This is a genomic window from Kamptonema formosum PCC 10802 (assembly GCF_000332335.1).
Taxonomy (GTDB): domain Bacteria; phylum Cyanobacteriota; class Cyanobacteriia; order Cyanobacteriales; family Oscillatoriaceae; genus Oscillatoria.
Genome location: NZ_KB235948.1, coordinates 1,360,807 through 1,407,940 on the forward strand (window position 1 = coordinate 1,360,807; position 47,134 = coordinate 1,407,940).

Sequence of the window (47,134 nt, forward strand, 5' to 3'; positions counted from 1 at the left end):
GGTAGCCAGAAACCACTTGAGGCGCAGATTATTGATCGCAGAGCGCACGTCAACCATCTATTTGCCCTTCAGCCTAAACTTACTTTTCCAAAGCTAGACTCACTTTATCACAGCCCCACTCCTGCCTGCCGGTGGCTTCAAAATTAACACTTCTCGGTGTTTAGGCCAGGTTTGTAGTTGGGCTTTAGCCCAAAGGTTCGTAGTTGGGCTTTAGCCGAAAGGTTCGTAGTTGGGCTTTAGCCGAAAGGTTCGTAGTTGGGCTTTAGCCCAAAGGTTCGTAGTTGGGCTTTAGCCCAAAGGTTCGTAGTTGGGCTTTAGCCCAAAGGTTCGTAGTTGGGCTTTAGCCCAAAGTTCGTAGTTGGGCTTTAGCCCAAAAGTTTGTAGTTGGGCTTTAGCCCAAAAGTTTGTAGTTGGGCTTTAGCCCCACCGGCGTGCGGCTGGATATGCCGGCGCAACCCGGCTGCCAGTCCAGCCCCGGGCTTACCTTGCCAATTTTTTGTATAATTATAGCAGAATCACAGCCCGCTGAATCCTCGTGTCCCTATCGCTTATAAGAAAAACCATGAGACGCATCAAAATAATCGTTGAAAAGCATCCAGATGGCTATGTAGCCTGCCCCCTCGGACTCAAAGGGGTTGTGGTGGGTGAGGGGAACACCTACGAAGAAGCCCTAGCCGATGTTAAGTCTGCCATTCGCTGCCATATTGAAACCTTCGGCGAAGGAGTTCTGGAACAAGACTCCCCCGTACTCGAAGCCTTTATCGCTGAAGCCAGTCTCTAAATGCCTAAGTTTCCTACTGATGTTCCCAAAGCAAGCGTTATTAAAACACGCTTAGTTGCAGGGGGCTTAAATCCCGTCGAAAGCTGCTATCCCAAACCAGAGTTCTCATTCTTCTTCATCTAGTAAATCCGCTCTCAAGTCAGCCAGAGTGCCGCGCTTTGCCGTACCGGCATGGCTAGCGGCTAGCGTCTCGGCTGCGTTCTTGGCGATTTCCATGCGCCGCCTTTCAATCCGCCTTTTCTCAATGAGTTCAAATAACAAATCTTGCTCCTCGGTCGAGAGCGCTTCAACACACTCAAGCACAGATTGGAAAGATACTCGGTCACTCATTCGCAGTTCCTGCAACTCCTGGAATCATTATAAACATAAGGGCACCGGCAAGGTGCCCCCACTCACCGGCATTCCCTACGCGCCGACAGATTCCTTCGCCGCGTACATCACCTCAACCGTGATTTGACTGATGCCACGTTCCCGAGCGAACTTCTCGGTGTTGCGCTTCACCTTACCGCGCACAAAACCGGGAACCTTATTCAATTCCGCCTGAGCTTCCTTGTTCCAGCTGAGGTCAGATTCGGCAGAGATTCCCTTTTGGATGACTTCCTTGGTGTCGTGCCCGCCGAAAATTTCCAGCAGGTGGTCTTCCATTCCCAATGTGAAGGAATTGTACGCCAAATCTACGACTTGGTTGGTGCCCTCGTACCCGAGGAAAGGCTTGTACCCAATCGGGAAGTTCTGGATGTGAATCGGTGCGGAAATCACGCCGCAGGGGATATCCAGCCGCTTGCCAACGTGGCGCTCCATTTGGGTGCCAAAAATAGCCGCCGGCTCCACACGAGCGATGGCGTCCCCAATCTGAGTGTGGTCATCTGTAACTAGCACTTCATTGCAATACTCGCTCACCTGCTCGCGGAACCAGTCGGCGTCGTATTTGCAATAAGTGCCGGCCCAAACAACTTGAACTCCCATCTCGCGAGAGAGAATCTTAGTCATCGCCGCCGCGTGGGTGGAGTCGCCAAACACGACAGCCTTCTTGCCGGTTAAGTTCTGGCAGTCAATCGAGCGAGAGAACCAAGCCGCTTGGGAGACAAATAGGGTTTGCTCGTTGATGAATTCTTCGTAATCGACATCCGCCCCTTGCGCGTTAAGCACTTGCTGGATCTTGCGGATGCAGCGAGCCGTTTCCACCACGCCCATCGGGGTGATATCCACATAAGGCATGCCGAATTCTTGCTCCAGGTAGCGAGCCGACATTCCCCCCAATTCCCGATAGGGCACCAGGTTAAACCAGGCGCGAGGCAGGTTCTTCAGGTTGTGGACGGAGGCTCCTTCGGGAATCACCTCGTTGACTTCAATTCCCAAATCTGCCATCAGCCGCTTCAATTCGGTGCAGTCGTGCTGGTTGTGGAAGCCGAGGGTGGAAATGCCGATAATGTTGACGGAAGGTTTTTCGGTTTTGCCTGTTGGCAGTTCGCCCTTTTTGCGGGCTTTTTCGATGTAATACTGGACGATTTGATGCAGGGTGCGGTCGGCGGCTTGCAGTTCGTTCACCCGGTAGTGGTTGACATCCGCCAGCATCACGTCGCCTTTGGCTTCCAGCTGCGCCCGCTCAACGAAGTTTTGCAGGTCTTCTTGCAGGATGCTGGAGGTGCAGGTGGGGGTGAGGACAATCAAATCGGGGTGCTCTTCTCTGTCTTTGCGGGTGATGTTCTCCACCACTCGTTCCTGGGAGCCACGGGCGAGAACGTGCCGGTCTACTATACTGGCTGTCACCGGCGTGAAGTCGCGCTCCCGCTCTAGCATCGAGCGCATGACGTTGAAGTAGTCATCGCCCAGCGGCGCGTGCATAATGGCGTGGACGTTCTTGAAGGAACTGGCAATGCGCAGGGTGCCAATGTGAGCGGGACCGGCATACATCCAGTAAGCCAATTTCATGTCTGTGTTCTCCCTTGTGCGAATCCGTTTCTGATTTTCTCAGACATCACGCCCCTCTGAACACCGGCTGCACCGGCGGGCAAACCCCCCAGCCAATCGCTGAAATTCCCTTGCTGCTTGGGATTCAGCCCGCTACTTTAACAACCGCCGTGTTGTTAAACTGCAACGATTCTTAATTTTTCTCTACATTTTGTTAGAAAGCAGGGGTCAGCTCCACATTGCCGGCGTTGGCTCTGCTATATCACGAGCTGTTCTGCCTGTCAAGAGATTGAAGCTTGTCTGGAGAAATTGCCTGGGGCTTTCATGGAACGCCGGCTCACCAGCTGTGGTTCTCTGCAGCGTTAAGCGCGCTCTTCACGCAACTTGACCGGCGCTAAGCAAGGGGCTTGATAATTTTATGGGATTTATGCTATGATAAGTGTGAAATCGCCGCATGCCGGTGGAAAGAGGTGTCCGGTGAATTTCTGTAGCAACCGCCTCAGGTGTTGAAATATCAAACTCTGTAATTTTTATGACGCAAACCAATGATTCTGGGAGCAAGCGCATCAGGCTAAAACAGCTGGACGCCCTGAGAGCGGTTGCAATTTTATTAGTGATGGGCCGGCATAAATTTGTCAGCGATTTATGGTATCGAATCGGATGGACTGGGGTGGATTTATTTTTCGTACTCAGCGGCTTTCTGGTTTCCGGCTTACTCTTCCAAGAGTACAAGAAATCCGGTCAAATAGACCTGAAAAACTTCTGGATTCGCCGGGGGGCGAGAATCTACCCGCCTTTCTATACTTTAATTGCCGTAACACTCCTCTATAACGCCCTGACCGGCCAGGAGTTTAACCCCGGCTCAGTCGCTTCTGAAATCTTCTTTTTTCAAAATTATTATGGCTCGCCGCTTTGGAACCACACTTGGTACTTAGCAGCCGACCAGCATTTTTATGTAATTTTACTGCCAATCAGTCTGACTTTAATGGTAAAGTTCGCAACAAATAAGTCAGATCCCTTCAAGCCCGCCGTCAAAATTTTGATTGGAATTGCCATCTTGACGCTCGCCCTTCGAGTTGTGACCGCCTTTTCTCTACCCTACACCCATCAAACTCACGTATTTCCGACGCACTTGCGTTTAGATGGGCTAGCGTTTGGGGTGCTGCTCGGGTATTTGCAGGCGTTTCACACGGCCAGATTTTCCAATTTTATTCGGCGGCGGCTCAACTTAATACTCCCTCTCAGTATGCTTTTGATTGTTCCCTGCTTGCTGCTGGAACTTGAAACAAGTAAGTTAGCGCACACCTTGGGGATAACGTTACTGGATCTGGGATTTGGCGGCTTGATAATGTCTCTCCTGTACTGGGAGGAGCCTTTGCCCAAACCCATTGCGAACATCGTCAGTCCGGCGGTTGGGGTTTTAGCCTGGATTGGGTTTAATTCTTACTCGATTTATCTTTGGCACATGCCAGTTGCTAAGTGGGGGATTGACTTGCTCAGGCGTGCCAGCGGGCGGGAGATTCATTTTGTTGTTGAGTTCTGGATTTATTTAGTTGTGAGTGTGGCGCTGGGCATTGCCATGACAAAATTAATTGAAGAGCCGGTGCAAAAGTTGCGCGATCGCTGGTTTCCGAAGCCTCGCAACCTTTAAAAATGTCTGGCTTTATTTGGAATGGGGCGCGGTAAAGCTGTTCAGCAGCCCTTAGCCTGAGCGCTAGCGGCGCGTCAGCGCAATCAGACTGAGGACAAAACACCAAAAGAAAAAGAAAGAAAGCCCATTGATGATTTTTTTTGAGAGGAAGGGAGCCAGCAACCAGTGAGTGCCAAGGGATACCAGCCAAGCTGCTATACAAAACAATAGAATAAAGCTGCCATACTGAGCAATATACCAAACAAATTGCTTGAGGACTTGCTTGGGCGGAGCGTTTTGAGGGCAATTTTCCTGGAGCTGTCTGAAAATGGCCAAGATGGCGACTGCGCTCAACAGGAAGCCGGTCAAGACGGGCCCGCTCAGCCGTTTGTTTTCTAGCGCCCCCCAGTACCCGGGACAAATAGAGACAGCGGCGGCGAGGGAAAATGCGGAGAGAAGGGTGAGAGAGTAGCGCAGCATAATTGTGGGCGTCGGAAGCGTTCAAACTTGATTGTTGTTCAAAGTTATGATTATCCTGTATTATAGAATATGGGCAACCATAAGGAGATAGCAATGCCGGCACAACAAGATTGGGAGTGGCTAGCAGCCGGATCTGAGTATCAAACTGCAGTCGCAGTCCAGCAACTCTTGCAGGAGGGAAAGTGGATGGAAGCCAGCGAGGGACTCTACGCACTAATTGAATCAATGGGAAAATCCAAAAAACTGGCGCTCAAAAGCCAGTTAACTCGGCTGATGACTCATGTTATCAAGTGGAAGTGCCAGCCGGAACGCCGGAGTTCCAGCTGGGCTATAACCATTCTCTCCGCCCGTCAAGAGATTGAAGATGTCCAAGAGGAAGTCCCTAGCTTAAACCGGGATTATCTTGAATCCATCTGGGATAAATGCTTCATTAGAGCTGTGAGAGAAGCTAAGATGGAAATGGGTAGGGACTGTGAGCTAACTTCCCTTTCCTGGGAGGAAGTGTTTGAGGAAGAGTACACCTTAGTGCAGCGGAATTGAAGCGGAGGTCGCCATGCCGGCACAACAAGATTGGGAGTGGCTAGCCGCCGGATCTCACTATCAAACTGCCGTAGCCGTGCGGCAACTTTTAGGAGAGGGACAGTTTATGGAAGCCACTGAGGGTTTAGATGCCCTGATTGAAGCAATGGGAAGAACAGAAAAGCGGGCGCTCAAAAGCCAGCTAATTCGGCTGATGAGTCATGCTATCAAGTGGAAATGCCAGCCAGAACGCCGGTGTTCCAGCTGGGCTATAACCATTCTCTCTGCTCGGAGAGAAATTGAAGATGTCCAAGAGGAAGTTCCTAGCTTGAACCGGGATGCTATTGAATCCATCTGGGATAAATGCTTCAAGGCAGCTGTGAAAGAAGCTGAGATAGAAATGGGTAGGGACTGTGAATTAACTTCCCTTTCCTGGGAGGAAGTGTTTGAGGAAAAGTACAGCTTGGTGAAACGGAATTGAGGGCAACGATGCCACAGGTTGCCAGAAACCCGGTTTCTTTGAGAAACCGGGTTTCTAGCCCAAAGCTTCCCGCTGAATTTGCAGCAATTCTCGAATCCCTTTTTCTGCCAAATCCAGCAGCTCATTGAGCTGGGCGCGGCTAAAACTGCCGGCTTCCGCTGTTCCCTGGACTTCAATAATGCCCAGCCGGTCGTTCATCGCCACATTGAAATCCACGTCAGCGGCGACATCTTCGAGGTAGTTCAGATCTAGGCAAGGCACGCCCTCCAGCAGCCCCACCGAAACAGCAGCCACCTGATGGCAAAGCGGCGAGCGATCCAATTCACCCTGCCGCACCAATTTGTCCATCGCATCCGCCAGCGCCACAAAGCCGGCGGTGATGGAAGTCGTGCGGGTGCCGGCATCCGCCTGCAGCACGTCCGCATCCACAATCACCGTGCGCTCCCCGAGCGCTTTCATATCCAAACACGCCCGCAAGCTGCGCCCAATCAGCCGCTGAATCTCCTGGGTCCGGCCAGAGAGTTTGAGAAACTCCCGCTCTTGGCGTTTCGGTGTCGCCCCGGGGAGCATGCGGTACTCGGCGGTCAGCCACCCCTGTCCCGTCTCTTCCAAAAATTTGGGCACTCCAGGCTGAACTGTGACGGTACACAGCACCTGGGTGTCCCCGCACCGCGCCAAAACCGAACCTGTGGCAAAGCGGGTGAAGTTGTGCTCAAAACTAATCGGACGCAGTTCGTCGGGTTGCCGACCATCAGGACGCTGCCAAGACATGACACTTGCCTCGAAATTCTTACCCAGGATACAGCAGCCGGTGCCAGTGCGAAAACTCTCACAGCGATCTCACACTGATCTCACACTGAAAATTCCACATTCAATGCTTTTAAAATCTCTCGCTCCACCCCCACAGGCGGTTGGTTGCCGTTGATTTTCAGCAGCCGGTGCCGGTAGTCGTAGTATTCCAGGATGGGAATGGTGCGCTCCTCGAACAGATCGAGCCGGCGCTGGACAATCTCTGGCTCGTCGTCGGGGCGCGAGCGGGCGATGGACCGGCTCAGCAAAATGTCTTCCGGGACATCCAGCCAAATCGCCCAGTCCAGCTGCTGTCCCAGCTCGTCGAGCAAAAAGTCCAGCTCCTCCGCTTGGAAAGCGGTGCGGGGGTAGCCATCCAGCAGCCAGCCCTTCGCCGCATCCGGGACCTGCAGTCGCTTCCGGATGAATTCGATCATCGCTGGATCTGGCACGAGCTCTCCTTTTTCTACATAGGGCTCCGCCAGACGCCCCAGTTCGGTTTGCTCCGCTATCGCGTGTCGCAGGATTTCGCCGGTGGAAATCCAGGGGATATTCAGGTGGTAGCACAGCGCATGGGCCTGCGTTCCCTTACCGGCTCCTGGCCCTCCCAGAATTACCAATCTCACAGACAAGCTCCTCTTTCGGTTGCACCCCGCACGAATTGGCCGGATGCAGTGTGGGTAGACCCAATTATTTTAAGCCTCCCGCCTTCCTCCTGCCGGCCCCCCCACACCGCGCCCCCTGCCGGCCCTGCTGCTGGCCCTTTCCGCCAAAAGATACAGATCCGTTTATATATCTAGCGTTAGATGGGGCGAGAATTAGATAATATACACTACAGGTTGTTGCCGGCTCCTCACTCAACCGCCATTTTTGCCCCAAGCAGAGATAGCATCAAGACCCCTCACTCGCTCAAAGTTGCCCTATGGTCGCACAGCTACAAACTCCAGCTCTCACCACTCCCAGTCGCCCGCCCTACACCGTTGAAGGACTCGTGCAAGTCTTCACCGGCACCCACCGCAGCTTTTTTACCAGCGTCATGGCCCAAGCCCTGCGCAAGGCCGGTCAGGGCACGCGCGTACTCGTCGTTCAGTTCCTTAAAGGCGGAATTGGCCAAGGCCACGAGCGTCCCGTCCGCCTGGGGCAGCACTTGGATTGGATTCGCTGCGACACAGACCGCTGCATCGACACCCCCCAGCTGGATGAATTTGAAACCGCCTCCCTGCAAAAATTGTGGCACCACACCCAAAAAGTCCTGTGCCAGGGCAAATATGACCTTGCGGTTCTGGATGAGTTGAGCTTGGCGATTAATTTTGGCCTTATCCCAGAAGCTGAAGTGCTGGCCTTTTTGGAAAAACGCCCCCGTCACCTCGATATCCTCTTAACAGGGCCAGATATGCCGGTCAAGCTTCTGGAAGTGGCAGACCAAATCACCCACATCCGCCGCAGTCACCAGCCATAGAAATTTTTTACCGCAGATTAACCCAGATGAATTTCCTGGATTATCTATAGCGTTTCTTCTATTAGTGAGGTACTGTGAAACCCGGTTTCTTAAAGAAACCGGGTTTCTGGGCCCTAGTTCATCCAACTGAAAACCTCTAGCGCACATCTGCGGTTGCTAAAAGTCCCAAATTAACCGGCTGCGTGTCTGCCTTTTTTCTTACTCCCCCTCTCCCCTTGTGGGAGAGGGGGTTGGGGGGTGAGGGGGCAATAGTGACTGGAATCCACCGGAGAAGATATTAATCGGCGGGACGTCTTCCTTTCTAACCTCAGATGTGGGATTTAGCAGAAACAAAGCTGCTCTTTTAGCTGTTTCTTCAGACAGCTGAATCTGTTTGAGGGTAACTAACCCCTCGCTGATAAAAGAATCTCTCACTTGGGCGCTCCCCCCACTGTTGAACGGCGTTTCGTAAAAAACCTCGTGAATGCCGGCGGAAATAATTAACTTCAAGCAAGACAGACAGGGTTCTAAGGTGACGTAAATACTCCCACCGGCAGTGGGAATCCCGTGTTTTGCCGCTTGCGCTATCGCATTCGCCTCCGCGTGAACAGCGCGAGACGGCATGGTTTTGCTGGCGTCACAGCTGCTCAATCCCGGATAGCAGTATCCCTGCACCGTGCAGTGCGGCGATCCTGCCGGTGCGCCGTTGTAGCCGGTGGCGAGCACCTGCTTATTTTTTACGATCACCGCACCCACCGGAAAGGCTAGGCAAGTTGAGCGAGTTGCGGCGAGTTTCGCCAGCATCAGGAAATACTCATCCCAGGTCGGTCTGGGAAAAAGTGCAGATGTTTCGGGGGGGTTTTGCATGATATAGTGCTTCTCAGGTGGATGAACGTGTTTGCCCAGAAACCCGGTTTCTTAAAGAAACCGGGTTTCTCAGTACCTCACAAAGGATGAGAAACGCTATATTATAGTGCGTCAGGGTTGAATCTGGCAAAACTTCTTACAAACAGTTGTACTGTTAGTCTCTGAAGTGGGGTGCTACCCGCGCCGCCTATCTCCTTGGAAGGCGTGCGCTGCACCAGGGGCGCGGAAGCCACCCAAAGCGCTATGATTATTCTTGAGCCCGCGCCGGCAGGCTTTCCAAGCCCGGAGCGCGTAAAGACGCGACATATCGCGTTTCTACCGTCTGAGGTATGGCAAAAATGAGGTGCCGGTCTACCCCCGACAAAAAGGCCACAAAGAACAAACGCTCGCTAACAGACATGACAATGAGGGTTCATCTTTTATCCCCAGATGCGCAAGTGCCGAGTTACGCCCATGAAACCGATTCAGGCATGGATTTATTTGCCTGTGAAAATGCCCTCATCCATCCGGGGGAAAGCAAGCTAATAGGCACCGGCATCGCCATAGAATTACCCGCCTCTACAGAAGCTCAGATCAGGCCCAGGAGCGGTCTGGCCACCAAGTACGGCATAACTGTACTCAATACTCCTGGCACTGTTGATGAAGGCTACAGGGGGGAAATCAAAGTGCTGCTGATCAATCATTCTAGCGAAGATTTTCAGGTGACCAAGGGAATGAGGATAGCTCAGATGGTTATCGCCCCCGTTTTCCGGCCAAAACTTGAGGTTATAGAAACCGGATTTATTCGGTCTTTTAGCGAGCCGGTGGGAACGTCCAGAGGAGCCAGAGGGTTTGGCTCAACCGGCTTATAATAAAGCCTTCTCTGCCTCCTCCAGACTGCGTTTTTTAGGGAGCTAAGCGAGCTTTTTTCAGCCTTGTTTTTTCATACCATTCAGCCACTTCCGGCATCCACTCCTGGAAATGCGGCCAAATTAGCTCGCAGAGCTTTTGACACTCCAGCTGCGCGTCTGGTTTGGATCGCAAGTCCAGCAGGTGCATGAGAGAGCGGGCATTCATGGACATCACCCAGTGCTGGCGGACATCAAAAGGAATAATCCCCCTGGCGTGTTCTTCTGATATTCCTTCTTCCATCAGCTGCTGGTAGCGGTTAGCCGCTTCCAGACACCACGCTTTGTCGCGCTCGCGCAGATCCTCAGTATAATTATAGCGTTTTCCCTGCCGGTCGCTATAAGAACCCACCGGGCGCAAATAAAAAACTTCCTCAATGTCCCTCAAACCCTGAGCCGCATCTGCGATTCGTTTCCCTGTATAGCGGTTGGATTGAACATCGAAGGAAAGGAGCCGGTGTGTGCGCACCTGCTGCATTACGCTGTGGGGGAAGTAGCCACAATTGAACACTATACTGGGATGTTCCAATGGGCCATAATGCCCCCGCTCTCCCGCTAAAAGGCGCTTCACAATCAGCTCGCCACACAGGGACTCAGGTGGCCAATGTTCGCGCTCGTCAAATACAAATCCCTCACTGTAGTCTTGGTGCAGAGCTGCATAAGTAACTTGGTTCGGATTGGCCGTTTTTGCAATCACTTCTACTCGAAATCTTTCCATTTCACTTCCCTTACTGGCTGACTGCAATGAATTCTCCCATAAAAGGTTACCGTTCTCGGCTTTATGTTGCTCTATTGCAGTCTAATTATAGCCGCTCTATGAAAGTTGAGAACTTCTGTAAATTGTCTGGCTCTTTTACGGACGCCAGCACCAGATAGTGGGTGGCACTAATGGCTAAATCAGCCGCCAGCGAACACTTGCGAGGTTCCGGCGCTCTCCAATCCCCACTAATCAGCACGTCCTCAAGTCCTTTGTAATACTCTGTCATCGCTGCGAAGCAAGCATCGTAACTCCCTATCCCCTCCCACTCCCCAGAACTTTCATATCGCCTCACCAAAAGTCGGGCAGCGGCCTCAAACCCTTGATTATACCAGTAAATTTCTAGAGCGTCAAGGGGAGGGTATAGCTGAATGAAATCTTGGAAGATGGCTTCATAGTGTTCCGCCAAATAGGTCAAATATTTGGTAGAATCTACAGCCAAGTCGCCAACCGTATCCAGGAGAGACTCATCAGAGGTTGTCTTAACTCCCCCCGCAATAATTGCTTCTATCCGGTCGTACTTTCGCGTAATATTCGCGAAAACGCCCAGCACTTCCCCATGCTTCTTCCAGCTGTCCTTATAAACGAGGCTTTTCTTATAGTGGAGTGCGCTCAATTTAGCCAAAATAGCGGCGAACGAGTGCGCCTCAGCCGGTTTGTCCGCCACCGGCTGTTCCCTTTCCCCCCAGAAATACTGGAAATAGTCTCGCTCGCTATCCTGGAGTTTCAGGAAATCTCGACTCTTCAGCTTTCGGGAAAAATACTCGATCGCCCCAAGTCTTTCACATAACGCAGCTGAGCGGGTTTGGTGGCGCGGAAACCAAAAAGATTCACCACCTCTAAGGAACCGTAGCCCCAAGACTGGGCCAAAGTTATACATTTGCGGAGAGTGGGGTCATCTTGTTTTTCATCGGCAATGCTGGGGTTGAGCATCACAAAAACGACTCTTCCTTTGCTGGGTTCCCATTCTCGCCCCAGCAAATAGCGATACTGTCCGGTTGGGTCTTTTTCTGCCCATCTTCTCACAGCCTCCCCTCTTCCCCACCTTTATAAAAATTTATCAAAGCCCCCGCCTCCAATTAAACCAGCCTTCGAGGAAATCTTGCAGGCGGGAATTGCCGGCGAGGCGCAAAGAACGCCACTCGGCGGCGGTAGTGCCGGCAATCTCTGACATCGCTGGCCAGATGTGGGGCATATCTGCAATCGCCCCTATTTTAATCTTTTGCCGCACCGCCAGAGCGATGCTGTGAATTAGCTCACCGGCATCCGCCCCCACGACAGTCGCGCCCAGAATTTCCCCATTGCGGCGCACAGCGATTTTGCAAAAGCCAGTAGTTTCCCCGCGCAGCTGTGCTTTCGCCACCGTCTTGAAATATTGCCGCAGCACCATGACATCCCTCCCGTACCGGCTGGTTGCTTGCGCTTCCGTCAGCCCAACCCTGGCCACCTGCGGATCTGTGAAAATCGCCCTGGGAATCCCGCGATAATCCACTTTAAACACCGGCAAAAACAGCGCGTTCTTAAGGGCCACACCGGCTTCATACTGGGCCACATGGGGCTGCGCTCCCCCACCCTTGGCATCGCCGCAAGCGTAGATGCGAGGGTTGGTGGTTTGCAGTTTTTGGTTGAGCTCAATACCGCGCCGGTGCAACTTAACCCCCACCGACTCCAAGTTCAAAAATGCCACATCGGGGATCTCACCGGAGCTTAGCAAAATTTCATCCCCTTCCAGGGCGAAGTTTCCGGCTTGAACCCACTTTTTGCCCTCGATAAGCCTAGCTTGGGTTGCCTCAGTATTGGTGAGGACGCGCACCCCCTCTGCTTCCAGCTGCGCCTGCACCAGCAGCGCTGCTTCTGGGTCTTCGTGCGGTAAAATATGGGGGCTTTTCACTACTAGGGTGACGCTGCTGCCCAAGCGAGCGAACGTCTGGGCGAGTTCGGTGCCGGTGGGAGCGCCGCCGATGACAATTAAGCTTTGCGGTAAGCTTTGCTGCAGCTGTTTGGTCTTTGCCAGTTGGCAGAGGGTTTCGGCTGTCAGGTAGCCGGTGGCGGACAGCCCTTCAATTTCTGGCACCGCCGGCTTGCTGCCGGTGGCCAGCAGGTAGGTGCGGGCGCGAATTCGCCGGTCTGTGACTTCAAAACCGAGGTGGGGTTTCGGATAGAATTGACCGGCACTGGCAATCACATCGACTCCCAGGGAGGCTAAAACTGCCGGTGAGTGCATTTCTCCCAAGTTGGAGGCCACACCTGCCGCCCACTCCAGGGCTTCGCTGAACCTGACTGAGATTTCCTCGGGTGCCGGTGCGTTTTCCAGCTGGGTGGAGTGGATGCCAAATTGGTGCGCGTGCGCCAGTCGCTGCGCTACCGAGCTGACTTCGGTGAGCGCTTTGCCGCACAGCCCGCGATAGATTTCCTCAAAGCTATCACTCCCGGGCGCAGAAAGTGTCACCAGGGCAACGCGGGCTTTCAGGGAAGCAGCTGCAGCTGCGGCGTATAAACCGGCAGGACTGCTGCCAATAATTGCCAGATCGTAGTCAACTGCCATGTTTTGCTTTTAGACTGCTTAAAGCGATTTTAGTTTTTTTATTGAACCGCCAAGACGCAGAGGACGCGCCCGAGAGTGTGGCAAACAAGAGTGGGGAATAGCCCCCTCCCCGCTAGCGGGGAGGGGGTTGGGGGTGGGGTTCTCCGCATCCCCAGTCTGACAGGACTTCGGCGAGCCCTTCTAGCAAGCGCTGGTTATCGCCAAAAGAGCGAACGGCAACTCGAAAGTAGCGCTCGCCGAGTTCGGGAAAGCTGAGGCAGTCGCGGATGAGAATCTGTTTGCGCCTGAGCAATTTTTGCTGCAGTTGGGAAGTGGGGTGCTCGGATTCAACAAGTAAGAAATTGGCCGCACCGGCATGCGGTCGCAAACCGGGCAATTTTGCCAGCCCCTCAAACAGCTGCCGGCGTGCCGGCTTGAGCCACTCCCAGGTTTTCTGCTGGAAGCCGGTATCGAGCAGTGCGGCGGCACCGGCTGCTGCCGCTAGGGCGTTCACTGGCCAGGGGTCCCGCCTCTGCTGCCACTGCCGCAGCCGGTCGGGGTGGGCGGCGCAGTACCCCAGGCGCAGTCCAGGCAGGCTGTAGAATTTGGTCACGGAGCGCAGCACCACTAAATTGGGGAACTCTGGGACTGCGCTCACCAAGCTTTGCTCCTCGGAAGGCGGCAGAAAATCCATAAACGCTTCATCTACCACCACCAGGGCAAATTGCTCTAGATATGGTATAATATCTTTTTTTAAAAAGAGCTGGCCGGTGGGGTTGTGCGGGTTGTTGAGCAGGAGGGCCGGTGCGCCCCCATGCAGGCGGACAGGTGCCGGTGGCAATATCTGGCGGATGTCTCCCACTGGGGGAGGCAGTGGCTGGCCCGGAGCGGTCCCGCCCTCCCGGGGGGGGGCTCCTGCGCGCGCAGGGGTGCCGGTACTCGGCGAGCGCTGACACCGGCTTTCTTGAGAGCTGGCCAAGGACAGGGGGCACTCAATGGCACTGACGCTGAACGCCTTGAGGGCCCGCCAGTAGTCCCCGAAGGCCGGTGTTACCAAATAAGTCTCTGCCAGTTGGGATAAATCCCAGCCCGCCCAGGTGAGCAGTTCTGCCGAGCCATTCCCGGGCAGAATCCACTCCGGCGGCAGCTGGTGCAGCTGGCCCAGCACCGCCCGCAGTTCCTGATAGTCCGGGTCGGGATAGGCTCTCAGGTCGCACAAGTGGGCTTGAATCGCCGCCAGCGCGGACTCAGGAGGCCCCAGGGGGCTGATACTGGCAGAGAAATCGAGAATAGCCTCGGGGGGACAGCCGGCAATAGCCGCTGCCCAGGTTAAATTCCCCCCATGAGCCGGTCTGTTCAAGGATTGCTAGGGCGCAGGGCGACAGACTAGGATTCCGGCGCGACCTTTTCTTTGAACAGTTTGCCGGCGGAGAACGCCGGCACCTTTGTCGCCGGGATTTCCATTTTATCGCCGGTTTTGGGATTGCGACCCTCACGGGCTTTGCGCTCGCGGGACTCAAACGAGCCAAAGCCAACCAAAGTCACCTTGTCGCCCTCGGAAACGGCATCCATGATTGCTTCCAAGGCAGCGGTGAGCACAGCATCGGCTTGCTTTTTGGTCACACTGGCCTTTTCGGCAACCACATCAACTAATTCGCCCTTGTTCATATCTAAGCACCATTACTGTTGTGGGTTAAATATCACTTTGCGTTTTCAGCTAGTGATAGCTGGGCCTGAGTCTGGCCTTTGAAATTTTCGCCCCAAATGGCTGAAAATCTCTCAGACTCTAGCTTTCACTGCATTATTCTAAAGGTTGCTCGCCGGATATGGAAGCCTGAAAGCCTTAATTTATGTCGATCGGCGTCAAAATCCCCACGCAGCACCAGGCCGAGTGCCCAGAAAAGCCTGTCCGGGGCGCTGCGGGAAGCAATGCTGTACCGCCCAGGCAAGTTTTTTCCCGCCAGATCCTCTGCCGGCCTGCAGGGCTGATACTCCCCAGAAATACTCCTTTAGTGGTAGAAGAACCGAGATGGCCTGCTGTTGGGGCTCACCCCAAATCTCTCTGGCACAGGGAAAGGCTGTCACTTGCCCCACCCCCACTCCAGGTACCGGCACCCCCAACCCGCCCAAAACGCGGAGCCAAATCCTCCGTCCGCACGGGAAAAGGTATTATAGCATAAACACAATGTTCTGTCAAGGAATTGGCAGCTGCTGCCTCAAGTTCCCGGGGATTTTGAAACCCGGTTCCTGCAAGAAACCGGGTTTTTGGGCTGGGGCGGTGGCGGCCTTCGGGCTAGGGGTTAGGACTGTTGCCGGTGGGCAAACCTTGCCGCTGGATGAGCGGGCGCACGTCTCGCCCTGGCGTGTAGCCGTAGCCAAACGGAGAGCGCTCCGAGTCATCGATAATCTGTGGCGTCATCACTACAATCACTTCAGCCCGGTTGTTGGTTCTATTCGTCCTTCGGAACAGCGCCCCAATGATGGGCAGATCGCCTAGGATGGGGACTTTGGTAACATTCGTCCTGTCCTGTTCCTGAATGATGCCAGAGAGGATTAAGGTCTGGCCATCTCGCAGGCGAATCTCTCCAGAGCTAAGGGATCGCTCGGCGAGCAAAGCGATTGTAGTGCCGCCAAAACTTTCTGTATCGGCAATTGAGGTCACCTTGGGCGTTACGTTTAAGGTGATAAAACCGTTGTCGTCAATCCGCTGAACCTGAACGCCGAGGATTAAACCTGCCTTTGTAATCGTTGCTGTTGTTGTCGTGGTTGATTGAGTGGCGGTAGCGTTGACTTGTGTTTGGACGTTGCCAATCACATCCTGAGTCAGGTTGACTTGAGCCTGCTGCCCTTCTTGCACAACCAGAGTCGGGTCAGTAAGAATTTTAGCATTGCCACTGACAACTTCAGCCTGCAATAGCGAGAGAAATCTCTTGGGATATCGGATAAAAGGAAACATCCCAGCAGTCGCCGAGCCAGCAGTGTCCGCTTCTCCCGGAGTGTAAGTCGCAATACCCGGGCTGTAGGGATTCTCTGTGACAGGGGCGCGAGGGTCGAGAATCAGGCCCGTAGTCCCACCGGGCCCGGTGAACGGGACGGCGGTCAAACCGTTTGTATTTACGAAAGGTTCTTGCGTTGCGAGTGGATTGGCTGTAATGGGTGGGCTGAGTGGGGTACTGGTCGCTGCAGTTCTGCTGGGTGGATTGAGCCCGCCGAAATTGACGGCAGCTGAGCCCCCATCATTGACAAAGAAACTGTCGCCAACCCCGAATGAAAAGCTGCTGTTGTAGTTATCTTGTGACGACAAGTTGACGTCAATAATCTTAACATTCACCGCCACTTGACGCCGGCGCAGGTCGAGCTGCACCAGTTGCGCGGAAGCAATTTCTACCTGACGCCTGGGCCCGACTACCGTGACGGTATTGAGCCGCTCATCCACCAGCACCTGCAGCCCCCGCAACACCGGCTGCACGTTGACTGTAGGGGGAGCTGTCAGAGGCTCAATCCGGGTCGCCACCCGGGTGCTGGTTCGCGTAATCGCCTGGTCAGTTCCTTGAATCGGAACCGCTGTGACCTGAGTTTCTTCTTGCGTGGTGGTCACGGAGCTTTCCGCACCCATACTGGCCAAAAAGCCGGCGGCCTGTCGGGCACCCACTTGGTTCATGCGGAAGGTGCGAATCACCACATCGCGAAGTTCGTTGGGCAGCCGGGTGCCGACAAAAATTGTCCGCCCAATGCGGTTGGCTTGCAAGCCACTCAGCCGCAGGACGTAGTTGAAAACATCCTGCACCGGCTCATTTTCAATATCCAGAGAAATCCTCGGCCCCTCTGCGCCGGCAGCCGCCTGAGCCGCCTGAGCGGGCTGGCCGGGCTGGCCGGGCTGAGCTGACGTATCTCCGCTAAAAGCGATATTCAGACCGGCAGCTCTCACCAGCAGCGACAGCACCTCTCGCACCGGCGCATCCCGCAACACCAAGCGGGGCACCCGCTCATTTGTCCCCAAATCCAGTGTGCTTCCAGAGCTGTCCGTGGTGGAAATAGCAATATCGCCCACCGGCGGCGCTATCGCCCGAGGCAGCAAAGGCGGCGCTGCAGAGGGGCTGGCAGCCAAGGGCGGCACGCTCCCTGGAGCAGCTGGCATGCCGTCAATGGTTACTTCTGGGTTGGGAACCATCACACTGGGCGATGAGGGCAGCGGTTGGCTCGGAGCGGCTGGCCTTGGGGGCGGCGGGACTTGCGCCGGTGGCCCTGGAGGGATGGCGGGGAGGCCGGCACTTGGCGGGCGGGGCGGAACTGGGGATGCTGCTGCCGTGCCGTTTCCGGGGCTGAAGCCAAACAGAATCCCCCGGGCGTCCCGTCCGACAATTTGGCCGGCAGGCGGGCTGCCGGTGCCGGTGACGGTGACTCTGATGCTGTTGGCATCCAGCTGACTGACCGCGATTGAAGCGATGCCGGGGTAGGGGTTATCTTGACGGAACGCATTGCCCTGTGCTAAGCGCAACTGCGTGTTGATCACGTCTGCCACCAAATCGTTGCCGCGAACCACCGTAAAAATCTGAGGGCGCTCGCCGTTCTCCGTTTGCAAAAAAACCTCAACGCCCTGATTGGTTTGCCTGACTTGCACCCCTGTCACTTGCGTGGGGGCTGCCGCAGCCGCCGCTTGCGCCACTAGAACCGCACCCCCCCCCAACAGCAGAAAAGCCAATTCCTGATACTTTCTCACCGTTCCCTCCTCATGTCACCCAATCAAACAAACATAACTGACTGAGCTGTTTTATAGCATTTTGCTGTTTCGACCCACCAACCCCTCCCCCACACAAGGCCGGATTTATCCGGTCTCTACAGCAGTCACCGCCCAATAAATCCGGGCTCTAGAATATCCTCTCCCGCTCCCAGGCTGCCGGTGCTCTGTCTGCGGACTGATTCCGGACTACTTTTTCTTTTCGGCGGGCGCTGGTTTCGCAGCGCTTTCCTCCGGCGATTTCGGCACGATAGCCAGGAGATCGAAGGTGGTTTTGAGCGTTGGGTCGCTCAGGCCCTGCACTTTGCCTTCCGGCGTCACCAGCAGCTCCAGGGTTTGTTCGTCCACCTGCGAGTCGAATTTCCCCATCACCAGCAGGGGCTCCAACCGCTCAATATTGCGGATAACCGACTGGATTTCAGCGAAGGTGCCTTCCACCTCCAGCGAAACTGACAGGGATTGAAACCCTTGCAGGTTCCCCGCTGGTGCCGGTTTGCCATCCTTGGTAAACAGCGCCTGCGAGAGGGTGCTGTCTGCCGGTTTGTAATTTTTCAGCTTGGCTCCGCTCTCCCTAACGAGCTTGTTAATATCTAACAGCAGCGTATCTAAGGTTTTCTCCTCACCCAACAGGGCTTCAACCTGTGTTTTTAGCTGTTTTTCCCTGTCCCGATTCGCCTCGGCTTCTTGCTTCTTTGACTGCCCAATTTTCAGTCCAGCAATTAGTTGCTCTTTCGCCTTAATATCATCGTTCAGTTTTCCCTGAGCTTCCTGCGCCGGCTGCAGCAGGTACATGAACATAGCCACAGCGGCTGCCAGTCCAGCAACGGCGGCCAGCCCCCCCATCAGGGTTGGCGTTAGTTGAATGCCAAATAACCCACCTTTACTAGCCTCTTGTTCGCCGCTCTCGGCTCCATAATACTCTTCACTGACTGTCATGGAAGATCGACCCCCTTATTTTGCAGTGTTTCAACGCGACTCGCCAGTCCAATTGCTCCGGTGCGCGTCAACTCTCCGACAAGCTGGGAAGCCAAAGTCTTGTTGACCCCCACTTCAATCTTGTAATTCACCACTGTTGGCAGTTCCAGTTTGGGGGGCTGTGCCGGCGCTGCCTGTGTTTTCTCCTTGGGGTCAGGCACTGCCACCTTTAAGGAATTATCCACCAAATTCGCTTCAACCAGTTTCACCTCGCTGGCATTCAAGAATGGAGACTGCTTGAGAGTTAGCATAAAATCATTCACCTCGTCAAACGATTTGGCTGTGCCTGAAAGCTGAATCTTTTGTTTAAAGAATTGCCAGTTGACCTCTGCTGGTGGGGGGCCCGGTGGGGGGGCTGCCGGTGGGGGGGCGCTGCCTGCTGGAGCACCGCCTGCTGGAGCACCGCCTGCTGGGGTGGCCGCTGGTGTTGGGCTGGGGGCTGGTGTTGGGGGAGCGGCGGCTTTTGGCGCTGCGGCTGCGGTTTTGCTGAATTCTTCGTCTGCCGTTACCGTCTGCTGTAGCATCGAGACTTGAACCCCAGACGGAACCCGCTCGCGAATATCTTGGAAGATCGCGGAGATCGGCTTGATGGAGGTATTGAACAGCGTGGCCAATCCCTGGGTCTGGGCCTTAATTTGATCGGCCTCCGCTTGGATGGCTTTAATTTCCTGATCCTTGGTCGTCCACCCTTTCAACTCCCCGTCCAGACGGGCTAGCTGTTCCTGCAATTCTTGATTTTTACTCTGGGTCACGAACCACCAACCGCCCACCACCGCCGGCAGGAACACGCCAACGGCCACCCCCGCAAACAGGGGGATCGGGTCGGCCACCTTGACCCCGCCACCCTTCTTGGGGATAACTTTTACTTGGGGCTTGTAGTCGGGGCGGTCATTGAGAAAATTAATCTCTACGCTGTACATTGCCTTACACCTCCCGCAGTCCTAAACCTAATACAACCCCTAATCCCGCTCGCTGCGCCGGGGTCATTTCATCGCCCACCTCCACAGACAGGCTTTCTACTGGATCTACCGCAGAAGTGGGCATGCTCAACCGCTGCATGAAAAACTCATCCAGCTGTCCCAAGGCCGATCCTGGCCCTGCCAGCAGCAGCTGGGCTACCTCTAACTCTTCGCTCTGATTGAGATAGAAATCAATCGACCGGCGGATTTCATCCGCTAGCTCTCCTAACATTTTCAGCATGGCAGCCGTACCGGGGTTCGTTCCTCCCATTGTACCCAGTCCTGAGGTGTCTGCCGGCGTCACGGGAATGGTCATCCCCGCCAGCAGGTCGGTGTTTCTCGTGGGCGGCAAGTTCATCGCTTTCGAGAGGGCGGCCTGAATTTGGTAAGTGCCGATGGGAATCGTGCGAGAAAACTGCGGGATTCCCTCCACCACAATGGCAATCTCTGTGCTCTCAAATTGAATATCTGCAATCACAGCGGCCTCTTGCGGTGTGAACTGCTCGAGTTGCTGCCGAATCGTCCGCAGCAGGGCAAAACTGGTCACCTCTATGACATCGAGCCCTAACCCAGCTTCTTTAAAAATATTTATATAGATATCGGTAATTTCTCTGCGGGTGGCAACCAGGAGCACCTGCACCTTCTCAATCCCATCTTCATCGACGAACAGCCCCAGTTTTTGGAAGTCCACATCCGCTTCCTCGCGGGGGAATGGCAAATACAGCCCCGCTTCCTGGTTCATGTAGTCCCGCATATCTTGATCGCTGAGTTCCGCCGGCACCGGAATCAAGCGGATCACAGCCTCTCTGCCCGGAATCGCCGTAGCCACCTGCTTGAGCTTGATTTTGTTCTCTGCCAGGGCTTCCACGATCAGGTTGGCCACTGCCGGCGCGTCAGTAATCTGGCCTTCTTGAAAGAGGCCCTCTGGAACGTCCACCGAGATGAAGGTGGCCAATTTGTAGCCCTGACCGTGCTTGCGCAACTGGGCAATATTAATCCTGTCCGGAGCGATCTCCACAGCGAGCCCTTGCTTTTTTTTGGCAAATAGTTTTTTTAAGGCGTTAACCACGGCTTTGTCCCTTGAGCAATATCAGGGTGACTTGGGCTGAGAGAAAATAACACCGGCACCAGTACGGGTGCTTGCCCGTTGCGCCCCGGCGCGATTTGCGGTAAACCAATCCTACCCAGTTTAACCGGTCAGCTATCGCCACCAACCGCTGCTAGCGCCCTGCCTGCGAACTCCCATCCCGACTCGGGCGCACACCGAGCTGCTCCTGCCCGGGGTGAGGCCCATTCCGGTTGCCCCTGTCTCGTTATAGTAGAGTCTTGATTACTAATCGACACCGGCACCGAAGGCGCGAGCACATAATGAGCAAAATTAAAACCTGGAGACGGTTTGCAGTCTTTGGCCTGTTGGGGTTTGTGCTGGCTTGGGCCGTCAGCTGCACCCCAGCACCGGGCCCCGGGCAGCAGGCATCCGGACGGCAAGAAGTTCAATTCTGGACAATGCAGCTGCATCCGGAATTTACAGACTACTTCAACAGCCTGATCGCCAGCTTTGAATCAGAGAACCCAGACATCAAGGTGCGCTGGGTGGACGTGCCCTGGTCGGCAATGGAAAGCAAGATCCTGGCAGCAGTTTCCGCCAAAACCGCCCCTGACGTAGTTAACCTCAACCCCAACTTCGCCTCCCTGCTGGCAGGGCGCAATGCTTGGCTCTATCTAGATTCTAAAGTGCCCCCCACCGTCCGCGACCAGTATTTGCCAAATATTTGGAAAGCCAGCACCCTCGATGGCAAAAGCTTTGGAATCCCCTGGTATCTCACCACTCGCATCACCATTTATAACACCCAAATCCTCCAGCAAGCTGGCATCACCTCCCCACCGGCAACTTACGCTCAATTGGCTGAGGCCGCCAAGCAAATTAAACAAAAAACCGGCAAATATGCCTTTTTTGTAACCTTTGTCCCCGAAGATTCCGCCGAAGTGCTGGAATCCTTGGTGCAAATGGGCGTACAGCTGGTAGACTCCCAAGGCAAGGCGGCGTTTAACACCCCCGAAGGCAAGGCGGCGTTTCAATACTGGGCAGACCTCTACAAAAATGGCCTGCTTCCCAAGGAAGCCCTCACCCAAGGGCACCGGCGCGCCATTGAACTCTACCAAGCCGGTGAGATCGCCTTCCTCAATTCTGGCCCGCAATTCTTCAAGACCATTGCCCAAAACGCACCGGCTGTCGCCCAAGTTTCCGCCGCCGCCCCAGAAATCACCGGCCCGACCGGCAAGAAAAATGTGGCCGTGATGAACCTCTCTATCCCCCAGAGCACTGACCAGCCAGACGCCGCCCTCAAATTTGCCCTGTTTGTCACTAACGACAAAAACCAGCTGGCCTTTGCCAAAGCCGCCAATGTCCTCCCCTCTACCAAAGAAGCCCTCAAAGACAGCTTTTTCACGGCACCGGCACAGCCGACGCCGGTGGACAAGGCCCGTGTCGTCAGTGCCAGCCAGCTGAAAGACGCAGAGGTTTTAATCCCAGCCATGAAGGATATCAACCAGCTGCAAAAAATCATTTACGACAATTTGCAAGCAGCCATGCTGGGTGAAAAAACCGTCGAGCAAGCCGTTGCCGGTGCCGCCGACACCTGGAATAAACGCTAGTTCGCCCGGGACAGGCGGGACGCCTGTCCTACGCCTCTATCTCCAGGCGTAGCACAGGCGTCTCGCCTGTGCCTTGATGGCCCATCCTAACGCAGCTTCAAGAAATGTCCAATCAAATATAGCGACCCGCACAAAACGGTTAAATTGTCAAGACTTTCGGCAGCAGCCGACAAACCGGCTTCCAGATCCGCAAAGCACCGGCAATCCGCCAACTCTGGGCAAATGCTGTTGGCGAGATCCGCCAGTTCTTCCGGCGCAGCGGAATTGGCATCGGGCACCGGCACGAGAAACAGCCGGTCTTGCGGTCGCAGCAATGCCTTAAACATGCCGGCGCGGTCCTTACTCGCCAGTATCCCCATCACCCACGTCACCGCACCGGCATCCAGAGAATCGGCATACCGGCGCAGCGCCCTAGCGGAAGCCTCATTGTGGGCACCGTCGGCCAGCAGCCGCCGGTTGCGCCAAGTCACCCATTGCAAGCGTCCTGGCCAGCGAGTTTTGGCCATGCCAGCCGCGATCGTCCCGTCAGAAATCTCCCACCCCTGCTGGCGCAAAATTTGCAGCGCCGCCATCGCTAGCGCCGAATTGCCAAGCTGGATATCTCCCTCCAGCAGCAGCGGATACTCAATCCCCCGGTACGACGCCCATCTCGTCGGGTGCTCCCCTGACAGAGACGCACTTTCCAAAACCGCTGCCGGTTCTGGCCACACCGCCGGACAGCCCAGTTCCGCAATCCGTTTTTCCACCACCGCCCGCGCTTCCGGTGGCAGCTGTCCCACCACCGCAGGGCACCCAGACTTGAGGATGCCGGCTTTCTCACCGGCAATGTCCGCTAAAGTAGGGCCGAGGACTTGCCAGTGCTCCCAGCTAATCGAAGTAATCACGCTCACCAAAGGACGATCGCACACATTTGTGGCATCCAGACGTCCCCCCAACCCCACTTCCATCACCGCCACATCCACCTGCTGTTGGGCAAAATACAGCCACGCCGCTGCAGTTATCACTTCAAACTGGGTCGGTGAGGGCTCATCGGGTGCGATAGCCTCTTGCACTTCCAGCAGCAACTGCTGCAACTGTGCCGGTGAGATCGGCTCTTCATTCAGGCAAATGCGTTCAGTCCAGTCCACAAGATGAGGCGAAATGTACCGTCCGGTGCGATAGCCGGCTTCCGCAAGCACTGCAGACAGGTAGGCGCACACAGAACCCTTGCCATTCGTCCCAGCTACATGGATAACCGGCACTGCGGAGTGCGGGTATCCCAACTTGGCCAACAGCTGCCGGCTCCGCTCCAAACCCGGACGGACGCCAAAGTGTTCAAATCTTTTGAGAATCGTGTCGCTGCTCACAATCTTAGATGTTACTCATCTCTAGCAATCAGGTCAAATCTTCTTCTCAAGCCGCAACAATACCCATTTTGGATGCAAGGATTTTGGATTTTGCCTTTTATAGCATTATTCACTTAGGTTAGGACAGGAGGAAGGACGCTGTCGCGTCCCGCTTCGCTATCGGAGGGAACGCCTGTCCTACGCCTTTTATAGCAGTATGCACTTAGGTTAGAACATTAGAGCTTCAGGGGGGGCGAGACGCCTGCCCTACGTCTATATAGCAGTAAGCATTTAGGAAACCTACATTCCGGCCTCCCTTGCTCCAGAGATCCCGAAGCTTCTATTGTTCTAACCAATATGACTGCTGCTATATTAGGACAGTAGGAAGGACGCTGTCGCGTCCCGCTTCGCTATCAGAGAGAACGCCTGTCCTACGCCTTTTATCCCTAGGCCACTGATGTTCTAAGCAATATGACTGCTGCGAGAAAAGGCAGCAGAAAAGGATTTTAACCCACACAAAATACAGCCCGCACCCTTGACTCATATTAGCGCTAGCTCATATTAGTGAGGTGCGGGCCCGCCTCACTAATATGAATGCCGCTGGCAAAGGCTATATTAGCCTGCCGGTGCTGCCGCCCCAGCAATCGCCCTCTTGGAATTGAGCTTGATTTTAGTGGGTTTCAGTGGGAATAAGTAGGTTCCAGAAACCCGGTAGGGGCGCGGCGGGACGCGCCCCTACGCTCACTGAGTTTCTCCCTACCTCACTAATATGAGAAAACCTACAGCTAGAAAAACGATCTCCAGTCAGGGGGCGGTATAGTGTTCCAGGACTTGCGCAGCGACACTTAATTGTGTGGTGGGTTACGCCCTTCGCGTTCCCCACCCTACAGATACAGGCGCAAGCGTAAGTCCTGTGTGCGAGCGGGTTTATATTCTACCGCTTTCTCAGCTCAAGCGCAAGAGACAATATTTTTTTCTGAGACGAACGCTCCCTTTAAATGGCAGCTTGTCAGACATCGTGGTGCTTCTCTTCCTGCCCTAAGAGCCGTTGTGGAGTTGATTATAGCAGCAGTCATATTGGTTAAAACACGCTATGGCCCAATTGCCGGCTGCTATATCAGAGGTTAGGGGCGGGTTTATCGCTGCTGTAGCTGTGTGGCACAGGTTGTGGGTGAACCCGCCCCTACATCATGTTAAACCCCTTGTCTTAACCTAAGTGCATAGTGCTATAATATCTGAATGCCTAACCGTTCAGCCCGAAGATCGCAAGCCGCGCCCTGCCGGTGAAAACGCTACAGACGCGCGCCCCCTGCGGGACTGCCTCCGGCATACTGCTTCCCGCAGGGCAGACGCCAAGAGCGCCTAGGAAAAAAAAGAGAGCGGATTCTACAAGTTATTTAGAAGTCCTAGAATTGCATTTTTGGGGGTGAATTTACGGGAATTTTACCTTCTTTCTGCCAGCGATATTCTAGCAACAGGTAATTGACCAATTCGGTGAGGTCTTCAATTCCTGTTTCAGTCCTTTGGCGATCTAGGAATGGCAGGTTGTGCGCCTTTATCGTGCAGCGTTTTTGCTGGCATTTCTCTGTTCTTGTTCGCGGCATAACTTTGCACTCCGATGTTTAATATTTGTGAGATTTAACCTTTGACTTCACTCACCGGCTCTCGGGCAGCAATCAATAGCACAGCTTTGGGCGCGCTGGCGCTGGGCGCAATTCACCCCAAGGAGCCGGTCTGCGGGCTTGCGGCAGTTCCAGGACATGTATTATGCTTGTTTGCAAGGTAAAGGAAGTTGGGAAGTTTGATTTCGCGCCCGTCTAGGCACAATTGCACAACTCCGCCCCCCGAAACGGCATGGCGTTCGCTGCCTGACTGCGCCTTTCACCGCCTGCTATAGGCAAGCCTAAAAAAAAACCCCTTGAGGGGGCAATGAATCGGTTACAAAGTAACTACGGGTTCCAAAATTTGTAAATTTGGGTGAGCCGGTAGCGCGCCTCAAAATCTGGCTCCCGCCCCCTGCGGTCAAACCAGCTCTTTACTTTGGACAAACTAGAACCGGATAGGCGAGCCAGCTCTGAATAGCTGCACTGGTAGTGCGACAGAAAAAAGTCCAGGGTAATCAACTTCCGGTCAATTGCCTGGTTTACTTGGTCAGCAAGCGCAAACATTTCAGCTGTAGGATATTTGGGAGCCATTTTTAACATTTATATTTACTATTTGTCTGTTACCCTCCTTGGGATTTACCTTTCTTGTGATGAGAAGCAAAAGTTATTAGTTCCCTCACCGGCTTGCAGGATAAGGAATTTCCGCTGCCTGCGCCGGCGATCTGCGCCCGATCTCTGAACTCTCTGCCACCCATGCCGGCTGCCAGAAACCCGGTTTCTTTAAGAAACCGGGTTTCTCAGTCCCTCACTCAGATGAAAACCGCTCTAAGTGCTGGGCAAGGCAGACACGGCAGGCAAGGCGGACAGTCCCGCGCCAGGGTGCTGGGGAAGTGCCGGCCTCGATCTCGCCGGTGGCCCACCACAGAACACCCGGTTTCTTGTGGCTTCATTTTTTCTTTATCCATCAGCTCTTGGCGCAACCCCATACCGCCATGCCGGCGAGGCCCACCGGCTCATGCAGCTGGCAAAAGCCGGTGCCGCCCGCCAGTCTCCAAGCTCGCCGGCACCCCAGGGCGGGGACAGCCGAAAAAGTTACCCCTGTTCTGGGCCTAGGGGAAATTTTTTCTCCAAAGAACCTGCAAAAATGTCTTGACAAATTTATGATTTTATGAGATATTTCGGAAAGCCTCTCTTCGGGGTGTTGAAAGCTTGCCGTTCAGAGCAGATCGACTAAGATTTGTTTTGTATTATACACAAAAATGTTAGCTTTTCTAGATTTGGGGTTACAAAATGTAACAAATCTTTAATAAAAAGGCGCGCCGGTTGGGGGAGTGAGGGTGAGGGGTCTATTGACAAAACTTTGATGTCGCAGCCAAGATGGATGGATGATGTCGGAAGCAGTTCGCAGGGGACTTTTTTGCGGCTGTTACGGCAGCATTCACGCTACTGTCCTTAGGAAAGTGTTCAACTAACAGCACGCTGAAAAGGGATTCACTTTCGCGCTCCCCATAAAAGAGATTGTTCTCCAGGAATTTTATCCTAAATTGCCACAGGAATTTTTCTCCCAGAGCGCCGTTCAAGTAGGGTCGAGTTGATAACTTTCTTCTCTCACCGGCTTTTTCTCCTTTGGGGAAACCCCCGCAGGGGAAGGATTGATAATACCAACGTTCTGGGATTACTGGACAGCTTCGACCTCGCGTTCCTCTGGGAGCTATCTTAGTAAACCCGCTCCCTATTTTCCCGATTTCTGAGATGAGTGGGCTGACTCTGTACCAACCCAAAGCGCGAGAGGTTCGCCAAATGTCGAGTACGAGCTAAATTGGGTTGGACACCATTGAGGGCATGCGTTCCCTCCGACTGCCCATATACCTTGCAGGACAGGCATCTTGCCTGTCCCAATGTCCTAAACTGACTGTCCCTTGCTATATAGCGGTTCTCGGCGAGATGAAGTGCGCCCCAGAAACCGGGTTTCTCAGCACCTCACTCATCTCAGAAACGCTATAACTCTTAACAAACAGGCTTTTTTCAGAAAAGTTTCGCTACCCCGGTTAGCTCAGTCTGCCTAAAGAAAGCTGGTCAATGATTTGGAGGCTTGCAGCTATGTTCTTTTCTCTCCCCGGTTTAAGCCTTAACCCTTTTTACGATCGCTCCTCTGTGAGTGGCAGCTATAAAAATTTTTTAATAGTAGAAGACAATCCTGATGAGCGCCAGCTACTAGAAGCTTTATTTAGCATTAGCAACTTAGACATGTCTCTGGTATTTGCAGAAAACGGAGAGGAAGCCGTAAACTACCTGAGCCGTCTCAATCCCTACGAAGACCCGCTATCTCTTCCGGCGCTGATTTTGACTGATCTGCGAATGCCTTTAATGGACGGTCTAAGTTTGCTGGCCTGGATAAGGCAGCAGCCAGAACTGAAGGGCATCCCCGTGATTGTGATGAGCAGCACTGGCGATATTACAGAAAGAGTGCGCGCCGAAAAATTGGGGATCAGCTATTACTTTGTCAAGCCGGTGGATTTGAATCAGCTGATATTTCTAGTTAAAGCAATGTTGGTGCACTTGCGAGAAGAGCAATAGGTTGAAGCCTTCGCTAAAGGGATGGGGCGCTCCCCCATCCCTCACGGTGCCGCCTAGCCGGCAACTCGGCTTCCCTCACCCTTCAGGCGGATTTACTGCCACGTCCATCTGGGCTTTTGTTTGTTCTTCGGCGATTTCAGCTCTTGCCTCTGCCACCAGATCCTCAAAAACCTCGCCGGCTTCTGCAAAAACCCCTTTGCTCTTTTCATAGAGGGCAATGCCGCCTTTGATCGCCGCCTTAGCTATCGGTTTTCCGAAGCCGGCAGCAACGGGAAGCAGGACAACCGCACCGATGCCGGCGGCAATGCCCACTGGGCCAAACTCTTCAAAGAAATTCCCGATTTTCAGTGCCATGACAGATTTTCCTCCCGCATTCCTGCAGACTGTAATTTCAGGATAGATCGCGCAACCGTAACAGCCAACTTCACAGCGCTGTTGAAGCGCTCGAAACCTATCGATTCAGGATATCGCGCCGGCATCTCTCAACCCTGAGATCAAGGCGTGCGCCGGCGGTTGGCCCGCCTTCAAACCCTGCATCGTGGAGCGAACAGTTTGCCACAGGCACAGCCAAAAATTAACTTCCTCTGTGACAGCCGGCTCGGATGCCGGCGGTGAGCCGTTTTCCGCCTCTGTCTCCATACTAGCCGCACTGAGCGCCGGCTCACAAGGTGCCTGTTCTGTCTGGAGTTCGGCGTCACTGACAGGGAGTTGAAATTCGGCACGATCGCAGGCTGCCGGTTCGGTTTCCATTTCCGCCTCACTGAGATCCCCCTGAGATTCGGCAGGCTCACCCGCTGCCGGTTCGGTTTCCATTTCCGCCTCACTGAGAGCTAATTGAGATTCTACCGGCTCAGGGGTTGCCTCGGGTGCCTCGGGTGCCTCGGGTGCCGGCGGTGTGGCAGTGCCCCCTGGCGCTCTTGGCGTGCTGGCTTCCTGAATGAGTGCGGCGAGATGGGAGCGCATTTCGGCATCGGAAACCGCACCGGCATCATAACTAATTGCAATCGATGCTGCCGTGGGGCTGACGCGCACTAGGGTGACACCGGCGGCTGATTCGGCCAGCTTTTGCAGGCGTCGGGCGTACTGGGGATCGGCGGCGATGCGAGGCACGTGAAACCGCACCCGCCCCCGAATGGCGTGGGCGATGCTAAAGGGAATTGCCGGTGCCTGCGATCCCGCAAAAGAATTTTGTCCGTTCAATTCCCCTACTTTCCCGATCTGTCCTTGTGGGGGTGGGGGGAGCGAGGGGGAAAAATTCTCTGAGCTGGCAATTTCCCGAACAGCCGTCGCTGCCAGGATCTGTTCCGGAATCTTGACGGGTTTTGGGGGAGCGCCAATTTGCTCGCGGGGAGCCGTTGCGGGAGTGACTCCCTCCAGTTGGCCCAACAGCTGGCGAGTGGTATTTGCCGCAACCATATAGGCCAAAAGCGCCCGCCAGCCAACCAGTCCCAGCCCTCTGGTGGCGAGCAGCCCTACAATCACCGGCAGGAACGACCGGCCCTGTTTTTTCCAGAACTCTGCGGACTTCCACGCCGCAAAGGGATCTGTGCGGTTTGCCTGTGCCTGCAGGGCGGCTGCCGGTGTTACCCCCCACCCCTCGATCTCCCCCAACAGTTCCGGCAGCGGCAGCGCCCTAGTATCGAAGGTAACAGTCAAACTGCCCGTTCCCTGATTTTTGCTGATTTCACACACACCTTCGCGCTGCCGCAGCTGTGTTGCTATAGCATCCAGTGCCGGTGCGCAATCCGAGCCTGCCGCCCGCAGCCGCACGCGCCCCGGGCTCGCATGGGCGACAGAGATGCCCCCCTCTTGGCGTTGTGCTGTCCCATCAGCCATTCCCTTTCTCCAATCCAATCCTGTACTGTCAACCTTTCTTCACATTGCAGGCATTTATAGATGCTGCTATTTTATAATATAAAGGGGATATGTTGAAGGTGTAACTAAGGCACTTCCTCCCCCCAGACTCCAATTAACATTTGGACAATATCCCAACTGTCCCGCCAGCTCCGACTGGCTTTTCTGACAGAGTAATCCCGAATACAATTGCTTCCTTGATGTTTTTATGAACTCAAGAAACAAGACGGAAGTAGGGGCGGGTTCGCCCTTGGATGTCTTTCGGTTGCAGAGGATACTGACAGACACGATACAGCAACCCCTCCCCCTGGCGCTGCGCACCCCGTGCGATGGGGAGCTCCTTCTTCTGCTCCTTCCCGAAGCGCGGGGAGGGAGTTGGCGGGTGGGGTTACCGCCCCGCACCACAGAGTTTGAATCATCCCGGTGCGACGCCGCTTCCCCGCACCCCCTCTCAAGTTCTCGCTAGTCTCGGCGTTTGATTTCCTCGCACAGGATATCTATCGCTTCAACCACCGCCAGACCCGTAGCCAGAACTGTTGCGCTTAAGAACATTATAAAGCCTGCAGTTTCAGCCTTGGCTACTAGCGACGTTCCGTAAATTAACGTAAAACTCGCCGCCCCCAGGAGTCCTAACTTAACCGTCATCAGCCTGGAAGAAGCTTTCACTTTGACTCTTTTTGACGTGAGAGTGCTGGCAATATTTAAAATCAGTCGGCCATTTTTTTGTATGTGTGGTGCCGGTCGTTCGCTTTTCATCTGAATTCGATTCCCGCGCATTTCAAAGGCTTTCTGCCATTCCGGGTGACTTTGGTCATTGATCCTCCCAAATATTTTAACTTTTGCGATCCCATCTAACTGCCACTCTAGCAGTTGATTTTCAATAATCTTAAGCAAATCTTCATAATTTATCGGGTTCCCCCTCGACCGGTTGATGACAATAATTAATTCATCCTTGGTCAGATGGGCCTTGACCGCAATGGGACGGTCGGCCAGGGCGACTTGCAGGTCTTTTTGAATTTCAAATGTGCTCACCATCCTGTCACACCCCCTGGGAATTATGGATACAAGTATGATAGCGGCAGATCAACACATTTGCTCGCCCGGTGTTCGGAAGAGAGGAAATAACGCGCCCGCCGCGTTCAGCTTCTAGAATACCCAAGGAGCGCGCCTTGAAACACAAAAAAGACTCATTCGCCAGCAGGGGCACGATCGCATCATCGCATGGCGCATGGCTGATTGTTGGCTGCCTTGCGCGCCCAGTTCCCATTTCCTCCCGCCCAGTTTGTATAAGCGTTTACTCCACTTGCGCAGGCGCGATTGTGTTCTCCCCGAATGTGACTCGCCTGAGGGCACCGGCATGACGCGCGCGGCTCCCGCCTTGGGCGCAGGGGCTCAAAGCATTTTATTCCGGTCGGGGTGGCAGGGGGGTTTGCAGATACTCCGGTTTCTTGGTATAGTGCAATTTGAGGAAGCTGTCAAAAGAATACCACGCCAGCACATACCACGGCACAATTTCCAATTGCAGCCCCTTGACCAGCAACTGCCGTATGGCCAGCGCTCCCAGCCCTACGGGTACGAGGAACCGCATATCCACCATGCCGCCGGTGGCGTGGGCGATGTGCTCGTTCAGGTCAGCAAAAGCATTCGAGACTTCCGCCGCCGCCAAAGATTCTCCGTGAGTGATGTGACCGACAATCACCCCCACATCCCACAGGGAGGCGGCGATATCATCAACAACGCCCTCCTCATTTATGTGATGGACGACGATGCTGCCGGTGTCGGGATTCGTGCGAACGTCACAAACATCAGCGCGCGCTCTCAGCGCACTGGCGATTTCTTCCATGTAGCGGTGGTTGCGGTGTGTGCCGGTCACTCTTAACCTGATCCGCCCCCGCGTCTGGCTGACAATTCGGGCGAGCATCGGTTTGCCTGCCGGCTTTAGGCTCGCTCCATTCAGGGGTATTATTTTGGCGTCATTCCTAACCATGATATCTCTCTACCTCCGATGTGAAAACTCTCGCGACAGCCGTTAAGTTTAGCGGGATGGGGAATAGCAGCCAGAGGGTTTGCCTTCCAGCTGCTATTGCCTTCCTCTCCTTATGCTGAGCCCCCGAAAACAAGGGGACGGCGTTCAGTAGAAGCGTGGGGATTGCTCCCTATGAGACATTTTCTTCCTTTAATCGGAATCTGACGCCGACACAATCTCTTGTTGCTTGCTATCAGCAATCTCCGCCTTAGCCTCGGCTACCAGATCCTCCACAACCTCGCCCAATTCCGCAAACGCCCCTTTACTCTTTTCATAAAGGGCAATGCTGCCTTTAATCGCCGCCTTGGCAACCGGTTTGCCAACCCCAGCCACGATGGGGATCACGACGGGTGCCAGGAGTAAAGCTCCCAAACCCAAGAAAATCCCTGGTGCGCCGGCTTCTTCCAAAAGAGCGCCCGGCTCTTCAAAAATGTTTGGCAGTGCCATACTACATTCTCTCCTGTTTAGTGCGAATTTGTCAAGGTTTTCAGAATTTAGCTGTTAGTAGCGCCTGTTATAGCGTTTCTCAGCTGGATGAACTTTGGCCCAGAAACCCGGTTTCTTTAAGAAACCGGGTTTCTCAGTACCTCACAAAGGATGAGCAACGCTATATTGGCTGTCAGCTAACAGCTAAGTCAGCTAACATCCAATAGTCCCTGAGGGCTTTAGCCCTGTCTCCCAACCGAAAGAGCGTGCGGAACTTGCGGCAAACGGCGGAGGGAGAAAAACTTATGCCTTCCGAGGGATGACCTATCAGCTGTTTTCCTTCAAAATTCATATTCTTTGAACTTTGAAAGGACGCTCGCCCCGCACAAGGTTCAGCCAAGCCGGCCCGTATCTTCAGGGTGCATTTGCCCTGGTGCCAGCTGCAGTTGGGCTGTTGAAACAGCCATATCCGTCTTCGCCTCAGCTACGAGATCCGCAAAAGCCTCTCCCATTTCGGCAAAAGCAACTTTGCTTTTTTCATAGAGGCGAAAGCTCCCTTTAATGGCTGCCTTGGCGAGCGGTTTGCCCACCGGCACCAGAACGGGTGCCAAGAGCACCGCTCCCACACCGGCGACAATTACCGGCAGGGCAAAATCTTCCACAACAGCTTCAAATAAATCGTCCAAACCAAACAGCATAATACATTCCCTCCCGTAAAGTACATTCGCCAGATTGTGCTAACTGGGCGTGGGGCGTGGCGCATCATCGCGTGGCGCATGGCTCATGGCGCATGGCGCATGGGGCATGGGGAGCAAGGAAGCAAACCCTCTGATTTCTCCGTCCCAGGTTTTATAGCAGTAGCCACTTAGGTTCAGACAGTGGGACAGGCGAGACGCCTGTCCTACGCCTTATATAGCAGATGAGGCTCATGTTCTAAACTGACTGTCTATTGCTATACTTGGGAACGAGAGAAATCCTTGCATCCCAAATCCTTGCATCCCAAATTCCCCAGCGCCCAGCGCCCGCCTTAGCTGTGCGGGGCGCTCGAGTTGAGAAGCGGGCGCAAACCGTTCACACCGGCAATCACGCTAGAGCCGTTGTTAATCACCGTTGCCGCCAGGGGGTTGAGCCCCACGGTGCCGGCGAGCACCAGACCGGTGAGGTTGGGAACCGCAACAATCGCGGTATTCTGGTGAATTAGCCCCATCGATTGGCGGGCGAGAGCGATCGCTTCCACAAGCCCTTGCAGATCGTTTCTCATCAGCACCACATCAGCCGTCTCGCGGGCGATATCCGAACCGTTGCCAAACGAGACAGACAGGTCGGCATAAGCCAAAGCGGCTGAGTCATTAATCCCGTCGCCAATAAACGCAACTGTCCGCCCGCTTTCGTGGAGTTCGCGCACAACAGTTGCCTTGGTTTCGGGAAATGCTTCCGCGTGAATGCAAGCGTCTGGAATCCCCAGCTTAGCTGCTGCAGATTTCGCGCGCTTCCAGTTGTCGCCGGTGAGGATGTGAACTTCCATGCCCTGATGCTGCAAAGTCTCAATCACTTCTTTGCTTTCTGGGCGCAGCGGGTCGGTGTACTGAACGACGCCGCGCAATTCGCCGTCGCTGGCGACGTAGATCAGCGAGCCGGTTTGCAGGTCCGGATGCTCTTCATACAGGCACTGCAGGCACACGCCCTCTTGCTGGAGGAAGCGCTTGCTGCCCACCAAAACTATCTGCCCGTCAATTTCCGCCCGCACGCCCAAACCCACTTCATAGTTCCACTCGTCGCGAGACAGGATGGCAAGGTCTTGCTGTTCAGCATAGCGCACCAGAGCGGAGGCCAGCGGGTGAGTCAGGCGCTGTTCGGCGGAAGCCGCCAGCTGCAGCACCCGATCTGCCGGCATGCCATTCACCGTCTTGATGCAGACGACTGCAACATCGCCTTCGGTGAGGGTGCCGGTCTTGTCGAACACGAAGGTGTCAACTTTGGCGAATTGCTCCAGAGCGCGCCCGCTGCGGATGAGGATGCCGCGCCGCGCCGCCGAGGTGAGCGCCGCCAGAACCGTTGTGGGTACGGAGACGCGAATGCCGGTGGCGAAGTCCAGGGTGAGGACAGCGGCGGCTCTGGCGAAGCTGCGGGTTGCGCCAAAGACGACGCCGGCGAGCAGGATAGTGGGCACGACAGCCCGGTCTGCTATTTTCGCGGCATAGTTCTCAATGCGGGTGTCGTGAACGGGGGCTTGCTGCATCAAGCTGATGCAGGCACCGGCACGGGTGTCGCTGCCGGTGCGCTCCGCCACGATATAGATTTGACCGTCGCGCACCAGGGTGGAGGCGTACACTTCCTGTCCCGGTTCTTTGACTGCCGGCATGGACTCGCCGGTGAGTTTTTGCTCGTCGATGGTGGCTTTGCCCCGCAGGATGCGACCGTCCACGGGGATTTGCTCGCCCGGATAGACGATGACAGTATCGCCCCGCTGCACTTCGAGTATGGGAATTTCCTGTTTTTCGCCGTCGCGCTCCACCCAAACAAAGTCCGCGAGGGAGTCGAGCAAGTCCAGGGTTTGGCGGGCGGAAGAGCGGGCTGTGCGCTCGCGAATGGCGTCGCCAATTTCGATCAGGCACAGCATCAGGGAGGGGGTGAGAAACTGGCCCTGCAGTGTGGTGATAACGATCGCCGAGAAATCCAGGAAGTCAATATTGAGCCGGCGCTCGTTGCGGATTGCCTCCCAAGCGCGTTTGGCGACTGGCAAACTTGTAATGGCTATGGTTCCCGCCACCAGGGCTGCCGGCACCGGCAGTCCCAGCGGGCCCCCCAGTACGGACAGGGCGGTGGCCAGCACCGGCAGTTTCAACCCAGCCCAGGGGCTGCTTTCTTCTTCTTCTCCTTCTTCTGGTTCGGGTTCCGGCTTCGATTTGGGTGCTAATTCCACCGGCACAAAGCTGCTGGCGGCAAGCGGGATCAAACTCGCCAGATGGGAGCGCATCTTGGCGTCTGAAACCGCTCCTGCTTTATAAGCTATCGCAATTGAGGCTGCTGACCGCTTGACGCGGATATCTGTGACCCCTTCTGCTGAGGAAAAAATCGCTTCGAGCCGGCGGGCGTAGTTGGCATCGCCGATCAGCCGGGGGATGCGAAACCGCACTCGTCCGCGAACTGCGTGCGCCACGCTGTAGGGCACTTTTGCCTGCTGCGCCCAGTTCAGGTGGCCATCGCTCTGCGACCGGCCATTTTTATTCAGCTGCCCATCGCTCTCTATGTGACCATTTTTATTCAGGTGGCCATTGAGGTCAGCTAAAGTTGATTTGCCGTTTTCAACCGCAGAGGTCCCCCTGGATGTTTTCTTGGACTGCGGTGCCGGTTTTGCCATTACTTGTGCCATTGCGCTGTCATCTACCTCCCTTGCTAGGTGTTGGGTTTGGGAATCATGTAGCAGACGGGCTGCTCCTCGCAGCCCGTTGGGCGGAATGAACTATCACATATCATGCAGGAAACTTTAGTAAAGGTTAGCCATAAAGGCCAGAAAAACAGACAGCGCCGGCGGCTTGTATTGCGCCCACATGCTATTTTTCAGCGGCACCGGTGCTGCCGGTGTCTCTGCGGCGAGAGATTTTAGCCACCGGCTTCGCTCAGTTGGCTGCTGCTTTGATGGCACCGGGGGTGCCGGTTCTGGCGCTGGCAGGGGGTTTCGCCCGTTGCCAAGGGCGCTGGCGCTCGCCCCTGCGGAGGGCGGTGCTGGGGCTGCGGGTTCTGGCGCTGGCGGGGGGTTTCGCCCGTTGCCAAGGGCGCTGGCGCTCGCGGCGGGGGGTGCCGGTGGGGAGTCTGCTGCCACTTGCGCCGCCCGCTCAATCAGCTGTGCCAGACGCGAGCGCATAACGGCATCTGAAACCGCGCGGCTGCGGTAGGTCACAGTCAGGGATGCCGCCGCCTGGCTGACGCGGACATCGGTGACGCCCTCCTCTGCTTGTACCTGCTGCTGGGCGCGGCGGGCGTATGCCGCATCCCAGGCGAGTCGGGGAATGTGAAACCGCACCCTTCCGGGAACCGCATGGGCGAGCCGGTAGGGTTCCGCTCCCACTGCCGGCGCTTTCCCGCCCCCCTGCTCCCAAGGCTGTAGCAGTTCGGCGTAGGACAGGCGTCCCGCCTGTCCCTGGTCTATGACTTGACGGGTTGTGCCGGCAGCGATGAGATAGACCGGGATAGCCGGCAAGCCCACTATTCCCAGCCGCTGGGTGACGAGCACTCCCACCATTAAGGGGATGACTGAATCGAGCGGAGCTGCTGTTAGGGCGGCTGACACCGGATTCCACAGTTCTGTTTCGGGCGATATCCCGTCGCCGGCGACGGCAACGCCCTGCCGGCGCAGCGCCTCCAGCAGCGCCGGCAGTGACAGCCGGCTTTCGTCAAAGGTGACGACCAAGCTTGCCGTTTGCTGGTTGATACTGACTTCTTTAATTCCTTGTAGCTGGCGCAGCTCTTGAGCGGCGGTTGCCAGTGCCGGTTGAAACCCGTCACTCACAGCACGAAATCGCACGCGACCCCGAATCGCGTGCACAATTTGTACGCCCCCTGAAGGGCTTTGCGCAGTTAATCCAGCCATCGACTGTCTCCTATTCAGTTCTCTCGTGTGCCGGTGCGCTTTTTAGCGTTTGTGCGGCTTTCAGGACAAGGCTCTATTTGCGGGCAGGCCGGCTTGCGCCTCCTGTCCCTCAACGCCTCAACCGCATAAGGCCAGTATTCGTGCTGCGCCGTTCGGCGTAGAATCGGAACTGTTGGCAATTTGGCTCGGTGACAGACACCAGAACAGCTATGTGCGACATAAGAGTTGCCCCCTCCTTACCCCAGGACTAGAGATTAAGAGATGAAAGCGCCTCCCCATGCTGGATTACCGTTCTTGCAAGTCCGTCTTCACTCTAATCTAGGAGACTTCCTTGGCTGGCGGCTTACCCCCCCCCTCTCTCTCCGGCTTCTGGCCCTTTTTGCTTGGGACTCAGGCGGCACCGGCCTTGAGGGAAACAGCAGGTTAAGCTTTTGGTTAACACTAGATTAAGATAACACAATTTTTTGGTTAAGTGGGTGGGGCACAAAAATTTTTTTGCTGCTGTGGCCCAACCGGCTCAAATCCCCACTCGGCATAACGTTAAGCTTTATTGCGCCGTGTTGCGCAACATCACTAAAAAAATCAAAGTGTGTCGCGCTTAATCGCAAAGGCCGGCACGGGTGGTAAAACAGATCCCGGTTGGGGCCTGGGATAAGCTTGCCGCCACAATTGCCTGTGAGTCGAGTTTCGCACACCAGTGGGAACAAACACCTAAAACTCACAAAGACTTAAGGTTTTGGCACCGGCACCGGCACGGCTCGGTGGGCCGGTGGCGGCTCTGTCCCGCCCCTGCTGCCGGCGAGCCGCGCCTGCGCCAAAGGTGTTTCTAAATGTTGCGCGCTACCCTAAAAGAGCAATCATACTCACGGAGAGCGACTGGCAGCGCTTAGATGCAGGGTGCGGCTGGCAGTTGCGCCCGGGCTCTCGACACCTCAACCTCTAACTCTCACAAAACCGCCTGAGAGCAAGAGCCGGTTTTCAGGGCAGTTTTCAACGCTGTCTTTTTGCGAGAGCTGTTTTCCCATCGCAGTCTTTTGTTTTTCAAAGAGGAGAATATGGTACACTCTACTGTCCGCTATTCTGTAGAGCTGCTCAAAGAGGAAGCGCGATCCCTGATCCAAAAGGGATCGCTCAGCCGCCAGCAACCCATCTACACGCTCTGCAAGTACATCCCCGCCCGGGAGTGGATCTGTGTGGAATCCGCCCTGGCACAGTGCGACTTCTTGCTGCGCGACCGGATTGGCGACCTGATAAATGGTGAGACTTGGGAAAACGACTGATATCAAATCCGTTTGTAATATTGTTTTTAGCAAAACGCGCAAAACACTATAGAGTAAAGATTGGGTTCGGTAATAGCAGCCCCAATCTAAGACATCTTCAAACGGAAGTGATCGGAGGGAACCCTAGTGGACCATCCATATGCCAACAGTCCTGTCAGCACTGCCGCTGACTAAAGTCTGGCCATCGGGGCTGATAGCGACGGAATAAACCGCATCGGAATGACCGGCAAGGGTGGTGCACTCGACGCCGGTGTCCAGATTCCAAATCTTAATGGTCTTGTCCGCACTGCAGCTGGCAGCGAACCGGCCATCTGGGCTGATGGCCACAGAATAAACCGGCCCGGAATGGCCGGCAAGGGTGCTTCTCAGCTGGCCGGTGGCTGCGTGCCAGACCTTAATGGTTTTGTCGGCACTGCCGCTGACGAGGAACCGGCCATCTGGGCTGATGGCCACAGAATAAACCGGCCCGGAATGGCCGGAGAGGGTGCTTCTCAGCTGCTCGCTCTGCGGGTGCCAAATCTTAATCGTGCCGTCGCCAGAGCCGCTGGCCAGGGTCTGGCCGTCGGGGCTGAAGGCCAGGGAGTACACCCACTCTTTATGGCCAAACAGAGTGCGCAGCGAATCGCCGGTGTGCGGGTTCCAAATTTTGATTTTGTGAGAGGCGCTGGCCAGAAGCTGGCCGTCGGGGCTGAGGGCGAGGGCGTGAATGGACTTTTTGTGCCCGAAAAGGGTGCGCAGCAGCTCGCCGGTGCGCAAATTCCAAATATAGATACAGCTTCTCAGTTCGGTTTTGTCGCTGCAGGCGAGAAACTCGCCGTCTGGGCTCATAGTGAGGGCAATCACCTGGCCGGCATGCTCCGCCAGCACCCGCACCGGCGCTCCTTGCCGCAGTCCCGCCCGACTCAGCGGCCACACCCCGATGGTATTTTCCTCACCCCCAGCGGCGAGGAACTGCCCGTCCGGGCTGATGGCCACGCTGACGGGGCGTCCGGAAACGCCGGTCAGCCGGTGGGCGAGGGAAACATTCTCCAGTTTGGGCTCGCGGCTGAGCTTCCAGATGGCACCAATCAGCTGGCTGACTCGGGCGACGCTCTCCCGATCTCCCAAAGCGGCGAAACAGTCCTTTAGCTGCAGCAGGTATTCCCGATCTTGTGCCGCCAGCACCGGCTCGCTCCCGGCGAGAGCGATTGCGCCCTCAGGCTGTTGCAGCCGGCGCAATTCCAGCCAGGACGATAGCGAGTCATCCAGCAGCTGCCTAGCCCAAGATTTATCCGGCAGTTCCGCCAGGCTGACGGCCAGTTTTAGCGCCATTTCCGGCACCCAGTACGGGCGCTCCCTCGCCATGACCTTCAAAACGGTTTGATAGCTAGAAACCGCCGCTCCCATCACCCCGTGCAGCAGGTGCCGGTCAGGTGTTTCTGCGAGCAAATCGGGCAGCAACTGGGGCAGTCGGGGGGCGCTGTCACCGTGCGCTAGATGGTGGGCGTCCGCCATCCAGCCGGCTACCAGACAGTGGGAAGCGACCAGCAGCTTCCCCAGGGCTTCAAAATCTTTGCTGTCGAGCTGGTAGGGGAAAGTCAGGTGCGCGGTGTCAATGCCGGCCCCCTGCAATTCCTCTTCTTCTTCCAGAAGTTTCAGGTTGTGGTAAAGTTTGCCGCCCACTTTATCGAGATAGGCTTCGTTTTTCCCCAATGCTAGCAGTTTATCTCTCGTTTCTTTCCATTTTCTAGCGCGATCTCTGGCGGAGTCGCAAACCAATTGCCGGTAAGGCAGCTTCAGTATTGTATCGTAGAAATAGTCCGGCTGGCCCAAGCCCCAGTAGGCGATGCGAAAATTCAAAGTGCCGCCATCAATCTCCGATTCCAGAACCAGACACGGCTCCGATTTGAGCATGCCAAACAGGGCTTTTATACTGGTTTCGCTGTGAAAGCGCTTGCTATCCCAAGCCCCGCCTAAAAATTCTGTGGGGCTAATTTGGCTGTGCAGGGGGTAGTGCTGGTTGAGAAATTCCCGCAATCCTTGCGCCAAGCGGAGTTCAATTTCTGGAATTCCCGGCACCAGCTCCTCGGCTTGCTGGTATTGCACTTTGGGGGGGGCGAGAAATATGCGCAGCGGAATCGGGCCTTCGCCGGTGTGGGATTTCAGTATTTGTGCGGGAAATAGCCGCAGCGGCCAGGAATCGAAAATTTGTTGAACTTCCGGTAATTTCAGTGCGGTTTCCCGCTGGTAGGCGGCGAGCTGCAATTGTGTCTCGCGGCTTTGGGTGACGAGCTGCTGCTGTAAGGCTTTCTCTTGCCGGAAGCGCCACTCGTCGCCATCGAGAGTGTTGGGCTGGAGAGCCGAGTTCAGGCTCTGGATTAATGCGGGAATTTCTTTAGCGTATTGCAGCCCCAGTGCGGCCACAGTTTCAGGAAACTTGGCATCTTTTTTTTCTGGCTCCCTCTGGGAACCGTTTCCCAGATACGACCGCATCAGCTCCGTCTGCCGCTGTTTCCGATCTAGCTCAATCTCTAGGCTGCTGAGGGGATGGCCATTCCTGACGTACAGGAGGGTGTTAAAAAGAGGGACTGCATACTCGATCGCTAACTTAAACCATTGCTCCATAACTGCCGAATGCTATTAGTGAATTCCACTTTCAGTTTCGCTCTTTTACTTTAAGGTTTCGTTAAAGCGGTGACTCTGCTAGATGGACAAAAACAGGGGGCCACACTGCCGGGACTCTCAGAAACCGGCGTTCTTTTGGCAATTCCTCCAAAACCTCGGTTGTGCGGAGAAAAACCCGGTTTCCCCACCTATCGCTTCGGAAAGGGCGAGCTGTTGCTCTTTCCCGCCAAGTCTCTCTGGGCTATTCTGGGGGAAAAGCTTTCCCCGTTCCATCCCTGTGCGCTGCCGGCAGCACCGGCGTCACACGCCTTCGAGTGCCCTCTCCAGTCCGGTTGAAAACCGCCCGCTTTCCGCCACTCCCGCCATTAGATGGCCAGGAAACTGGCCCTGCCGCCCTCCTGAGCCCTGGCGCAGGCGCTCCGCGCCCCTCACCCTTGTTACAATTTTTTATCAACTCTATTACCTCAGAAGTTTGTTTTATTGCAAATTTCACTCCCCTGTCTGTCAGCAGAACTCCCGTATCCCTATCACATAATACGTCTAGTTAAGCATTATTTTACAAATCTTTATTTTGCGCCAAGCCGCTGCTGGCAGGGGACTTATTGATAATTACTATTAAAACAGCTGGACAGATTTTTAAAGCTTATTGCTTCGCCAGGGCGGCCAAATCTCGCCCGCCACCGGCGCTCTGGGAAAGGTGCTGGCCCGATCCGCCGGTCTTTATCCGGGAGGGCGGGCTTTTCCAGGCGTGGGAGTGCCGGCTTTTGGGCGGCGTGCCGGCGCGCCCCGGGCGGCTGGCAGTCTAGCAATAGACAGTTAGTTTAGGACATAATAGCCCTAGGGAAGGTCTGTCCTGCGAGTTAGAGACGGAGGTACGGCGTTCGCCTGCCCGGAAAGTTTAATGTCCTAATCTAAGTGGCTGCTGCTCTATTTTCAGGGTTCGTCGCTACTTCACTCGCTCAGGTCATGGCCAGTGCCGGCGCTCAGCCACTGATTTCAGTTGAGCTTCTCCGCCCGATTGCCGCGAACCTCGGTTCTGGCGATGCCCCAGTGGGCAGGAGCCACATAGGCACTTAATATGCAAAGTAATAGCATTTTTTTGAAAGAAAAAAGCCGCAATATATTGTATTTGATCGATAAATACAGTGTAAATACCTTATATTTTTACGTCTATCTTGCAACATTATCTAATATAGCTGTATCGGCGGGGAGAGAGGGAAACCAGCCCGCCGGCCTCACCCTTGCGGCGGGCCCGCTCAATACTGCAAAGTATTCTCAATTGCTGGCGGTTGTTGAAAATTATCCTGAAAAAAGTTATGATTTTCAATAAAGAGTCTTTTTTGGAAAGATGGTTATGGCTCTCTACACAGCAGCTTCACTGAAAGCCGAACTCAATGCCAGGGGGTGGCGGTTGACACCGCAAAGGGAGACCATCTTGCACGTCTTTCAAAATTTGCCCAGGGGCAACCACTTGAGCGCAGAGGATCTGTACAATCTGCTGCTGCGCCGGGGGGAAAACATCAGCCTGTCCACTATTTACCGAACGCTGAAGCTGATGGCCAGGATGGGCTTGCTTCGGGAGCTGGAGCTGGCAGAAGGGCACAAACATTACGAGCTCAACCAGCCTTACCCGCATCACCACCACCATTTGGTCTGCATTCAGTGCAACAGGACGATTGAATTCAAAAATGATTCGATTTTAAAAAGCGGTCTGAAGCAGGCGGAGAAAGCCGGCTTGCAGATGATTGACTGCCAGCTGACGATTCACACGATCTGTCCGGAAGCGCTGCGGCTGGGATGGCCCTCAATGCTGCCCAGCAATTGGTCATGCCCCCGCGCTCACATGGAAGCCCACCCCTGGGATGAAACCGAGAGCGCTACAGATGGTGAAGCGCACTGAGCCAAACAAACTTTTCAGGCGTCCCACTCCGGATGTCTGTTCGGTTTACCGCATGAGAAATTACGGTAAACCGAAACAAGAGTGCAGTTTTAGGCACACCGGCAGCCGTCACCCCCCCCAAAATGCCTGCAGCGAGGGGATTTCACCTTGGGCTGGCCTGGGCCCCACTCGCTGTCTGTTCGGTTTACCGCATCAGAAATTACGGTAAACCGAAACAAGAGTGCAGTTTTAGGCACACCGGCAACCGTCACCCCCCCAAAATGCCTGCTGGGAGGGGATTTCACCTTGGGCTGGCTTGGGCCCCACTCGCTGTCTGTTCGGTTTACCGCATCAGAAATTACGGGAAACCGAAACAAGAGGATGATTAGATTAGATTTGGGGGCCAAAATATTCGGGGGTGAAGCTGCCGTGCAGTCCGTAGGGGACATGGTGCTTGAGGTGCAAGCGAGCCACCGGCCCTTTTTTCAAGTCGCGGGCGTCGAGAATCACGGCATCGGAGCGGTGGTGGGCGGCGTCATACATTAATAATAGCAGCCAGCCATCATCCTCAGTGATGCCGCCGGGACGGGGGACAAACACCGGCTCGCCAACAAAGCCGCGCGGCGCGGCACCCCATACCTGCCGGCTCTCGGCAGCCAAGTCTATTTTGAGAATCACTTGCAGGGGAGCGTGGCCGGTGGGTTGATTGGCGGCACAGGTATAAAGGTAGCGGTAGGGGCGTCCCACTTTTTCTGGATGCAGGCTGGGAAACTCGCAGTACCGGCTTTCCAGCACTTGCTGCCGCACTGTTTTTCCTGTCAGGTCCAGCCGGAACCGCCGCAACTGCCCGGTTGGGAGGGCGTCAAAATCTACCTGCCGGAAGTCTTTATCCGGATCGAGGGCAGGCATTGAGTCATAGCAAACGGAGTCGAGGACGATTTCATCCCCCCGCTCGAAGGCGTTGGCGTGGTGCCAGACAAAGCAAGGCTCGGTTTCCAGAATTTGGACGTCGCCGGTGCCGGTGCGGGGAATGAGGATAACTTTTGTGGGCTGATTGGGGGCTAGCCGCACGCACTCACAGGCACCGCGCCATCCTAGAAAGTAGGGCAAGGGATTGAACGAGACGGGATTTTGCAGGAAGATGCAGTAGTTGGGCGTAATCGCCATGTCGTGCAGGAAGGCGAAGCCGGGAACTGAGTGGGTATGACGCCGCAGCAGCTTGCCATCCGGGTTGAATTCGGAGATGGTGATGCTGGTGGAAAGCCCTGGCTTGTAGCAAAAGTTCACCAAGCAGGGAGCGCCGCCATCCATCTGGCAGGTGGGGTCAATCCGGGGGTGGGCGGAGAAGGCGTCGCCGTTTTCCAAGACGCCGTTGAGGCAGTCTTGGCCTAGGGTTTCTAGGGTGTGGGCGTCGAGCCGGTAGGGTGCGGCGGCTTCCCACAGGGCCAGGAGTTTGCCGCCCCAGTAAATAATGTTGGTGTTGGCGACGTTTTTGATTTTCAGGTCGAAGGCATTGGCCAGCCAGCCGCCCGGTTTTTGCGTGCCAAAGGCACCGCGATAGAGAATTTTGCCGGCTTTCTGTTCTTCTAGGAAGCCTTCTGTGCGGACGAAGCGGTTGCGGAAGTGGGCGCGACCGGCATTGAAGGCCACTGAGCAGATGGTGCCGTCGCCATCAATGGGGTGGTGGAGGGATTGGCCATTGATATCGAGCAAGCCCGGGCCGTTGCGGAAGAGGGTGCCGTGCAGTTCGGGGGGGATTTGACCTTCTATGCCGTCAATCCAGTATTGATTTTCGTTGGGTTGGGATTCGTAGCCGCGCAGCCAGTCGTTGCGGATTTGGGTTTTGGAGGCAGAGGGGGCAGCCGGGAAGGGTTTTGAAATTTTTGTGTCCTGCATGGCACTGTCTTAATCTTTTTTTAAGTTCGCGAGAGTGGCGAGCTGCGTATTATTGCGCCCGCTACAAATGTGCCATAACAAAACAGGGTGAGCAATAAGGCTCACCCTCAAATCTGAAGAAAGTTTCCGCTTACCGGCTTTCAGGTGTTCGCTTTTCGGCTAAAGCGGCTACTGGCACCATTTCTGGGAGGAAGTCTGGGGCGAGATGCTGCCCTGGGGGGGTGGGGTTGCTGGGTTCGGGTTCTAAGATGGGCAGGGATTTTGAGATGGCGGCTTGGCTTTCGCTTTGGGCGCTTTCTTCGGGCACCCAGCCGAGGAAGGCCAGGTGCAGGAGGGTGGAGAGGTTGGCAATCAGGACGAGCAGCCAGAGTTTGTCAAAGTTGGTTTCTGTGATCCCCAGCCAGTGGGTCATGGCTGCGCCTGTTTCGTGGGAGAGGAATTGTGCGAGATTGATCAGGGACATGAGTACGGCGAAAAGGGTTGCTTCGACGCCGGCGGGGCAGATTCGGGCGGCGAGGACTAAGACCGGCATGTAGGCAATTTTTCCGATGACGGTGAGGATAATGCTGTCGCCGAGGCTGAAGAAGTGGTCGTCGATGCCAAGGGCGCGGTTGGTGTGGGTGACGAGGATCAGGGTGGTCATGCCGAGGGCGGCTGAGAGGACGGTTAACCAGCCGCAGATGGTGCGGAAGGGGATGGATTTGAAGAAGTGCTGGAACAGCCAGACGCCCAGGAGGGCGGCGATGCTGGTTGCTAGGCGGACTCGACCGAGGAATTCTGGCTGGAATCCCAGTTCGTTGGTGGTGAAGAAGAAGAAGGCTGAGTCTGCTGTGGGGGTGGCGTGCCAGATGAACAGGAAGGCGGTGGGGAGGAAGATGGATTTTTGGGTGATGGCGGCTCGCAGCAGCCCGACTTGCTGTTTTACGATCTGGGTGTTGGGGCGCTCGCTGACGGGAGATTCGGCGATTAACCAGGCGGCGGCTGAGAGGATCAGGGGGAAGGTGGCGGCGATCAGGAATACGGTGTGCGTGCTGAAGTGCTCTAGCAGGGAGCCGCTGAGGTAGGCGGTTATCAGTCCGCCCAGGGCTGAGGCTGCCCAGCACAGGGATTGCAGGGAGCCGGTGTCGCTGTTTGATTCTGTGCGGGCTCGCTCGACGACGAGGGAGTCGGCAATTACGTCGCTGACGGCGATGGAGAGGGAGCTGAGGGCGATCGCTGCTGTGGCTGCTATGCCGGTGTGGACGACTGTGCCCAGGGCAACCCAGGCGGATGCGCCCAGCAGTCCTGATAGGATCAGGTAGGGACGCCGACGGTAGCCGAACAGGGGCAAGCCATCCGAGAGGAAGCCAAATAGGGGTTTGACTGTCCAGGGGAGGACGGCGATGCCGAACATGGCGGATACTTCTGCAGGGCTCAGCCCCAGCTCGTCTTTGAGGAAGAAGCTGGTGGCTAGGCGCGCGAGTCCCAAGATTCCCTGGACGAAGTAGACCAGTAAAATGGCCATTAATTCAGGGGTGGGCTCGTTGCCAAAAAACAGTTTTTGTGTTATGGAGTGTCTGACTTTCTGCCAGCCGGTGGGGGAAACAAACATTTTGTAAAGGATGTTTAAGAAGTTGCCACCTTTATATCACAAGCTTAAGAAAAGCTGCTAGGGTGCTGGACGGCTGCCGGTGCCGGGACGCGCCGGTGTTCGGACAGGTGTCGGGTTGGGAGGGCTGGGGGGTGCCCGACTGTCGGGCGCGTTCGTCTGGCTGGGGGTTGAGACTGGGGATTTTGCGGAGAACTGCTGCCGGTGGGGAAAGCCGGCATCTGGCAAAAGAGGGATTTGCCTTAGTTTTTTAATGGTTGCGTTCGCTTTGTTTAAGGCGATTTGGCAATAGCGAGAGCGGTTCTCTCTCTAAGTGTAAAGTTTAGTTTCAGTTTCTTGCTTTCCTGAGCGGTTCTGCTAAAGTAAGAACAGAAGCGAGAAAGCTTCATCCGACAGATCCAACAGCCCAGTCCAATAGAGAGTCAAAACGAGGTAAAACGAGCTGTTCAATCTAATATCTGTCTCATCGAACAACAGCAGCACCCCACTAGAGGGCTGATATTTCCCCAAATAGTCACAAGGGAGCACCGCGACTGAACTCTTGAAGTTAGTGCGACTCCAAGTTGAACGATTAAGTAGAGGAAATTACTCAGCGCATCAGGCTCGGGTGCTGCTGCTGTTTTGGGGGGAAAAGCAAGGGAGCCGGTCTAATGTAAAGTTTCGTGACAAGTGCTTGACGGGGAGTTCCCACAGGCTACACTAAGAACAGAAGCGAGAAAGCTTCTCTGACAGAACCAACAGCGAAGTCCACTAAGAAATAAAAACGAGGTAAAACGAGCTGTTAAATCTACCATCTGTCTCATCGAACAACAGCAGCACCCCACTAGAGGGCTGAGATTTCCTCCCATAGTAACGAGGGAGCACCGCGACTCAACGGTTTCCGTGAGTGCGACTCCAAGTTGAACGATAAAGTAGAGGAAATTACTCAGCGCATCAGGCTCGGGTGCTGCTGCTGTTTTGGGGGGAAAAGCAGGGGAGCCGGTGTAATGTAAAGTTTCGTGACAAGTGCTTGACGGGGAGTTCCCACCGGCTACACTAAGAACAGAAGCGAGAAAGCTTCTCTGACAGAACCAACAGCGAAGTCCACTAAGAA

Annotated in this window: 49 protein-coding genes; 17 read left to right on the forward strand and 32 right to left on the reverse strand. The window is 55.2% G+C overall.

Features of this window, described 5'->3' with window-relative positions:
• Positions 1 to 562 precede the first annotated feature (562 nt).
• Positions 563 to 781 carry a type II toxin-antitoxin system HicB family antitoxin gene (locus OSC10802_RS0105785; protein ID WP_017715838.1) on the forward strand — a complete coding sequence of 73 codons (219 nt, stop codon included), beginning with the start codon at positions 563 to 565 and terminating at the stop codon, positions 779 to 781.
• A 105-nt stretch (positions 782 to 886) separates the two neighbouring features.
• On the opposite strand, the gene OSC10802_RS0105790 is transcribed toward OSC10802_RS0105785, so the two are convergent.
• Positions 887 to 1,111 carry a hypothetical protein gene (locus OSC10802_RS0105790; protein WP_017715839.1) on the reverse strand — a complete coding sequence of 75 codons (225 nt, stop codon included), beginning with the start codon at positions 1,109 to 1,111 and terminating at the stop codon, positions 887 to 889.
• 75 nt (positions 1,112 to 1,186) lie between these two features.
• Positions 1,187 to 2,713: a ferredoxin:protochlorophyllide reductase (ATP-dependent) subunit B gene (bchB, locus tag OSC10802_RS0105795; protein ID WP_017715840.1), complete on the reverse strand. Its 1,527-nt coding sequence runs from the start codon at positions 2,711 to 2,713 to the stop codon at positions 1,187 to 1,189.
• A gap of 511 nt (positions 2,714 to 3,224) precedes the next feature.
• Between bchB and OSC10802_RS0105800 the strand changes: the two genes are divergently transcribed.
• Positions 3,225 to 4,343 (forward strand): acyltransferase family protein, encoded by a 1,119-nt coding sequence (locus tag OSC10802_RS0105800; RefSeq protein WP_017715841.1) that lies wholly within the window; start codon positions 3,225 to 3,227, stop codon positions 4,341 to 4,343.
• Between the two features lie 63 nt (positions 4,344 to 4,406).
• On the opposite strand, the gene OSC10802_RS0105805 is transcribed toward OSC10802_RS0105800, so the two are convergent.
• The gene (locus tag OSC10802_RS0105805) at positions 4,407 to 4,802 is read right to left on the reverse strand and encodes a hypothetical protein (protein ID WP_017715842.1); all 396 of its coding nucleotides are present in this window, start codon (positions 4,800 to 4,802) and stop codon (positions 4,407 to 4,409) included.
• 93 nt (positions 4,803 to 4,895) lie between these two features.
• Between OSC10802_RS0105805 and OSC10802_RS0105810 the strand changes: the two genes are divergently transcribed.
• Both OSC10802_RS0105810 and OSC10802_RS0105815 read left to right on the forward strand, forming a co-directional pair.
• Positions 4,896 to 5,342: a DUF29 domain-containing protein gene (locus tag OSC10802_RS0105810; RefSeq protein ID WP_044170513.1), complete on the forward strand. Its 447-nt coding sequence runs from the start codon at positions 4,896 to 4,898 to the stop codon at positions 5,340 to 5,342.
• A gap of 13 nt (positions 5,343 to 5,355) precedes the next feature.
• On the forward strand, positions 5,356 to 5,802 hold the full coding sequence (locus OSC10802_RS0105815) for a DUF29 domain-containing protein (RefSeq protein ID WP_017715844.1): 447 nt from the start codon (positions 5,356 to 5,358) through the stop codon (positions 5,800 to 5,802).
• A 54-nt stretch (positions 5,803 to 5,856) separates the two neighbouring features.
• Here OSC10802_RS0105815 and rph read toward each other — a convergent pair whose 3' ends face one another.
• Positions 5,857 to 6,573, reverse strand: coding sequence for a ribonuclease PH (rph, locus tag OSC10802_RS0105820; RefSeq protein WP_017715845.1), 717 nt, complete (start codon positions 6,571 to 6,573; stop codon positions 5,857 to 5,859).
• A gap of 80 nt (positions 6,574 to 6,653) precedes the next feature.
• On the reverse strand, positions 6,654 to 7,217 hold the full coding sequence (locus OSC10802_RS0105825) for an adenylate kinase (protein ID WP_017715846.1): 564 nt from the start codon (positions 7,215 to 7,217) through the stop codon (positions 6,654 to 6,656).
• Between the two features lie 296 nt (positions 7,218 to 7,513).
• On the opposite strand from OSC10802_RS0105825, the gene OSC10802_RS0105830 reads away from it, so the two are divergent.
• On the forward strand, positions 7,514 to 8,050 hold the full coding sequence (locus tag OSC10802_RS0105830) for a P-loop NTPase family protein (RefSeq protein ID WP_017715847.1): 537 nt from the start codon (positions 7,514 to 7,516) through the stop codon (positions 8,048 to 8,050).
• Positions 8,051 to 8,248: 198 nt separating this feature from the next.
• Here OSC10802_RS0105830 and OSC10802_RS0105835 read toward each other — a convergent pair whose 3' ends face one another.
• Positions 8,249 to 8,896, reverse strand: a complete 648-nt coding sequence (locus OSC10802_RS0105835) for a deoxycytidylate deaminase (RefSeq protein WP_017715848.1) — start codon at positions 8,894 to 8,896, stop codon at positions 8,249 to 8,251.
• A 247-nt stretch (positions 8,897 to 9,143) separates the two neighbouring features.
• Positions 9,144 to 9,296, reverse strand: coding sequence for a hypothetical protein (locus OSC10802_RS48925; protein ID WP_017715849.1), 153 nt, complete (start codon positions 9,294 to 9,296; stop codon positions 9,144 to 9,146).
• Between OSC10802_RS48925 and dut the strand changes: the two genes are divergently transcribed.
• Complete coding sequence (dut, locus tag OSC10802_RS0105845; RefSeq protein WP_017715850.1) at positions 9,295 to 9,747, forward strand: dUTP diphosphatase; 453 nt, start codon at positions 9,295 to 9,297, stop codon at positions 9,745 to 9,747. The two genes, OSC10802_RS48925 and dut, sit on opposite strands and share 2 nt — an antisense overlap.
• Before the next feature lie 34 nt (positions 9,748 to 9,781).
• Here the strand turns inward: dut and thyX are convergent, their stop codons facing one another.
• The 10 genes from thyX to pilM all read right to left on the reverse strand — a co-directional run bounded on the left by thyX (position 9,782) and on the right by pilM (position 20,805).
• Complete coding sequence (gene thyX / locus OSC10802_RS0105850; protein ID WP_017715851.1) at positions 9,782 to 10,501, reverse strand: FAD-dependent thymidylate synthase; 720 nt, start codon at positions 10,499 to 10,501, stop codon at positions 9,782 to 9,784.
• Positions 10,502 to 10,586: 85 nt separating this feature from the next.
• On the reverse strand, positions 10,587 to 11,207 hold the full coding sequence (locus OSC10802_RS0105855) for a hypothetical protein (protein WP_017715852.1): 621 nt from the start codon (positions 11,205 to 11,207) through the stop codon (positions 10,587 to 10,589).
• A gap of 77 nt (positions 11,208 to 11,284) precedes the next feature.
• The gene (locus OSC10802_RS38835; RefSeq protein ID WP_017715853.1) at positions 11,285 to 11,566 is read right to left on the reverse strand and encodes a DUF1643 domain-containing protein; all 282 of its coding nucleotides are present in this window, start codon (positions 11,564 to 11,566) and stop codon (positions 11,285 to 11,287) included.
• A 34-nt stretch (positions 11,567 to 11,600) separates the two neighbouring features.
• On the reverse strand, positions 11,601 to 13,085 hold the full coding sequence (locus OSC10802_RS0105865) for a dihydrolipoyl dehydrogenase family protein (RefSeq protein ID WP_017715854.1): 1,485 nt from the start codon (positions 13,083 to 13,085) through the stop codon (positions 11,601 to 11,603).
• Between the two features lie 112 nt (positions 13,086 to 13,197).
• Complete coding sequence (gene cobD, locus OSC10802_RS0105870; RefSeq protein WP_017715855.1) at positions 13,198 to 14,424, reverse strand: threonine-phosphate decarboxylase CobD; 1,227 nt, start codon at positions 14,422 to 14,424, stop codon at positions 13,198 to 13,200.
• Positions 14,425 to 14,450: 26 nt separating this feature from the next.
• Positions 14,451 to 14,732 carry a non-specific DNA-binding protein Hbs gene (hbs, locus tag OSC10802_RS0105875; protein WP_017715856.1) on the reverse strand — a complete coding sequence of 94 codons (282 nt, stop codon included), beginning with the start codon at positions 14,730 to 14,732 and terminating at the stop codon, positions 14,451 to 14,453.
• Positions 14,733 to 15,357: 625 nt separating this feature from the next.
• Positions 15,358 to 17,784 carry a type IV pilus secretin family protein gene (locus OSC10802_RS0105885; RefSeq protein ID WP_026098207.1) on the reverse strand — a complete coding sequence of 809 codons (2,427 nt, stop codon included), beginning with the start codon at positions 17,782 to 17,784 and terminating at the stop codon, positions 15,358 to 15,360.
• A 207-nt stretch (positions 17,785 to 17,991) separates the two neighbouring features.
• Complete coding sequence (locus OSC10802_RS0105890) at positions 17,992 to 18,738, reverse strand: type IV pilus inner membrane component PilO (protein ID WP_017715858.1); 747 nt, start codon at positions 18,736 to 18,738, stop codon at positions 17,992 to 17,994.
• Positions 18,735 to 19,697: a PilN domain-containing protein gene (locus OSC10802_RS0105895; protein ID WP_017715859.1), complete on the reverse strand. Its 963-nt coding sequence runs from the start codon at positions 19,695 to 19,697 to the stop codon at positions 18,735 to 18,737. The genes OSC10802_RS0105890 and OSC10802_RS0105895 overlap by 4 nt, the downstream gene beginning before the upstream one ends.
• Before the next feature lie 4 nt (positions 19,698 to 19,701).
• Positions 19,702 to 20,805 carry a type IV pilus assembly protein PilM gene (pilM, locus tag OSC10802_RS0105900; protein ID WP_017715860.1) on the reverse strand — a complete coding sequence of 368 codons (1,104 nt, stop codon included), beginning with the start codon at positions 20,803 to 20,805 and terminating at the stop codon, positions 19,702 to 19,704.
• Between the two features lie 299 nt (positions 20,806 to 21,104).
• Between pilM and OSC10802_RS0105905 the strand changes: the two genes are divergently transcribed.
• Entirely contained in the window at positions 21,105 to 22,391 is a 1,287-nt protein-coding gene (locus OSC10802_RS0105905) for an ABC transporter substrate-binding protein (protein ID WP_017715861.1), read from the forward strand.
• Positions 22,392 to 22,477: 86 nt separating this feature from the next.
• On the opposite strand, the gene OSC10802_RS0105910 is transcribed toward OSC10802_RS0105905, so the two are convergent.
• From OSC10802_RS0105910 to OSC10802_RS0105925, 3 genes are all read right to left on the reverse strand, one after another.
• Positions 22,478 to 23,737 carry a bifunctional folylpolyglutamate synthase/dihydrofolate synthase gene (locus OSC10802_RS0105910; protein WP_017715862.1) on the reverse strand — a complete coding sequence of 420 codons (1,260 nt, stop codon included), beginning with the start codon at positions 23,735 to 23,737 and terminating at the stop codon, positions 22,478 to 22,480.
• A 1,385-nt stretch (positions 23,738 to 25,122) separates the two neighbouring features.
• Positions 25,123 to 25,320, reverse strand: coding sequence for a hypothetical protein (locus OSC10802_RS0105920; RefSeq protein ID WP_017715863.1), 198 nt, complete (start codon positions 25,318 to 25,320; stop codon positions 25,123 to 25,125).
• Between the two features lie 345 nt (positions 25,321 to 25,665).
• Positions 25,666 to 25,911, reverse strand: a complete 246-nt coding sequence (locus tag OSC10802_RS0105925; protein WP_155967405.1) for a hypothetical protein — start codon at positions 25,909 to 25,911, stop codon at positions 25,666 to 25,668.
• Positions 25,912 to 26,133: 222 nt separating this feature from the next.
• On the opposite strand from OSC10802_RS0105925, the gene OSC10802_RS0105930 reads away from it, so the two are divergent.
• The gene (locus OSC10802_RS0105930; protein WP_155967406.1) at positions 26,134 to 26,433 is read left to right on the forward strand and encodes a hypothetical protein; all 300 of its coding nucleotides are present in this window, start codon (positions 26,134 to 26,136) and stop codon (positions 26,431 to 26,433) included.
• Between the two features lie 987 nt (positions 26,434 to 27,420).
• Complete coding sequence (locus OSC10802_RS38840) at positions 27,421 to 27,897, forward strand: response regulator (RefSeq protein WP_017715866.1); 477 nt, start codon at positions 27,421 to 27,423, stop codon at positions 27,895 to 27,897.
• Positions 27,898 to 27,972: 75 nt separating this feature from the next.
• On the opposite strand, the gene OSC10802_RS0105940 is transcribed toward OSC10802_RS38840, so the two are convergent.
• The 9 genes from OSC10802_RS0105940 to OSC10802_RS44005 form a co-directional block, all read right to left on the reverse strand.
• Positions 27,973 to 28,251: a DUF5132 domain-containing protein gene (locus tag OSC10802_RS0105940; protein WP_017715867.1), complete on the reverse strand. Its 279-nt coding sequence runs from the start codon at positions 28,249 to 28,251 to the stop codon at positions 27,973 to 27,975.
• 105 nt (positions 28,252 to 28,356) lie between these two features.
• Positions 28,357 to 29,733, reverse strand: coding sequence for an HMA2 domain-containing protein (locus OSC10802_RS0105945; RefSeq protein ID WP_017715868.1), 1,377 nt, complete (start codon positions 29,731 to 29,733; stop codon positions 28,357 to 28,359).
• Between the two features lie 480 nt (positions 29,734 to 30,213).
• The gene (locus OSC10802_RS0105950; RefSeq protein WP_017715869.1) at positions 30,214 to 30,786 is read right to left on the reverse strand and encodes a hypothetical protein; all 573 of its coding nucleotides are present in this window, start codon (positions 30,784 to 30,786) and stop codon (positions 30,214 to 30,216) included.
• Between the two features lie 367 nt (positions 30,787 to 31,153).
• Positions 31,154 to 31,738: an HMA2 domain-containing protein gene (locus OSC10802_RS0105955; RefSeq protein WP_017715870.1), complete on the reverse strand. Its 585-nt coding sequence runs from the start codon at positions 31,736 to 31,738 to the stop codon at positions 31,154 to 31,156.
• Positions 31,739 to 31,927: 189 nt separating this feature from the next.
• On the reverse strand, positions 31,928 to 32,224 hold the full coding sequence (locus OSC10802_RS0105960) for a DUF5132 domain-containing protein (protein WP_017715871.1): 297 nt from the start codon (positions 32,222 to 32,224) through the stop codon (positions 31,928 to 31,930).
• A 172-nt stretch (positions 32,225 to 32,396) separates the two neighbouring features.
• Positions 32,397 to 32,555 carry a hypothetical protein gene (locus OSC10802_RS48930; protein ID WP_155967407.1) on the reverse strand — a complete coding sequence of 53 codons (159 nt, stop codon included), beginning with the start codon at positions 32,553 to 32,555 and terminating at the stop codon, positions 32,397 to 32,399.
• A gap of 40 nt (positions 32,556 to 32,595) precedes the next feature.
• Positions 32,596 to 32,901, reverse strand: a complete 306-nt coding sequence (locus OSC10802_RS0105970; RefSeq protein WP_017715872.1) for a DUF5132 domain-containing protein — start codon at positions 32,899 to 32,901, stop codon at positions 32,596 to 32,598.
• A gap of 329 nt (positions 32,902 to 33,230) precedes the next feature.
• A complete protein-coding gene (locus tag OSC10802_RS0105975; protein ID WP_044169981.1) occupies positions 33,231 to 35,576 on the reverse strand; it encodes a heavy metal translocating P-type ATPase in 2,346 nt (781 codons plus the stop codon).
• A 114-nt stretch (positions 35,577 to 35,690) separates the two neighbouring features.
• Positions 35,691 to 36,794, reverse strand: coding sequence for an HMA2 domain-containing protein (locus OSC10802_RS44005; RefSeq protein ID WP_017715874.1), 1,104 nt, complete (start codon positions 36,792 to 36,794; stop codon positions 35,691 to 35,693).
• A gap of 620 nt (positions 36,795 to 37,414) precedes the next feature.
• Here OSC10802_RS44005 and OSC10802_RS48935 point away from each other — a divergent pair.
• Together OSC10802_RS48935 and OSC10802_RS0105990 are read left to right on the forward strand one after the other, a co-directional pair.
• Positions 37,415 to 37,624 (forward strand): hypothetical protein, encoded by a 210-nt coding sequence (locus tag OSC10802_RS48935; RefSeq protein ID WP_155967408.1) that lies wholly within the window; start codon positions 37,415 to 37,417, stop codon positions 37,622 to 37,624.
• A gap of 225 nt (positions 37,625 to 37,849) precedes the next feature.
• Entirely contained in the window at positions 37,850 to 38,074 is a 225-nt protein-coding gene (locus OSC10802_RS0105990; RefSeq protein WP_026098211.1) for a DUF4327 family protein, read from the forward strand.
• A 123-nt stretch (positions 38,075 to 38,197) separates the two neighbouring features.
• Here the strand turns inward: OSC10802_RS0105990 and OSC10802_RS0105995 are convergent, their stop codons facing one another.
• A complete protein-coding gene (locus OSC10802_RS0105995) occupies positions 38,198 to 40,678 on the reverse strand; it encodes a WD40 repeat domain-containing protein (protein ID WP_017715877.1) in 2,481 nt (826 codons plus the stop codon).
• 69 nt (positions 40,679 to 40,747) lie between these two features.
• On the opposite strand from OSC10802_RS0105995, the gene OSC10802_RS0106000 reads away from it, so the two are divergent.
• The 5 genes from OSC10802_RS0106000 to OSC10802_RS38850 all read left to right on the forward strand — a co-directional run bounded on the left by OSC10802_RS0106000 (position 40,748) and on the right by OSC10802_RS38850 (position 42,578).
• Positions 40,748 to 41,014 carry a hypothetical protein gene (locus OSC10802_RS0106000; protein WP_017715878.1) on the forward strand — a complete coding sequence of 89 codons (267 nt, stop codon included), beginning with the start codon at positions 40,748 to 40,750 and terminating at the stop codon, positions 41,012 to 41,014.
• Between the two features lie 266 nt (positions 41,015 to 41,280).
• The gene (locus OSC10802_RS48940; RefSeq protein ID WP_155967409.1) at positions 41,281 to 41,484 is read left to right on the forward strand and encodes a hypothetical protein; all 204 of its coding nucleotides are present in this window, start codon (positions 41,281 to 41,283) and stop codon (positions 41,482 to 41,484) included.
• A gap of 109 nt (positions 41,485 to 41,593) precedes the next feature.
• Positions 41,594 to 41,755 carry a hypothetical protein gene (locus tag OSC10802_RS48945; RefSeq protein ID WP_155967410.1) on the forward strand — a complete coding sequence of 54 codons (162 nt, stop codon included), beginning with the start codon at positions 41,594 to 41,596 and terminating at the stop codon, positions 41,753 to 41,755.
• A gap of 22 nt (positions 41,756 to 41,777) precedes the next feature.
• Positions 41,778 to 42,008, forward strand: a complete 231-nt coding sequence (locus OSC10802_RS0106010) for a hypothetical protein (RefSeq protein WP_155967411.1) — start codon at positions 41,778 to 41,780, stop codon at positions 42,006 to 42,008.
• A gap of 24 nt (positions 42,009 to 42,032) precedes the next feature.
• The gene (locus OSC10802_RS38850) at positions 42,033 to 42,578 is read left to right on the forward strand and encodes a ferric uptake regulation protein (RefSeq protein ID WP_017715881.1); all 546 of its coding nucleotides are present in this window, start codon (positions 42,033 to 42,035) and stop codon (positions 42,576 to 42,578) included.
• Positions 42,579 to 42,947: 369 nt separating this feature from the next.
• Here the strand turns inward: OSC10802_RS38850 and OSC10802_RS0106020 are convergent, their stop codons facing one another.
• Together OSC10802_RS0106020 and OSC10802_RS0106025 are read right to left on the reverse strand one after the other, a co-directional pair.
• Positions 42,948 to 44,453: a carotenoid oxygenase family protein gene (locus OSC10802_RS0106020; protein WP_017715882.1), complete on the reverse strand. Its 1,506-nt coding sequence runs from the start codon at positions 44,451 to 44,453 to the stop codon at positions 42,948 to 42,950.
• 130 nt (positions 44,454 to 44,583) lie between these two features.
• Entirely contained in the window at positions 44,584 to 46,044 is a 1,461-nt protein-coding gene (locus OSC10802_RS0106025; protein ID WP_017715883.1) for a folate/biopterin family MFS transporter, read from the reverse strand.
• 62 nt (positions 46,045 to 46,106) lie between these two features.
• On the opposite strand from OSC10802_RS0106025, the gene OSC10802_RS48950 reads away from it, so the two are divergent.
• Positions 46,107 to 46,295: a hypothetical protein gene (locus OSC10802_RS48950; protein WP_155967412.1), complete on the forward strand. Its 189-nt coding sequence runs from the start codon at positions 46,107 to 46,109 to the stop codon at positions 46,293 to 46,295.
• The last annotated feature ends 839 nt before the right edge of the window (positions 46,296 to 47,134 follow it).

Bases quoted from the DNA above. Each gene is read 5' to 3' on its own strand.
- bchB (WP_017715840.1), bottom strand. From the start codon at position 2,713: ATGAAATTGGCTTACTGGATGTATGCCGGTCCCGCTCACATTGGCACC.
- hbs (WP_017715856.1), bottom strand. From the start codon at position 14,732: ATGAACAAGGGCGAATTAGTTGATGTGGTTGCCGAAAAGGCCAGTGTG.
- OSC10802_RS0105955 (WP_017715870.1), bottom strand. From the start codon at position 31,738: ATGGTTAGGAATGACGCCAAAATAATACCCCTGAATGGAGCGAGCCTA.
- OSC10802_RS38850 (WP_017715881.1), top strand. From the start codon at position 42,033: ATGGCTCTCTACACAGCAGCTTCACTGAAAGCCGAACTCAATGCCAGG.
- OSC10802_RS0105785 (WP_017715838.1), top strand. From the start codon at position 563: ATGAGACGCATCAAAATAATCGTTGAAAAGCATCCAGATGGCTATGTA.
- OSC10802_RS0105995 (WP_017715877.1), bottom strand. From the start codon at position 40,678: ATGGAGCAATGGTTTAAGTTAGCGATCGAGTATGCAGTCCCTCTTTTT.
- OSC10802_RS44005 (WP_017715874.1), bottom strand. From the start codon at position 36,794: ATGGCTGGATTAACTGCGCAAAGCCCTTCAGGGGGCGTACAAATTGTG.
- OSC10802_RS48930 (WP_155967407.1), bottom strand. From the start codon at position 32,555: ATGAATTTTGAAGGAAAACAGCTGATAGGTCATCCCTCGGAAGGCATA.
- OSC10802_RS0105940 (WP_017715867.1), bottom strand. From the start codon at position 28,251: ATGGCACTGAAAATCGGGAATTTCTTTGAAGAGTTTGGCCCAGTGGGC.
- OSC10802_RS0105835 (WP_017715848.1), bottom strand. From the start codon at position 8,896: ATGCAAAACCCCCCCGAAACATCTGCACTTTTTCCCAGACCGACCTGG.
- OSC10802_RS0105815 (WP_017715844.1), top strand. From the start codon at position 5,356: ATGCCGGCACAACAAGATTGGGAGTGGCTAGCCGCCGGATCTCACTAT.
- dut (WP_017715850.1), top strand. From the start codon at position 9,295: ATGACAATGAGGGTTCATCTTTTATCCCCAGATGCGCAAGTGCCGAGT.
- OSC10802_RS0105970 (WP_017715872.1), bottom strand. From the start codon at position 32,901: ATGCTGTTTGGTTTGGACGATTTATTTGAAGCTGTTGTGGAAGATTTT.
- OSC10802_RS0105890 (WP_017715858.1), bottom strand. From the start codon at position 18,738: ATGACAGTCAGTGAAGAGTATTATGGAGCCGAGAGCGGCGAACAAGAG.
- OSC10802_RS0105920 (WP_017715863.1), bottom strand. From the start codon at position 25,320: ATGCCGCGAACAAGAACAGAGAAATGCCAGCAAAAACGCTGCACGATA.
- OSC10802_RS0105930 (WP_155967406.1), top strand. From the start codon at position 26,134: ATGAAAACCGCTCTAAGTGCTGGGCAAGGCAGACACGGCAGGCAAGGC.
- OSC10802_RS0105830 (WP_017715847.1), top strand. From the start codon at position 7,514: ATGGTCGCACAGCTACAAACTCCAGCTCTCACCACTCCCAGTCGCCCG.
- OSC10802_RS0106025 (WP_017715883.1), bottom strand. From the start codon at position 46,044: ATGTTTGTTTCCCCCACCGGCTGGCAGAAAGTCAGACACTCCATAACA.
- thyX (WP_017715851.1), bottom strand. From the start codon at position 10,501: ATGGAAAGATTTCGAGTAGAAGTGATTGCAAAAACGGCCAATCCGAAC.
- OSC10802_RS0105905 (WP_017715861.1), top strand. From the start codon at position 21,105: ATGAGCAAAATTAAAACCTGGAGACGGTTTGCAGTCTTTGGCCTGTTG.
- OSC10802_RS0105960 (WP_017715871.1), bottom strand. From the start codon at position 32,224: ATGGCACTGCCAAACATTTTTGAAGAGCCGGGCGCTCTTTTGGAAGAA.
- OSC10802_RS0105895 (WP_017715859.1), bottom strand. From the start codon at position 19,697: ATGTACAGCGTAGAGATTAATTTTCTCAATGACCGCCCCGACTACAAG.
- OSC10802_RS0105810 (WP_044170513.1), top strand. From the start codon at position 4,896: ATGCCGGCACAACAAGATTGGGAGTGGCTAGCAGCCGGATCTGAGTAT.
- OSC10802_RS0105925 (WP_155967405.1), bottom strand. From the start codon at position 25,911: ATGGCTCCCAAATATCCTACAGCTGAAATGTTTGCGCTTGCTGACCAA.
- rph (WP_017715845.1), bottom strand. From the start codon at position 6,573: ATGTCTTGGCAGCGTCCTGATGGTCGGCAACCCGACGAACTGCGTCCG.
- OSC10802_RS0105800 (WP_017715841.1), top strand. From the start codon at position 3,225: ATGACGCAAACCAATGATTCTGGGAGCAAGCGCATCAGGCTAAAACAG.
- OSC10802_RS0105945 (WP_017715868.1), bottom strand. From the start codon at position 29,733: ATGGCTGATGGGACAGCACAACGCCAAGAGGGGGGCATCTCTGTCGCC.
- OSC10802_RS0105790 (WP_017715839.1), bottom strand. From the start codon at position 1,111: ATGAGTGACCGAGTATCTTTCCAATCTGTGCTTGAGTGTGTTGAAGCG.
- OSC10802_RS48925 (WP_017715849.1), bottom strand. From the start codon at position 9,296: ATGTCTGTTAGCGAGCGTTTGTTCTTTGTGGCCTTTTTGTCGGGGGTA.
- OSC10802_RS0106020 (WP_017715882.1), bottom strand. From the start codon at position 44,453: ATGCAGGACACAAAAATTTCAAAACCCTTCCCGGCTGCCCCCTCTGCC.
- OSC10802_RS0105950 (WP_017715869.1), bottom strand. From the start codon at position 30,786: ATGGTGAGCACATTTGAAATTCAAAAAGACCTGCAAGTCGCCCTGGCC.
- OSC10802_RS0105990 (WP_026098211.1), top strand. From the start codon at position 37,850: ATGGTACACTCTACTGTCCGCTATTCTGTAGAGCTGCTCAAAGAGGAA.
- OSC10802_RS0105975 (WP_044169981.1), bottom strand. From the start codon at position 35,576: ATGGCACAAGTAATGGCAAAACCGGCACCGCAGTCCAAGAAAACATCC.
- OSC10802_RS0105865 (WP_017715854.1), bottom strand. From the start codon at position 13,085: ATGGCAGTTGACTACGATCTGGCAATTATTGGCAGCAGTCCTGCCGGT.
- OSC10802_RS38840 (WP_017715866.1), top strand. From the start codon at position 27,421: ATGTTCTTTTCTCTCCCCGGTTTAAGCCTTAACCCTTTTTACGATCGC.
- OSC10802_RS0105805 (WP_017715842.1), bottom strand. From the start codon at position 4,802: ATGCTGCGCTACTCTCTCACCCTTCTCTCCGCATTTTCCCTCGCCGCC.